Below are 56,922 nucleotides of genomic sequence, written 5' to 3' on the forward strand. Positions count from 1 at the left end.
TCTTGGTACTAAATTGAATTGTCATAATCTATTACAGTATTTTGGTCGATTCAAAAGAAAGGTAAATACGAATTTGGGTCGTTTATCCATTATCCTCCGACATAGGATTAACCCCCTTATCACTAGCAATATAAGCCATTTATAGCCCCATTTACTGCCACCAACCTCGCAAATCCAGATCCTTATTTCTCATGATTTTTAAACAGGCCCTTCGCCGCGAACTCAGTTTTACGACTGGTGGGGTCTTTTTGGTCTTAGTGACCATTATGGTTACCACTTTAGTCATCCGGATTTTAGGTTTTGCCGCCAACGGCTCAGTGAATCCAGAAGATGCGCTCGTGTTAATTGCCCTAGCAACCCTGGGATATCTTGCGGTTCTTTTAACGGTATCTTTGTTTGTGGCAACCCTGATTGTTTTGGTGCGCTGGTACAAAGATTCAGAAATGATTGTTTGGTTTGCAAGTGGCTTGAGTATCACAAATCTCATTCGCCCTATTCTGCAATTTGCTACACCTCTCATCATCGTCATTGCCTTGCTTGCTCTTTTTGTCTGGCCTTGGGCAAACCGTGAATCCACACTCATTAGCCAACGCTTCCAACAGCGTGATGACGTATCCATGGTAAGCGCAGGACAATTTAAAGAATCCGCAAAAGCGGAACGTGTCTTTTTTATTGAAGAGCTCGATGTTGATAAAAGCGAAGTAAAGAATATCTTTGTCGCAGACTCCAAGAATGGGCGCTTAAGTATTGCGGTCTCATCTACTGGCTACATCCAAAACTCTGCAGGCGGCGAGAAATCTATCGTGTTACACAACGGTAGGCGCTATGAGGGGCAACCCACCCAGCCTGATTTTAGGATTCTCGAATTTAATGAATACAGCACCAAGATCCGCAGCAAAGATGCCTTAGCGCCAGCCCCACGCGATCGCGAGAAAACCATCTCTGAGCTTCTCAATGATCCAAATCCTGCTTCAGCAAACCCCAATCGAGCTGAATTACTATGGCGCATTGGATTGCCATTGATGGCATTAGGCTTAGTGCTCATTGCCATTCCTCTAGCTTATGTCAATCCGCGTCTCGGCAATTACACCGCCATGTTCTATGCCGTCTTAATTTATTTGATTTATAGCAACCTACTGAACCTCACGCAAAACTTTGTATCGCAGGGTAAGGTCGGCGTTTTTATTGCCATTTGGCCAATTCATTTGCTTGCACTCTTAATTGCTACAGCCCTCATTCGCAATCGTATTAATCCTTCACTGAAGTGGTGGCGTCGCCAACTTCCCGCATCAATGGCCGCTAAATGAAATTACTGTTCCCTTTCATTTATGAGCGCTATCTAGCGAAGCAAATTTACGCTGCATTTGGTTTTATCTTATTTGCTTTGGTGGCACTGTTTTTATTCTTTGATATTTTGAGTGAACTTGGCTCCGTACAGGGCGCTTACACACTACCCTTGGCGCTGCTGCATGTTCTTCTGAAGGCGCCAAGCCGCATCTCCGAGATTATCCCCATTGCAGGTTTGATTGGCAGCATCTATGTATTTGCCATGCTGGCTAGCCAGTCTGAGTTCACCATTCTTCGCATCGCTGGGCTCGACGTAAAACGTGGCTTGATCACGTTGACCAAAATTTCACTGCCATTAGTTGCGCTCACCCTCATCATGAGTGAATGGGTAGGCCCTTACACTGAGGCCAAGTCCGATCAGATTCGCATGAAAGCCATGGGCTCAGCCTACTCCTCCCAATTTAGAACGGGTGTTTGGGTAAAAGATCGCTTGCGTGATGAAGATGGTATTGGCCCAGTTCGCCCAGGCGTGCGCTATGTCAACGTAGGCAAGGTCGATAAAGACAATGAAATTCGCAATATTCGCATGTATGAGTTTGACGATACCTATCATCTTCTGTCGATTCGGAGCGCAGTCTCTGGGCAGTTTGATGAAACGGGGGTCTGGGTATTAAATGACGTAACAGAAACTCGATTCAAGGAAACCAAGCAGTCCGATCCTTTAAACCCAGTTTTTTCTGCGCAAACATTTACGCACCCAATAGTGACTCTGGAATCAGAGGTCACGCCACAAATTTTGAGCGTGCTGTTAATTAGCCCCGAAAAAATGTCGATTGTCAGTCTCGGTCGCTTCATTTCTCATCTACGTGATAACAAACAAGATGCGCAGCGACACTCAATCGCCTTCTGGAAAAAAGTAGTTTATCCATTCACTATTTTTGTGATGCTTACCCTAGCGTTACCGTTCGCCTATTTGAAGGTTCGTGCCGGTAGCGTCGGCATTAAAGTGTTCGGCGGCATCATGCTCGGAATGAGTTTTCAGCTTTTCAACTCCCTATTCTCAAACGTAGGCCTTTTGGGCTCTTGGCCAGCCCTCCTCACAGCCCTCACTCCACCATTGCTGTATTTCTTACTGGCACTAATTGGATTGCGCTGGGTTTCTAAGGCTTAATACTCAAAAATCATTTAGAATCTGATTCCTATATCTTTGTAGATATATAGATAGGAATCCCATGAATCTTCACCAATTCCGTTTTGTAAGAGAAGCTGTTAGGCAGAACTTCAACCTAACTACGGCCGCCAAGGCACTCTTTACTTCTCAGCCAGGCGTATCCAAAGCCATTATTGAATTGGAAGATGAACTAGGCGTAGAGATCTTTCGTCGTCATGGTAAACGCATTCGCTCCCTTACTGAGCCAGGCAAACGTATTTTGAGTTCAATTGAGCGCATTCTCGATGAAGTAGAAACGCTTAAAAGGGTGGGTAAAGACTTTGCGAGCCAAGATCAAGGTAGCTTTGTCATTGCCACTACGCACACGCAAGCGCGCTATGCACTTCCAAAAGTTCTTACCGAATTTACAAAACGCTTTCCAAAGGTCAAAGTCAGCATTCAGCAAGGCAGTCCAGGTCAGATTGCAGAATTACTCACGCATGATCGCGCTGATATTGCCATTGCAACCGAAGGCATCGCCAACACCCCGGGCGTCTTAGCATTGCCAGGATACCAATGGCAACACGTACTGATCGTCCCTTTGAGCCATCCGCTACTAAATCAAGCCACGCTAACGCTTGAAGAGATTGCCAAATATCCAATCATTACCTATGACAAAGCATTTGCTGGTCGCAGCAAAATTGACGCCGCCTTTGCACAAAGAAATATTGCGCCCGATATTATTTTGGAGGCAATTGATGCTGATGTAATTAAAACCTATGTAGAAACAGGCATGGGCATTGGTATTGTTGCTGGTCATGCTTACGATCCAGATCGAGATCGAAACCTCAAAGTGATTCCTGCCGGACACCTATTCGGCAATAACGTAACCCATTTGGGAGTAAAGCAAGGCGCATATCTCAGGTCTTTTGTTTACACCTTCATTGAGCTCTTCTCGCCAACTCTCACGAAGAAAATCGTTGAGCAGGCAATGAATAACGAGTCGGAGACTTACGAAATTTAACCTAACTAAGAATTACTCTGGGGATGCTTAAAGACAGAGCAGTCTTTAAGTGGTGCCTCGGGGCGGACTCGAACCGCCACGCCTTGCGGCACCGGATTTTGAGTCCGGCACGTCTACCAATTCCATCACCGAGGCAGGTGTTTGCAGTGGAAATTCTGCTTACTTTGCTACTTTGTTACTGCTAAGACATGAGAGTGTAACAAAAAATGGTTAGATACCCCCTACCTTGGGTCTAGAACCCCTTAAAATAACGTCTTGTAGCCAAATTAGAAAAAGGACTTACCCGTATGGCCGGCCATTCGAAATGGGCCAATATTCAGCACCGCAAAGGTCGTCAGGACGAAAAACGCGGCAAGATTTGGACCAAACTCATCAAAGAAATTACCGTAGCCGCTAAATTAGGTGGTGGTGACCTCACCGCAAACCCACGTTTACGCCTGGCAATTGATAAGGCTAAAGATGCCAATATGCCCAACGACAACGTACAAAGAGCGATTCAACGCGGCACTGGCTCGCTTGAGGGCGTGAACTACGAAGAGATTCGCTATGAGGGCTATGGCATTAATGGCGCAGCCATCATTGTGGATTGCCTTACCGATAACCGCACTCGCACCGTTGCAGAGGTTCGCCATGCTTTTAATAAAAATGGCGGCAATATGGGCACCGAGGGTTCTGTTGCATTCCTTTTTAAACATTGCGGACAAATGTTATTTGCACCAGGCACTAATGAAGATCAACTTATGGAAGTTGCTTTGGACTCTGGCGCAGAAGATGTCATTACCCATGATGACGGATCACTAGAGGTGTTAACACCGGTGCCAGATTTTTCAAGGGTGCAGGACGCCATCACCAAGGCGGGTCTTAAACCTGAATTAGCAACCGTTGCAATGCGGCCCGAGACGGAGATCGCCTTGGAGGGCGATCAAGCCGAGAGTATGCAGAAATTATTGGATGCGCTTGAGAACTTGGATGACGTTCAAGAAGTATTTACAAACGCCGCACTTTAATTTTTGAAACCCATTACTTTGAATGTCTTTTGATTGCTTCATTTAAATATTAGATAGCTTGTTATGAAAATTCTACTTATTGGATCTGGCGGACGTGAACATGCACTAGCTTGGAAGTTAGCTCAATCACCGCAAGTACAAACGGTGTATGTTTCCCCTGGTAATGGTGGCACAGCCACAGCCAAACAAACTGCTGCTGGTATCGAGAATCTGCCGATCACTGGCTTGCAGGAACTTGCCGATTTTGCCAAGCGCGAGAAGATACATTTAACCGTTGTTGGACCTGAAGCCCCACTTGCGGCAGGTATCGTCGATGTGTTCCGCAATAATGGTCTCCGCATCTTTGGACCAACACAATTAGCGGCGCAATTAGAGTCTTCTAAAGACTTCTCTAAAGCCTTTATGAAACGTCATGGTATTCCAACAGCGGATTACCAAACATTCTCCAATGCGCTCGAGGCACATGCCTATATTGATGCCAAAGGCGCACCGATTGTGATTAAGGCTGATGGCCTCGCTGCCGGCAAAGGTGTTGTAGTGGCAATGAGCCTAGAAGAGGCGCATGCTGCCGTTGACATGATGTTAGCGGACAACAAACTCGGCAATGCAGGCGCTCGCGTTGTGATTGAAGAATTCCTGACGGGTGAAGAAGCGAGCTTCATTGTTTTGGTTGATGGTAAAAATGTTTTGGCCTTGGCAACCAGTCAAGATCACAAGCGCTTACTCGATGCCGACCAAGGACCAAATACCGGTGGCATGGGTGCATACTCCCCTGCTCCAGTGGTTACTCCAGAAATCCATGCGCGCGCATTACGTGAAGTGATCATGCCGACAGTTCAAGGGATGAAGGTAGATGGCATTCCATATACGGGCTTCCTATATGCAGGCCTGATGATCGCCCCTGATGGCAAAATCAAGACTTTAGAATTTAACTGCCGTATGGGTGACCCAGAAACCCAACCCATCATGGCCCGCTTACGTAGCGATCTGGTTAATGCATTGGATCTTGCGGTTGATGGCACGCTCAATGAGGTTGAGTTGGAATGGGATCGCCGCACTGCGCTTGGAGTTGTACTTGCTGCCCATAACTACCCAGACACCCCTCGTGCTGGAGATGTGATTACAGGCATTCCTGCGGATACTGAAGACCAAATTACGTTCCATGCCGGCACTAAATTACAAGACGGCAAGATAGTCACCTCGGGTGGACGTGTCATGTGCATTGTTGGACTTGCGGATACCGTCCGTGGCGCTCAACAAAAAGCCTATGAAGCAATCCGTCATATTCAGTTCGATGGCATGCAATATCGAAAAGATATTGGTTATCGCGCTATTAAGTAAATTTAATTAGGCTAGAATACCCTTGTCAGATCAGCATACCCAAATCGATATTAATGCCTTAAAGGAATATTTTTTAGGCTTGCAAGATCGCATTACGAATGCCATGGGTGCTTTAGATGGCAAGGCCTTTGTTGCCGACGAATGGCATAAACCAGAAGATAGCAAACTCAAGGGTTATGGTCGCACCTGCATTTTGGACGGCGGCAATATTCTTGAAAAGGGTGGCGTAGGCTTCTCACATGTTCGCGGCGATCAAATGCCGCCCTCAGCATCACATCATCGGCCAGAGGTAGCAGGACGCAGCTTTGAAGCAATGGGTGTTTCCTTGGTATTTCACCCTAACAACCCTAAAGTTCCCACCACCCATATGAATGTGCGCTGTTTTATTGCGCAAGCGCCTGGCAAAGAGCCTGTATGGTGGTTTGGTGGCGGCTTTGACCTCACCCCCTACTACGGCGTGGATGAGGACTGCAAACACTTTCATCAAACCGCTAAAGATGCTTTAGATCCATTTGGTGAGGAGCTCTATCCTCGCTTTAAGAAATGGTGTGATGAATATTTCTACTTAAAGCATCGTGAGGAACCGCGCGGTATTGGTGGCGTTTTCTTTGATGACTTTAACGAGCTCGGATTTGAAAAGAGCTTTGCAATGACGCGCGCAGTTGGTGATGCATTTATTGACGCCTACCTACCAATCGTCAAGCGTCGCTATCAAGAAAACTTTACGGCAGATGAAAAGTCTTTCCAGGAATATCGTCGTGGTCGTTATGTGGAATACAACCTCATATTTGATCGTGGCACTATCTTTGGTTTGCACTCAGGCGGACGTACCGAATCTATTCTGATGTCAATGCCACCGGTGGTCCAGTGGCGTTACAACTGGCAGCCAAAGCCTGGAACACCTGAGGCCAAGCTCTACGACTACTACCTTAAGCCACGCGATTGGCTAGCCTGAGCACCTTTCATTGAGCACGACTAAAAAAATTGGCATTCTTGGGGGCACGTTTGATCCCCCTCATATTGGTCACCTGAGGTTGGCGACACACTTTGCCAAAGCGCTGCACTTAGATGCACTATTACTCGTTCCTAGCGGCGAACCATGGCAAAAAGGAATAGACATCACTCCAGCAGAAACGCGTTTGCAGTTAACTGAGGCTGCTGGTATTGATTTAGCTCGTGCGTTTTTATATCTCAAGATTGCCACTCAAGTAGGCATTGATCGCATGGAGATTGATCGCACCGGTCCAAGTTATGCAATAGATACTGTGAAGGCATTACGTGAGCGCTTTGGAGTAGAGGCGAGTCTGACCTGGCTAATGGGAGCAGATTCCCTTGTTGCGCTACCCAGCTGGAACTCGTGGGAAAAACTAAGTCAATACGTCAATTTCGCGGTTGCCTCTAGACCGCATCATAATTTAACGATGGAAGTGAGTTCTGAGCTTGGTCAATTTTTACAGAAGCATCAAACAAGTGATGTTGCCGCTCTTGAAATTACCCCTTCAGGCCTCATATACATCGATGAAAGCCTGAATATTGATTTGTCCTCTACTGAACTAAGAGATCGCCTCAAGTCTAGCTCCCGAAGCACTATCGCGACCGAGCAAATACCAACCCACACCCTGGAAATCATCACAAATCTGGGCTTGTACCAGTAAGCAAGCTAAGATCACTCTTAATAGAAAAAATTATTGCCTGGAAAATATGGACTTACGTAAATTACAACGCGTCGTGATTGACGCCCTTGAAGACGTCAAAGCACAAGATATTCGCGTGTACGACACCACCAAATTGAGCGAACTGTTTGATCGCGTGATCATCGCCACAGGCTCAAGCAATCGTCAAACCCGTTCCTTGGCAATGTCTGTCAAAGAAGAGGTAAATGCCAAAGGGGGTGAAGTGATCTCCATCGAGGGCCTGGAAACTGGCGAATGGGTGTTAGTTGACTGCGGCGATATCGTCGTACATATTTTGCAGCCAATGCTACGCTCTTACTATCAGTTGGAAGGTATGTGGGGTGCAAAACCTGTACGTGTGAAACTGGCTGGCGGCAAAGGTCTTGCCAAAGCCAGTGAAGCTGAAGACGACGACGAATAATTTCGCGCTTATCTGCAGCGATGCGCCTCACGATAGTTTCAGTTGGTCATAAGATGCCTGATTGGGTTGCAACAGCAACCCATGACTACATTAAGCGAATGCCTGCAGATTGCAGCATCGAAATCAAAGAGATTAAACCCGACCTCACTCCGGCCAAAGAAGCCGTCAAAATTGCGGCAGCCATTCCAAAGGGCTCCAGAGTCATTGCATTAGATGAACGCGGCAAAGACCAAACCACCCAGAATCTAGCCACCCAGCTGGCAAGCTGGCGCCAAGAAGGCTTTGACATCACTTTCCTGATTGGCGGCGCAGATGGATTGGATGCGAGTCTGAAGACCAATGCGCAAGCAATGTGGCGACTTTCTAGCCTGACCCTGCCACATGCTATGGCTAGAGTATTGTTAGTTGAGCAACTCTATCGAGCTTGGACTATTCTCCAAGGCCACCCTTACCATCGTGAGTAAGTGAACAAATCCAATGTATTCATTCATTTATCTCGCTTCGCAAAGCCCTCGCCGCCAAGAACTCTTAAAACAAATTGGTGTTCGCTTTGAAATGCTTTTACCTGATCCAGATGAGGATAGCGAAAGTATTGAAACACCCCTTCCTCAAGAAAAAGCCCGTGACTACGTAGAGCGCGTTACTTTAGCAAAGAGCGCAGTGGCACTTGCTCGTTGGCAAAAAAGTGATTTACCTTGGGCCCCCATACTTTGTGCTGACACTACTGTTAGCTTACCCAATAGTCCTGATGGTGAAATTCTGGGAAAACCAGTCGATGCAATAGATGCGGCACGTATTCTGAGCATGCTCAGCGGCAAAAATCATGAAGTATTAACTGCCGTAGCCATTACAGTGAGCCCAACCCAAAAACCAATCCTGCTGCTTCAGATATCGAACGTGCAATTTGCTGAGCTCACTCCAGAGCAAATTGATGCCTATATTGCCAGTGGCGAGCCTTTTGGTAAAGCTGGGGCCTATGGCATTCAGGGTTTAGGGGGTACTTTTATTCCATCTATCGAAGGTAGCTATAGCGGTATCATGGGATTACCCGTTTGCGAAACCAATCAACTACTGGAAATTGCCGGCCTGACTCGCGTATGAATGAAGAAATACTGATCAATATCACTCCGCAAGAAACGCGTGTTGCTTTAATTCAGCAAGGGGCGGTACAGGAGCTGCAAATTGAACGCACCCGCCAACGCGGCATTGTCGGCAATATCTATTTAGCTAAAGTTGTGCGTGTGTTACCCGGCATGCAATCCGCATTTATCGAGATTGGACTTGAGCGCACTGCGTTTATGCACGTTGCCGATATCACCCAAAATAACCCGCAAGCACAAATTGAGAAATTACTATTTGAAGGTCAAACCCTACTGGTACAAGTACTCAAAGATCCATTAGGCACAAAAGGTGCGCGCTTAACAACGCAATTGAGTATTGCTGGACGCAACTTGGTGTACCTACCTCCCGCAGGCAGCGATACCGCAACCGAAAAATACATTGGCGTCTCACAACGCATCGATCAACCTGAAGAGCGTGAGGCGATTAAGTCTCGCCTTGCCAGTCTCATGGCTGAGGATGAAAAAGGCGGCATTATTGTCCGTACAAGTGCCCAAGATGCCTCAGATACCGAGCTGCAGCATGACATGCTTTACCTGCGTACCACTTGGGAGAACATCCATGCAGCTATGAAGCACAAGCCAGCACCTACCCTGCTTTATCAAGACCTCAGCTTAGCTGAACGGGTATTACGCGATGTTGCCGGCGAAGAGACGACCCAGATCCGCGTAGATTCTGCTGAGAACTTTGAGAAGCTCAAAGCCTTTACCAGTGCTTACATGCCCAATCTATTGGGTAAATTAACATTACACCGTGGTGAGCGCGCCCTCTTTGATTTATTTGATGTTGATGCCGAGATTAATAAAGCCCTTGGCCGCAGAGTAGACCTCAAGTCGGGCGGCTATCTGATGATTGATCAGACCGAGTCTATGACCACGATCGATGTAAATACAGGTAGCTACGTAGGCGCACGCAATCTCGATGACACGGTCTTTAAAACCAATCTGGAAGCAGCTCAGGCAATTGCTCGTCAACTCCGTTTACGAAATCTTGGTGGAATTATCATCATCGACTTCATCGATATGGTTGGCAAGGATCATCAAGAGTCAGTGTTACATGAACTCAATCGTAATCTGGAACGAGATCATGCGCGCACTTCAGTGAGCGACTTTTCTGCTTTAGGTTTAGTTGAAATGACCCGCAAGCGCACTCGCGAATCACTGGCCCACATCACCTGCGAGCCTTGCACTACCTGCCTTGGCAAGGGTGAGATTAAAACTGCCCAAACGGTTTGTTACGAAATTCTACGAGAGATTGTGCGAGAGCATCGCCAATTTAACCCAAGAGAATTTAGAATTGTGGCCTCTCCAGATGTCATCGATCTCTTCCTGGAGGAAGAGAATCAATTCTTGGCACAATTAGGTGATTTCATCGGCAAGCCAATTACTCTTCAGGCAGAAGGTAGCTTCCGCCAAGAGCAATACGATATTGTTCTTAGCTAATCAATCTTAACTTTCACTAATTTATTTAAGCGTTTGAGAACTGAATGCGATGCAAGTTCGCATACAAGCCATCTTGCTTAATTAAATCTGCGTGAGAGCCATTTTCGACAATATTGCCATGTTCTAAAACAACAATACGATTGGCATGTTCGATGGTTGATAGTCGATGTGCAATTACCAAGGTAGTTCTGTTAGCCATCAATCGATCTAGAGCATCCTGAACCTGGCGTTCGGATTCTGAATCTAAGGCAGAAGTAGCCTCATCCAGGATGAGAATCGGTGCATCTTTGTAGATAGCGCGGGCAATCGCCAAACGCTGGCGCTGGCCACCGGATAAGCGATTGCCGTTGTCACCAATCATTGAATCAATCCCCTCTGGCAACTCTTTAATGAGCGCAGTCAGATTTGCTGCCTCTAACGCTTCCATAACGCGACCACGATCAACCCCCTGTTGATCATTGGCACCATAAGCTACATTGGCAGCAATCGTATCGTTAAAGAGAATGACATCCTGACTCACAAAGGCAATCTGGCGACGAACATCAGCCAACACAATATTTTCTAAAGGAACGTCATCCAGATAAATTTGGCCACTTGTGGGCTTAAAGAATCTTGGCAACAAATTGACTAAGGTTGATTTTCCGCCGCCCGAAGGGCCCACAAATGCAACTACCTCACCAGGCTGGATCGTGAGATTAATGTCACTCAGAGCATCCTTGCGATCACCCTCTTGCTCATACGAAAACCCAACATTCTCAAAACGAATGCCACCCTTAGTTTTGCCTAAAGGGGTCATATTCAATTTACGATCTTCATTTTCTTCAAATGGCTGATCCATTAGCCCAAAGATCATTTCTGCAGCTGTCAAACCGCGCTGTAAGGGTTGATTGATATCGGCCAAGTGCTTTAACGGCGAAATTACTAACATCATGGCGGTAATAAATGCAGCAAAACCACCGACAGTAGTACCCTCGGTGGCCGATTGCATTAAAGCAATCACCAGCACTACCGATAAGGCCATAGAGGCGATCAGTTGGGTGATGGGCTGATTTAAGCCACCAGCTACCGCTGACTTCAAGGCAAACTGACGTAAGCGTTCTGCCTTTTGTTTGAAGCGCGTCATTTCATATTCTTCAGCACCGTGCACTTTAACAATCTTATAGCCAGCTGCTGCTTCCTCAACAATGTAAGCAAGATCACTTGTAAGTGTTTGCTGCTCTCGATTGAGCGACCTTAAGCGGCGATTAATTTTGCTCATGATGAATGCGATCACCGGAAAAATAATCAAGACTACTAAGGTCAATTGCCAATTGAGGTAGATTAAGTAGCCAATGAGTCCAACTACCGTTAACGAATCGCGCACCAAACTTATCAACATATTGCCCATGATGCTTAGGACATTATTAACTTCAAAAACTACAGCATTAATTAAGTTTGATGCAGAATTTTTTTGAAAAAAGGTGGTGCTGGCATGCAAGAGCGTCTGAAACATTTGCTCACGCAATTTAAGAAGCACAGCGTTAATGACTCTTGTTAACAAATAGTTCGACAGAAACTGAGCCAAACTGCGAACCAAGGCTAAGCCGACCAAAAATACAGGCACTTGCCAGAGCTTGCTATTCAGTTGCCCTGTAAACCCCCGATCCAGTAAAGGCTTCATCAAGGCGGGGATAGAGGTTTCGGCGCCGGCCACTAAAGCCATGGCCAAAAGTGATCCAATAATCAAGCCGTAATGGGGCTTGAGGTAGGTTATTAAGCGATTTAGGGCGGTACGGTCTTGAGCATTCATATAATGAATTATGCCCACCTTATCCGTCATACTCATCACCCGCAATGAAGAGGCCAATTTGGACGATTGTCTGGCCTCCCTGGAGGGGATTGCCCAGCAGATTGTGGTCGTTGATACCAATAGCTCTGACCGAACCCTGGAAATAGCCCAAAGCTATGGGGCGACCATATCCCAGCCATCGGACTGGCCTGGTTTTGGACCCCAGAAAAACCGCGCTTTAGACCTAGCGACCAGCGAATGGGTGCTCTCCTTAGATGCCGATGAAAGACTGACCCCCGCCCTTAAATCAGATATTCTGACGGCAATGCATCATAGCGCCCATGTGGACTGTTTTGCGATCCCAAGACTCTCTTGGTATTGCGGACGATTCATCCGCCATTCTGGCTGGAGCCCCGATTATGTTGATCGTTTATTTAAGCGTGGAACAGCCCGCTTTTCAGACGACCTTGTCCATGAACGCCTCATCCCCAATGGCCAAGTTGCCAAACTAGAAAATCCTATGTTGCATTACAGCTTCATGAACTATTCACAAGTTCTGCAGAAGCTTGATCGCTACTCCACTGCATCAGCAGAACAGGCATTTGCTAAAGGTAAAACCAGCAGCCCCCTTAAAGCAGTACTTCATGGGGCTTGGGCTTTTTTTCGGACTTACATCCTGCGCGCTGGATTTTTAGATGGTCCTCAAGGATTTGCCCTGGCGATATCCAACGGGCAAGGCACCTACTACCGCTACATCAAGCTGTGGCATCTGAATCAGGAAGTCGGTAAATGATTTCAGTTTTGCTGGCCACTTATAACTGGCCTCAAGCGCTCAAGTTGTGCCTAGAATCGCTAGCCACTCAAACCGATCAGAACTTTGAAATCATCGTTGCCGATGATGGCTCCACTGAAAGCACAAAACACGTCATTGATTCTTTTCAAGGCTCACTCCCTACTGCCATCCAACATCTATGGCAAGAAGATCAAGGCTTTCGGAAAACCAAAATTTTGAACCAAGCAATTGCCGCTGCCCATGGTGACTATTTAGTATTTCTAGATGGCGATTGCATCGTGCAACCGGACTTTGTCGCACAGCATCGCAAGTTGGCACAAAAAGGTTATCTCGTCACCGGCAGCCGAGTCCTCTTAAATCAAAGCCTTACTCAAGATCTACTCTCCTGGTCACGATGGAGCTTTCCAAATTTCTGCAGCAACTTATTAAGCAAGCGTTTCAGTGGTGGCATCAATAAATACTGGCCACTCAAGATCAAATTAGGCGATGGCCATTGGCGCCATTACAAAAAGTTTGTCTGGCGCCGCATCAAGGGTTGCAATATGGCCTGCTGGAAGGCTGACGCTGAAGCCATTAATGGCTTTGATGAGACTATGACAGGCTGGGGTCATGAAGATGCAGATTTTGTCTTTCGCCTTCAGCATCACGGCATTCGCCGCAAATCTGGGTCATGGTCCACCGAAGTCTTCCATCTTTTTCACAAAATCCATGATCAAAGCTACGCTGCTGAAAATGCACGACGTGTGCGTGAAAAGATTATGGCTAAAGCCTTGTAAGAATTGATTTAATGAGCAACTTCTCCAAACTCAAGCCCAAAAAAGTATTATTCATTGCCACGCGGCAAATTGGTGACGTCTTGGTAACAACACCCCTGATTAGCAAGGCCAGAGAGCTCTGGCCTAATGCGGAGTTTCATTTCTTAGGGTATCGCGGCAAACTAGAGATGCTGCACGGCAATTCGAACATTGCCGAAGTAATTGAAACTTCTGACCGACCTGGTTTTGGTGAATATCTCACCCTCTTTAATCGCCTCTTCCAACGCTATGACTTAGCGATCGTGACACAGCCCAGTGACCGCGCCTATCTGTACGGATTGGTGGCAGCCTTTAGAAGGGTTGGTGTTCTCGGCGGTCACCCACAAGGCAAAGATGCAGAAGATCAAGGCAAGCGCAGTAAGAGTGAAAAGCAAAACGCCTGGAAGAAATTCATCTGCATGCACACCGTCGATGTCGATTACTTCAAACAACATGTCATTACAGAAAAGCTGCGCTTACTAGAAGTCTTCTTTAAAAACCGTGCCGAACTTTTTACTAAACCAATTTCCGTTACCCCGCCGACTGGAGAACCCCTAACACCTGCCATCGCCAGCGAACTCAGACAACCATATGTCGTAGTGCATCCAGGCCCGCTGACTGCCTATAAGCGCTGGCCGCTGGCACATTGGCAAAAGCTCATTGATTGGCTTGTAGAGCAAGGCTTTCAAGTAGTGTTAAGTGCTTCGCCAGCCAAGCAAGATATACAACTCAATCACGACATCATTTCTTTACTAGATGATCAAAGTAAAAAACAAGTTATCAACGCTGCCGGCAAATTATCGATTCCACAGGCAGGCGCTTTAATTCGTGGTGCGGCTTTATATATTGGCGTAGATACCTCGATTACCCATTTAGCCGCTGCTTGCAATACCCCAACCATCACACTCTTTGGCGCAACGCCACCAACCAATTTTGGTCCATGGCCAAATGACTTTATTGGCGAGCAGCCTTTTCATTTGCGTGATCGCACGCAGACTGTTGGCAATGTCACTATTCTGCAAGGTCCTGGGCAATGCGTACCCTGCCGTAAGGCAGGTTGCTTAGATAAAGCGGATAGTTATAGCGAGTGCTTAGATTTACTGGAGCCTCAGCAAGTCATCGAGGCTATTCAGAGAGTGTTGTCGAGCTAAGGCTATCAGTACCACTGCGTCAAGATGCCTGCTTAGTGGTATTGAACCTGCACAGAATCTTTTTGCTTTGACGCCAAAATCTGATTCAGGCCATGCAAGCAAGCGTCATCTGGATAGATGCGCAACTCTTCCGGGAACTGCATTAGACAGGCTCCACCACTAGTTGTAACGGCTGCAGTCAACATTAAACCCTTCATGCCATCATTCGACCCGGGCGTAGCTGGTGTGGAAGCGCCTAACTTGGGATCACGGACGCGGTTGGCCATTAGATAAGGATTAATTTGGCTACGGAGCATCTTAATATCAATCGCATTATCGATACAGACATGAACATTGCGCGCAAAACGCATGCGAGCACCCGTAATATCCATGACTGCCTCAGAAACAATACGCATGCCGCCTGAAAACTTATCAGGGGTCACATTTACCTTGGCGACCAATAGTTCATCTTCTTTGAGCCATGAACGATTGGGCTCATAAACTTCACTATACAAGGTGACTTCAAGTGCTGCAGTGCCATCATCGATGGTTGCAATCATCATGCGTCCACGTTGACCAGTCAGCATCCGCGCTGAAGTAATGATGCCGGCAATCAGTTGATCCTTGCCCTCAGTCACTTTAGACAAAGGCTGGCGAATAAAGTGAGAAGTCTCATCGCGATAAGCATCAAACATATGTCCTGTTAAGCAAAGACCCAAAGCGGTCTTCTCTTCTTGCAGCCGTTTTTTCTCAGACCAAACTGGCTCACGCACTAACTCCGGAAGATGGCGATTCTCTTCGCCGGCCACCTCAAACAAACTTACTTGATGAATTGATGCTTCTGCTTGCTCAGCAGCTTCAATCGCCCTAGCTAATGAAGCAAGCAAAGTTGAGCGAATGTCATAGAGGTTTCCACCCGCAGGAACCGAATCGCGATAAAGACTATCAAATGCACCAGCACGCATTAGGGCTTCGATAGCGCGGCGGTTAACCTGCCTACGGTCTACTCGTGCGCAGAAATCAAACAAGTCCTTAAATGGTCCACCAGTTTCACGCGCTTTAACAATTGACTCAATAGCAGCCTCACCTGTGCCACGCACCGCACCCAAGCCATAACGTATATGGCTGATCGGAGAATCCGGTGCTGCATCAGGTGCGCGCAGCGGCGTAAACTCATAAACACCGGTATTGATATCCGGCGAGAAAACTCGAATGTTATTTGCTAAACAATCGTCATACAGAATCTTCACTTTATCAGTGTCATCCATTGCGAGCGATAAGTTGGCTGCCATAAATTCAGCTGGGTAATACGCTTTGAGCCAAGCCGTTTGATAAGCTAAGAGTGCGTATGCAGCAGCGTGGGACTTATTAAATCCATAACCTGCAAAGCGCTCCATCAAGTCATAGATCTCATTTGCTTTTGACTCTGAAATACCACCAGCTTTAGCGCCATCACTAAAGATTTTGCGATGCTGCGCCATTTCTTCTGGCTTTTTCTTACCCATCGCGCGACGGAGCATGTCAGCGCCACCAAGCGAGTAACCGCCGATCATCTGCGCCATCTGCATCACCTGCTCTTGGTAGACCATGATGCCGTAAGTCTCACGCAGGACTGGCTCAATACGCGGATCGGGATACTCTACTTTTTGACGCCCATGCTTACGCTCAATAAAGTCTGGGATCAAGTCCATCGGACCTGGACGATACAAAGCCACCAAAGCAATAATGTCCTCAAAGCGGTCGGGCTTAGCCTCACGAAGCATGCCTTGCATGCCACGGCTTTCTAGCTGAAATACGGCAACCGTATTGGCGCGCTTAAGGACATCAAAGGCTTTCTCATCATCGAGCGGAATCTCACCAATATTCCAGTCTCTGCGATCCGCGTGTAAGGCTTTAATCCAACGCTCTGCAGCAGCAAGGATGGTAAGCGTGGTCAAGCCTAAGAAGTCGAACTTCACCAAACCAATCGCCTCTACGTCATCCTTGTCGAACTGACTAATAACGGAGCTACTGTCTTGATCTTTGCTTTCTTGAGTGTAAAGTGGACAGAAATCAGTGAGACGTCCTGGCGCTATCAATACGCCACCAGCATGCATGCCGACGTTACGAGTCATACCCTCTAATTGCTGAGCCAAGGAGAGTAATTGACGCACTTCATCTTCATTCTTCTCACGTTCAGCTAATTGCTTCTCTTCCTTCTTGGCCATTTCAATGGTCATGTACTGACCTGGCTTATTGGGCACCAGCTTAGCGATGCCGTCGACGAAGTTATAGCCTTGCTCAAGTACGCGTCCCACGTCTCGAATAGCTGCTCTGGCAGCCATGGTTCCAAAGGTTGCAATCTGACTGACCGCATCTTTGCCGTACTTATCCTTTACATACTGAATCACCCGGTCGCGACCGTGCTGACAGAAGTCAATATCGAAGTCGGGCATCGATACCCGCTCTGGATTGAGAAAGCGCTCAAAGAGAAGGTTGTAGCGCAATGGATCCAAATCGGTAATACCAAGCGAGTACGCTACTAAAGAGCCGGCGCCAGAGCCGCGACCAGGGCCAACCGGGACACCATTATTTTTTGCCCAGTTAATGAAGTCTGCAACGATTAAGAAGTAGCCTGGGAAACCCATTTGAGAAATCGTTTTAACCTCGAACACCAAACGTTCGTGATAACGCGCCATTTCTTTTTTGCGCTCTTCTGGATCGGGAAAGTTGCGCTCCATGTGGCGCTCTAAACCGACTTCAGATTGAGCGAGCAAATATTCATCGAGCGTAATTCCGGGTGGTGTCGGAAAGTCTGGCAAACGCGGTTGACCCAAAACCAAGGAAAGGTTGCAACGCTTGGCAATTTCTACTGAGTTCGCCAAAGCCACTGGCAAATCTGCAAAACGCTTTTCCACTTCCTCCTGGGTCAGGAAATACTGCTCTTCATTAAACTTTTTAGCGCGGCGTGGATTGCCAAGTAACTCCCCCTCGGCAATACAAACACGGGCTTCGTGCGCCGTAAAGTCACTTCTCTGCATGAACTGCACTGGATGTGTTGCGACTACTGGTAAATCGAGCTCATTTGCTAAGTGGCAAGCAAGTTGCAGTTGCTTTTCGTCCTGAGGATTGCCGCCCCGTTGCACTTCGATATAAAAAGACTTTGGAAACAGCTTTTCATAGCGTCTGGCAACAATCTTAGCTTGATCGTCTTGACCAGCAAGCAATGCTGCGCCAACTTCACCCATGCGGGCACCAGAGAGCGCAATGAGTCCATAAGATAAGGTCCGCTTAGCGGCTTTATCCTCTGCCTTAGCAGCGGGCTCACTAAACCAAGCGGAATCGACTTCAGCCCGACCACGGGATTGGTTATCAAGCGATGCTCTACTGAGCAGTTCACACAAATTAAGATAGCCAGAATGGTTTTGCACCAAGAGCAACAAGCGATGAGGTTGCTCCGGATCCTGAGGATTGCTGATCCAAACATCAGCACCAGCAATCGGCTTAATACCGCTAGAGCGGGCAGTCGTATAAAAACGCACTAAACCAAATAAATTGCTTAAATCGGTGATGGCCAAGGCACCCATCTCATCTTTGACCGCTGCTGCAACGGCATCATCAATACGAACGACTCCATCCGTAATCGAAAACTCGGAATGGACGCGAAGATGAACAAAACGGGGTGAAGCCATGAGATGATTTTAGCTGTGTCGACATCCAAAAACCTTCCATCCCCAGCCAGCGGCTATCGCGGGCGATTTGCCCCGTCGCCTACCGGCCCACTGCATGCAGGCTCCCTAGTGGCTGCTCTCGGAAGTTGGCTGGATGCCCGTAAAAATAGGGGTAAATGGCTGCTCAGAATTGAAGATTTGGACACCCCCCGCTGTATCCCAGAGGCCACCCAGCAAATACAGGCGCAATTACTCTCCTGCGGGCTCACTTGGGATGAGGGGATCATCTACCAATCCCAACGCCAAGAGGCTTACCAGAGTGCTTTAGATCGTTTAAATGATCTCAAATGCCTGTACGCCTGCACCTGCTCACGTCAAACGATAGCCAACACCTTAGCTAGTCTTGGGATTGAGACCCCCCGCAACCAAGAAATGGTCTATCCAGGCACCTGCCGCCCTGCTGAATTAATAGGCAACCCGATTCAAGCTTTTGGGGATGGGAATAAGGCTTGGCGTATTGCCCTCCCTAAAAATTGCCTTATTCAATTTAGGGATTTAGCTCTGGGGATGCAAAGCCAAAACCTCAATACAGAAGTGGGTGATTTTGTCTTGCGAAGAAGCGATGGTTTATTTACCTACCAACTAGCCGTTGTAGTCGATGATGCTGAGCAAGGCATCACACACATTGTTCGCGGCCAGGATTTGTTAAGCAATACTGCAAGGCAAATTTACCTGCAAGAAGTATTAGGTTATCAAAGGCCAGAGTATCTGCATCTTCCTCTTGTTCTTGATGAGCATGGCGAAAAACTCAGCAAGCAAACTCTAGCCACGCAAATCAACACCCGAGATGAAAGGCACTCGCTATTGGAGTTGCGTAAAGCTGCTAAACATCTGGGACTGCAGGACCTGCCTGATGGTGTGAATACTACGATTGCAGAGTGGCTGTTAGCGGCCACCCATGCATGGAAAAACTAACGAACTTAGCTTTTCTTTTTTATTGCTTGCTTCTCTGTTTCTTGTTTTTTCTTGCTTCTTTGTTTCTTATTTTTTTGTTTCTTGCTTTTTTATTTCTTTTTAAAACCACCAAGCAAAGCGCCAACAGCAGGCTTAGCAGGGGTGATTCCAACCTTTTTCTCTTCAGGCTTTACAGTATCCGCAGAAGATAGAGGCGCCGTTGAAGGCTCGTAAGGTTTGTAGAAGAACGGGTCTGATACTTTGGTTGATGTGCCTGGAGATGATGAGCGACTATGCGAAGGCTCTCCTGCTGGTAAAGGCTGCACATCCAACTTGCGCTTCATCAGCTTTTCAATATCGTCGAGCAAACGTTTCTCACTAGCATCGACCAAAGCAATCGCATCACCTTTGCTGCCGGCACGTCCAGTTCGGCCAATACGATGAATAAAGTCTTCTGCGTTGAAGGGTAATTCGTGATTAATTACACAAGGCATATCTGGAATATCTAAACCACGTGCAGCTACATCAGTTGCTACCAAAGCTTCAATCGCGCCCGACTTAAATGCGTCCAAAGTTAAAGTGCGTTCACCCTGACTCTTGTCACCATGTATCGCACCCGCTTTAATGCCATCGCGCTCTAAGGCGCGCGCTAACTTTGCGCAACCTAAACGACTATTGGTAAAGATGATGCATTGGCGGGATAAGCCTGCACGCGTGCGTGCTTCTAACACCTTCACAATCGCGCGTTGCTTATCTGCAGCAGAAACCATATGCACTACTTGCTTCACGGTATCTGCAGCAGCATTTTGGCGTGCTACCTCGACTGTCACTGGCGTGCGCAAATAGCTTTGTGCCAGCTTTTTAATTTCTGGGGAGAAAGTAGCAGAGAACAATAAAGTCTGTCTTTGGACTGGAATCAAATTGATGATGCGCTGTAGATCAGGCAAGAAGCCCATATCCAGCATGCGGTCGGCCTCATCCAGCACCAAAATCTCTACCTGCGAGAGATTAGCCACCTTTGAACCAATGTGATCCAGCAAACGACCTGGAGTGGCGATCAAGATCTCTACACCATTGCGCAGTATCGCAACTTGTTCTTTCATATCCACACCGCCGTAGACCACTGCAGCGCGCAGATCAGTGTGCTTTGAATAGCTCGCAGCGTTTTCAGCTACCTGCACCGCCAGCTCACGCGTTGGAGTGAGCACTAGGGCACGAATAGGATGACGCGCTGGTGAAGCGCTATTGCTTGCGTGACGCAGAATCTTTTGAATGATCGGCAATACAAAGGCTGCTGTTTTACCAGTGCCCGTTTGCGCTGCGCCCATCAAATCACTTCCAGCCAATACATGTGGAATGGATTGCGCTTGAATCGGAGTTGGGGTGTTGTAACCCTGCTCCAGAACCGCTTTTTGAATTTTCGGGTCTAAACCAAAGTCAGCAAAAGTAATTGTTGCTGTGGGGGCAACACTAGGGGCAGCATCGCTAACCCCTGTAGATGAATTTATATCAGTAGCAGTATTTGTCAAGGTAACTTACAGAATGGCCGCAATGCCAGCCTTAGCGGTCTCAGCATCCTCGGTCGATTTAACGCCGGAAACGCCGACTGCGCCGATGGTAAACCCATTTACCTCGATATTGACGCCACCCTCCAACATGCCTGAAATATGTGGGGCAGATAAGAAAGAAGTGCGGCCGTTATTAATAATTTCTTCATAGACACGGCTCTCGCGTTTACCCATTGCAGCAGTACGTGCTTTTTCTTGAGCAATGTAAGCGGATACAGGAGCACAACCATCACGACGAATTAAACCCAACATATGACCGCCATCATCACAAACGGCAATCGTCACTGCCCAATTGTTAGCGGCAGCGTGTTTGTTTGCTGCATCCAAAATCTTTTGAACATCAGCTTGAGTTAAGTAAGGTTTAGTAGCAGTCATGTTTAATCTTTCTGTCTCGAATATGGTGTCTTTAATGCATGCACTTCTATATAAGTACTTGAATTATAAGGGGTGTAGCGTGACTCCTGATGCGGAATCAGGCCCCACCCCGATTAATGCGCTTTTGTGTTGCCCTAAGTCCTTCTTATTTAAGGAACTCTTGGGCTGCCACTACGCCGCTGGCCTTCGGTTTGTAGCCCATAGAACCCAGACTCATCTCTACCCCACTGAGGGCAGCCATCAAGCTGAGTTCATTACAGTCGCCTAAGTGACCGATGCGGAATGCCTTACCTTTGATTTTTCCAAGGCCGGTACCCAGTGAGAGATTGAATTTTTCTAATGCATGCTTGCGCAATACATCGGCATCCATCCCTTCTGGTGTTGCAATACACGTGAGCACTGGTGAATAGCAATTTTCATCTTGACATTGAATTTCTAGACCCCAAGCTTTCACTGCCTCACGACAAGCCGCAGCCAAGCATTGATGGCGCGCGAAGATCGTATCCAATCCTTCAGCCATCATCATGTCCATCGCTTCATGCAAACCATACATTAAATTGGTACTTGGCGTTGTGGGCCAGTAGCCGTTTTTATTGGACTCCAAAATTTCATCCCATGCCCAATATGATTTAGGAAATGTGTTGCGCTTGCTTGCCTCAATAGCTCTTGGAGATAAGGCATTAAAACCAATTCCTGGCGGCAACATCAAGCCTTTTTGTGAACCCGAAATGGTGACGTCAGCGCCCCACTTGTCATGCTCATAATCCGCTGAACCCAAGCCAGATACACTATCCACGAGCAATAAGGCTGGATGCTTTAAGGAATCAATCGCTTTACGCACGGCGGCGATATTAGATGTCACACCAGTAGAAGTTTCGTTATGAACAACGCACACTGCCTTGATCTCATGGCCGGTGTCTTTGCGTAAACGCTCTTCAATCACAGAGGCATCAACACCCCAACGCCAAGAGTCTTGCCCTGGTTTGCCAACCACCTCTACATCCAAGCCAAGGCGTTTAGCAAGTGCACGCCACAAGTTCGCAAACTGGCCTGTTTCGTAGAACAGCACTTTGTCACCAGGATTGAGAACATTGACTAATGCGCCCTCCCAAGAACCCGTTCCAGAGGCAGAATAAATAATCACAGGTTGCTCAGTTTTAAAAATCTTTTTGATGCCTTCCAATACCTTCAAGCCAAATGCACCAAACTCAGGGCCACGGTGGTCAATGGTTTGATAGCTTATTGCGCGCAGTACGCGTGGTGGAACAGGGCTTGGGCCTGGAATATGTAAAAAATGGCGTCCTGATGCGTGGTTATCAAGTTTCAACATGCTTTGTCTCACTTTTAAAGTGTTTATAGGTGGTAATTTCTGGCACTAGTGTATGACAATTTTTCCCAATTTTCCAATTTGTATACAAAATATTTAAAATAAATACTGCAAATAAACCTAAAAATAGGCATTTAAAGCGGTTATTTATAGTTTATGATGACTGATAGTTAATTTTGTATACAAATATAGGGTTTAAAAGATTCCAAATGGCAACTATTGAACCGACTAATTCTCAGAATTTGCATGAGGCCACCTTCCAATCATTGAGATCGCTCTTGGTTGAAGGAAAAATTGCGCCTGGGAGCAAACTCAATGAACGTGAATTAGCTGAGAGCCTGAACGTTTCTCGCACCCCTATACGAGAGGCGATTCGTCGTTTGGCTGCGGACGGCTTAGTGGAACTTATTACCAATCGTGGTGCCATTGCAGTGCAACTCACTCTCGAGGATGTGATTCACACTTTTGATGTGATTGCCGATCTTGAAGGATTCTCTGGTGAGTTGGCTGCCAACAATATTAGCGATGCCGCCCTCTCTGAATTAGAAGCTCTTCAATATGAAATGATGGCTTCGTATGCGCGTCGTGATTTATCGAGCTACTACAAACTCAATTTACGCATTCATCATCTGATTAATCAAGCCGCAAATAATCCAGTCCTCTCCCGACTCTTTACGCAAGTCAATGCGCGTATCGAAGCATTACGCTTTCGCTCGAACCAAGACGGCGTCAAATGGGAAAAGGCTGTTGAAGAGCATCAAGAAATGCTTGATGCCCTCAAAGCTCGGGACCCAGTGCGTATGCGTAGGATCATGATTCAGCACGTACAGAACAAACGCGATGTTGTAGTGCAGTTACTCAAATCAGAAGCAGAAACAAAAGATGTGGAGACAGCCAAGCCATGAATAAGCCTCTAGACCTCAAAGAACTCATGGTCAATCAGGCTGAGCTGGCCAAGCGCTTACGCCAAGAGACTTCAGGCGAAGTAATGATCGATAGCGCGAGTCGTGGGCGCTATGCAACAGATGCCTCCATCTATCAAGCAATGCCAGTTGCTGTGTTTGTACCAAAAACTGCGCAAGATATTGCCAGTGCGATTCAGATTGCCGCGGAACTTGGTGTGCCAGTATTACCTCGTGGTGGTGGCACCAGCCAATGCGGTCAAACTACTGGCGCAGCACTTGTTATTGATAACACCAAATATTTCAGAAACGTTTTAGATTTCAATTTGGACAAAGCTTATGTTGAAGTTGAGCCCGGCATTGTTCTCGACCACCTCAATGGCTCATTAAAGCAACACGGCCTTTGGTATCCAGTCGATGTCTCCACAGCTGGGCAAGCTACGATTGGCGGTATGGCAGGCAACAACTCCTGCGGTAGTCGCTCTATTGCTTACGGCAATATGGTGCACAACGTATTAGGCATTGATGCTTGGTTAGCAAATGGTCAAGTAGCGCAGTTTGGTAATTATGCTAACAGCTCTGGTGTCGCTAAAGAGCTGGGTGATTTTGTTAAAAACCTAGCCCATACCCTCCAACCAGAAATCGAAGCCCATTTTCCGAAAGTATTAAGACGGGTTGCGGGATATAACCTCGACATCTTCAACCCCCAAAGTGAATTGCCTTACACCCAAGATGGCAGCGTCAATCTGGCTCACTTATTGGTGGGTAGCGAAGGTACTTTGGCGTATTACAAGTCACTCAAACTCAAGCTCGCGCCCTTGCCGCAACACAAAGTACTCGGAATTGTGAACTTCGCTAGCTTTTATAAAGCAATGGATAGTGCCCAGCATATTGTGAAGCTCGGTCCAACAGCGGTAGAGCTGGTAGATCGCACCATGATTGATTTAGCACGCAGTAATCCCAGCTTCAAGAAAACTATTGAGACAGCCTTAGTAGATCATGCTGCTAAAACACCTGAAGCGATTTTATTGGTGGAGTTTTCTGGTGAAGCACATGCACCACTCTTAGAAAAGCTCAAGGCTCTGCAAGAACTCATGAGTGATCTGGACTTACCAGGTTCTGTAGTAACTATGCCTAACGCATCTCTACAAAAGAATCTATGGGAAGTACGTAAAGCCGGTTTGAACATCATGATGAGTCTCAAAGGCGATGGCAAGCCGGTGAGCTTTATCGAAGACTGTGCTGTACCACTCGAGAGTTTGGCGGATTACACCCAAGCGCTCACCGATGTATTTTCTAAATATGGTTCACGCGGCACTTGGTATGCCCATGCCTCCGTAGGAACTTTGCATGTGCGCCCTATCTTGGACATGCGTAGAGATGGCGCCCAGAAGATGCGTGCCGTTGCCGAAGAGGCTTCTGCCCTGGTACGAAAATACAAAGGCGCTTATAGCGGTGAGCATGGTGATGGCTTATGTCGTGGTGAGTGGATCTCTTGGCAGTTTGGTCCGAAGATCACTGAAGCCCTTGCGGAGATTAAGCATGCATTTGATCCAAAAGGATTGTTTAATCCAGGCAAGATCGTTAATCCACCAAAGATGGATGACTCCACCCTATTTAGGTTTCCGCCAAGCTATAAAGTCATTCCATTACAACCAGCGCTGGATTGGTCCGCCTGGAATGTGCAGAACGATCCCGTTACGGAAGAAACCACTGCGCCTGGCACAGGCGGTGACCCGGCAATGGGCTTGGCTAAAGCAGTCGAGATGTGCAATAACAATGGTCACTGCCGCAAGTTTGATGCTGAAGTGATGTGCCCTAGTTATCGCGTGACTCGTGATGAGAAACATCTCACACGCGGCAGAGCAAATACATTACGTTTAGCGCTTTCTAATCAGCTCGATCTAAAGAGTGGAACCTCTCCCGAATCTTCACCGTTAGCAAGTGATGCCATCAAAGAGGTGATGGAGCTTTGCGTAAGCTGCAAGGCGTGCCGTCGCGAGTGCCCTACTGGTGTTGATATGGCTAAGATGAAGATCGAGTTCCTTTCTGCATATAAGAAGCGTGTAGGTTACTCACTCAGAGATCTGGCAGTGGCTTATCTGCCTAAATATGCCAGCACGATTAGCAATATTCCATTTTTGCCAAGTCTTCTCAATCTACGTAATCACATTGCGCCGATTGCTAAGCTTCAGGAGTGGATTATGGGCATCTCAGCGCAACGAAGTTTGCCAACCTGGAGAGCAAAAACATTCTGGAACCAGAAAGCGAAAGATTCATACCAATACACCCCAGAACAATTGGCGAGTAATACAGACGGCAAGGGTGTTGTACTGTTGGCAGATACCTTTAACGCTTACTTTGAAGATGAGAATCTCCAAGCCGCTTTAAAGGTACTCAAGGCTGGGAGCTATCTTGTGCATATTCCTAAAAAGAGTCAAAGCAAATCAGTGAGCCCCACAGAAAATACTTGCTCTAAAGAGTTTTGCTGCGGCAGGACCTATCTTGCAGCAGGCATGGTCGATAAAGCCAAAGCCACCCTTGGTGAATTAGTTGACCATCTTGCGCCTTATGCAGATAAACACATTCCGATTATTGGCCTAGAGCCTTCTTGCTTATTCACGCTAAAAGATGAAGCCTTAGTCATGGGTTTTGGTGAGCGTGCAGTCAGCGTTTCCAAGAATGCGCAACTTCTAGAAGAGTTCTTAGCGAGCGAAGCTAAAGCCGGAAAGCTCAACTTGAATCTCAAAGCGGCGGATAAGTCAGTGCTATTTCACGGTCACTGCCATCAGAAGTCATTTGCTGCAGTAACCCCTGCACTGGAGTTGCTCAAACTCATTCCAAATGCAGAGCCCAAATTGATTGAATCATCATGCTGCGGTATGGCGGGTAGTTTTGGTTACGAAGCTGAGCATATTGAAGTATCTAAGCAAATGGCTGAAGCAAGTCTATTGCCAAGCATTCGCAAGTCACCAGATAGTTGGGTTGTAGCTGATGGCACAAGCTGTCGCCATCAAATTACTGATGGGGCTCAAAGAGAAGCTGTTCACATTGCCAGAATTTTGGCAGCGCACTTACAATAAGAGGTGCTAGCGCATCACTCCGTAGGAGACCATCAAAATAGTGCCAGTTAATAAGGCTGGCACTAAGCGACGAGTTGGCCTAGACATCATGACGGCGATACTCAAGACGCAAATCAATATTCGGATCCATAAGGGAACGGTTGCCAGCAAACCCAAAGGCATCACAATCAGTCGCACAGTGAGTGCGGCAACCATAGCGTAAGTAACAGCAGCTAACCAGCGAAAGATTTCGCTATCTTGGTTAATGCGCTGAGAAAGTGTTACCCCAATTGCACGACAGAAATAAGTTCCCAAACAGGCGCCAACCAGAGCAATCCATAACCACCAACCAGTCAGCGCACTCTGAATCGCATTCATCAGCCAAACACCCCTGCTTTCTTGCGCAAGAATTTTCGGTCAATGAAGTAAGCGATGGTACCCGCAACTAAACCAGCTGTTAGCAAACTAGTATCACGGTCGATAAAGAAAAATATTGGTCCAAAGATACATCCCAACAAAATAGCGATCCGATTAATCCAAGGCTTTACCTCGGTAAAGGTTAGCAAAAAGAATAAGGGATTAATAAATACGAGTCCCAAAGTTACGGGAGGGGGTACCATTCCCGCCAAGAGATAGCCCAAAATTGTTCCTGGAACAGAAATGAGCCAACACACCAAGCCAAGACCTACAAAGTAGCTAAGGCGGTGGCGAGTTTCGATTGAATGAAATTCACGCATGGAGATAGCCCAAGCAGTCATCGCCAATAGATGCACGGAAGCATATAGACTGCGATTGCGATCCTTGTGATGAAACTGTGGAAAGAGCGTCACTGTCATCGTAATAAAACGGGTGGCAGTTAAGGTGACTGCCAGGGCAATTGCAATTGCAGATGATCCGGTGATGGCCATCTCCAGCAACACCACCTGCCCAGGAAGGGCAAACATAAATAAGCTGGTAGCGGAAGTGAACCAAATATCAAAGCCATTGGTCTTGCCCATTGCCCCAAAACCAACCATGCCAGCAAAGAGCACCAATGCAGGAGCACCAACCGCATCACGAATGCCAGACCAAAATGCATCATGACGATTTTTGAAGCGTTCGGCCGCGGAGCTTTCTAGTGCGATTTCGCTGGGATCAATATACGGTTGGTCTGCTGATGACATGGGTAGATTGTAAGAGTTCGCAAGACTTTTTGCTTACGAAGTAACTGCTAATGCCCACTGAATATGCTCCGCCACCAAATCATCAGCAACAGGAAGGGCTTCGTTGAGTGCGGCGCGCAATGATTCTTTATCTGCGTGATCTACTTTCGTGCTCGCAAGCGCATTACCCATGGCAACTGCCAAATTTCGTCGCCATCTGATGTAGCCAATTCTACGAATAGCACTACCTTCATGGCGTTGTTCAAACTCTTGCTCAGTCCATGACCAGAGTTGCAAGAGCGTAGCTTGACCAAGTCCATGCCGCCTCGCAAAGTCTGGCAGTTCAGTGCGCTTAGCAAATTTATTCCAAGGACATATAAGTTGACAGTCATCGCACCCGTAGACCCGATTACCCATAGCTTTTCTGAATTCAACTGGGATAGCGCCTGGATTCTCAATCGAGAGATAGGAGATGCATCTTCTGGCGTCCAATTGGTAAGGCGCAGTGATGGCCTGGGTTGGACAAACATCTATGCAGGATGTGCAGGTACCGCAATGCTCTTCGGTCTCTTGATCGATTGGCAGTGGGACATCTACTAGGATTTCACCCAAGAAAAACGTGGAGCCAGATTCACGGTTGAGCAAGAGTGTGTGCTTGCCGCGCCAACCCAATCCTGCTTTGCGTGCCAGCTCTACTTCCATTAGCGGAGCTGAATCTGTGAATACGCGATACCCTAACTTGCCAATACGCTCTTCAATAAGATTGGCAAACTCTTGCAAACGATTGCGAAGCACTTTGTGATAATCGCGCCCCCTGGCATATATTGATACGACTGCTTGAGTCGGGTCCTCTAGTCGCTGCCACTCAGCATCAAAATCAGTCTCAGGCGGCAAATAGTTCATCGACACACAAATCACGCGCACTGCGCCGGGAACTAAAAGCTCAGGATTAGAGCGCAACTCGGCATGGCGCTGCATATATTCCATTTGCCCATGACGCCCCTCAGCTAGCCATGCCTGTAAACGCTCTGTTGCAGGACCTAATTGGGTGTCGGTAATGCGCATGCCATCAAACCCCAAGGCCAAAGCCTGAGTTTTGAGCCAATCACGCAGATTGGACTCATCCAAGGGTTTAGGATTGGCAGATAAAGACATATGGAATACAGAATGTAGCGCAATTATTGAATAAACTAGGGGAAATGGCTCAAACACAAGCAACGACAATAAAAGCAGAACCACTGACCTCAATAGAACGCTATTGTAGGCAAGAGGGGGATACCGCATCCCTAGCCAAGCAGTTAGCAACCAGTTTTGCGTACTTTCTGACTCAGCAACCAAGGTCACATCTAAACATTTCTCTCGAGGGTAATCTGGGCGCTGGCAAAACAACGTTTACGAGATACCTTATTCAGGCGATGGGTCATCAAGGCAAAGTAAAAAGCCCAACCTATACATTATGTGAGCTCTACCCACTCCAACTACAGCAACAAGACATCACGGTTCATCATTTTGATTTATATCGCATGCGCGATCCATTGGAATGGCAAGAAGCAGGATTCGCAGAGTACTTTGACGTTCCTGGACTTTGTTTGATTGAATGGCCAGAAAAAGCAGAAGGTACCCTGCCCGCTTTTGATATTCAGATTCAGCTAAGTGCAGGCGCAGATGAAAATGAACGCACTATCAAGATTAGCGCCCTAAGTGAATCTGGACTGGCTGCCTTAAAAGATATTGAACTGAAGTAATGGGTCTTAAAAATACCAATCTCTCGAAAAGACAAACCCTCAAGACTTCAGTAAAGTTTTTGAGCTTTGCGCTTTTACTTACAGAGCTTGATATTGCTTGGGGCGCCAAGATTCTAGGTGTGCGCGTATGGCCTTCCGAGGACTACACCCGTGTCACCTTGGAATCTGATACACCACTACCGATTACACAGCAAATTTTGACCAATCCCGATCGTTTGGTAGTAGATGTGCAAGGATTGGAACTTAATCCCACACTCAAAGATTTAGTAGCCAAGGTAAAGCCGAACGACCCTTACATCTCACAAGTTCGCGTTGGGCAATTTCAACCAGGGATTGTGCGCTTGGTGTTTGACCTAAAAGAACCTATCAAGCCGCAACTCTTTACGCTTGATCCAGTTGCTGAGTACAACTACCGCATGGTATTTGATTTGTACCCCACTACTCCACCAGATCCTTTGATGGCCTTAGTAAGAAGCAGCGCTAAAAAAGAAAGTGCGCTTGAAAAATCCAATGAAGAAGTTGATCTGATTGCACAGTTCGCCACCAAGAAAGAAAAAGAACTAGCTAAAGTTCCTGCGGCACCAGTTGCACAAACTATTCCAGACCCCAAGGAATTGCCTGCGCCCGCCAAATACAAGCGCTTGATCACTATTGCTATTGATCCAGGTCATGGTGGCGAGGATCCCGGCGCTATTGGTGCAGCAGGCTCTAGAGAAAAGAATGTCGTGCTAGCAATTGCAAAGAGACTCAAAGACAAGATTGAAGGCGAGGCGTATATGCGCCCATTCTTAACGAGAGATGGCGATTACTTTGTGCCGCTGCATGTCCGAGTGCAAAAAGCACGTCGTGTTGAAGCTGATTTATTTGTATCAATTCATGCGGATGCCTTTATCGAGAGAAATGCTAAGGGGGCATCCGTCTTTGCACTCTCACAAATGGGTGCAAGTAGCACCACTGCACGCTGGATGGCCAACAAAGAAAATGCATCCGACCTGATTGGCGGTATCAATATCAAAACTCAAGATAGGCAGGTTGCTAACCTCCTATTAGACATGTCAACTACCGCCCAGATCAAAGACTCCTTACAGGTGGGAAATTCCATCTTGAGGCAAATTGGCGGATTTGCACCCCTACATAAGCCCAAGGTAGAGCAAGCCAGTTTTGCGGTTTTAAAAGCTCCGGATATCCCCTCTATCCTGGTAGAAACGGCTTTTATTAGCAACCCCCAGGAAGAGGTGCGGCTGAACGATGACGGCTACCAGGATCGTATTGCAGATGCGATTTTGAGGGGAATCAAGGAGTATTTTTCCAAAAACCCACCGGTTGCCAGACGGGTAAATTCATAAGCCACTTGTAACTACAAGGGCTGACGGGCAGGCCCTATACACCCGAGGGTAGCTATCAAACTTCTTGCTATAATTTATGGCTTAACTGGGTCGGTAGCTCAGTCGGTAGAGCAGCGGACTTTTAATCCGTTGGTCGCGAGTTCGAATCTCGCCCGACCCACCATATAGAATAAGGCTTTGCGGGCGATTCGCTTCAGCCTATAAAAATCCCAAAAATTACAACCCTTACTGCATAAGGGTTTGCTGTTAGCGATTCAATCGCACACTTTGTTATTGTTTCTTATGAATTAGTTACCTTCGTATTGGGTGGCACATTAAGCACCACCCATATAAGAAGACTACCTTAATCAGCCTTTATATTATTAGCTGAAATCACCTTACCCCAGCGCTCAATTTCTTTATTCAAGTAAATTGCCATTTCTTCTGGCGAAGATCCTATCGGTTCTGCGCCGATACTTTCAAACTTCTCTTTAATGGCTTGAGTGTTCATGCTGGCAATCAATGCTGAATTCAATTTCTTAATCACAGGCTTTGGAGTGTTAGCTGGTACAAACACTGCAAACCATGGCGTCACATCATATCCAGGCAAGCCTGATTCAGCAATAGTCGGCACACCAGGAAGTGATTTTGACCGCTTTGCAGTTGTCAAGCCAATAGCTCTTAATTTTCCTGAAGCAATGTGCGGCTTTGCAGAAGTAATGCTGTCAAACATATAGTTGACCTGTCCGCCAAGTAAATCTGTTACTGCAGGCCCACTACCCTTATAGGGTATATGCTGCATATCAATTTTTGCCAAAGAAGTGAAGACCTCCCCAGCCAAATGAATTGAGGTACCGTTTCCTGCAGAGGCATAAGTCAACTTTCCTGGCTGCGCTTTTGCATTAGCAATCACTTCTGCCACCGTTTTTACATTCGGCTGGGTGGCATTTGTCACCAATACATTTGGCACAATTGCAATTAAGCTGACAGGAGCAAAATCTCTCACTGGGTCATAGGCTAACTTGGGATACAAAAATTTATTGGTAGCCATTCCGATTGATGTGATCATCATCGTATAACCATCAGCTTCAGACCTGGCAACCAGCTCAGCGCCAATATTGCCACCTGCGCCAGGTTTATTCTCAACAAATATGGTTTGCCCCAAGGATTTGGAAGAGCTATCAGCGAGCGCTCTAGCAATCACATCCATTGCACCACCTGGTGGAAATGGAACAATCCACTTTATTGGTTTGGCTGGCCACTCTTGTGCGGCTGCCATCTGTGCAGTTAGGGTGATTAGAGCAAATCCAATTACCCTGGTGATTTGCTGTGGCCAGTTCTTAAACGCCATCATGTCCCTTTCTGCCCGCTAGAGATATTGCTATACAAGCAATCGCACCTGGAATTGCAAAGGCATAGAAATTAAATTCCAAAGGCAAGCTTAAGCTTAATAAAGTTCCACCAAGCACAGGACCTAAAATTGCACCTACTCGACCAACTCCTGATGCCCAGCCAATACCGGTGGAACGTATTTTCAGAGGATAGTACTGAGCAACATAGGCGTAAAGCAAAATTTGAGAACCAATCGTTGTGGCACCTGCAATCGCCACTAATAAATTCAGAACAATAAATGGACTCTTTACCCCCAACAAACTAATAGAAGTAGCTGCGCATATAAAGAAGATGGTCAATACTTTACGCGGATGGAATTTATCCGCAAGCCAACCGCCCCCAACAGCACCAAAAATAGCACCAATATTTAAGACCATCAAGAACATCAGGCTTGAACCTAACTCGTAGCCAGCCTTATTCATGAGCTTTGGCAACCATGAACCTAGTGCATAAACCATTAACAAGCACATAAAGAATGATGTCCAAAACATCAATGTACTGACGATGCGGCCATCCTTAAACAAGGAAACCAAAGGCACTGAGCTAGAGGCATTTCCGAGTGGATATACATAGTCATTAGCATTTAATGCTGTACTTTCAGGAGCAATCTTTTGCAAAATTTTCCCTGCATCAGCATTGCGATTTGACTTAATCAGAAAGCCAGGTGACTCTGGTAAGAAATACAAAATCACTGGCAACAAGAGTAAAGGGATGATCGCCACAAAAAATACTGCAGGCCATCCATATGTTGGAATTAAGTAGATACCTACACCTGCCGATAACATACCACCCACTGAATAGCCGCTAAACATAATGGTTACCAAAAGACTGCGAATTTTCTTGGGTGAATACTCTGTCATTAAAGCAACTACGTTCGGCATCACACCACCAATACCTAGTCCAGCAATAAATCTGCAAATGCCAAATTGGGTTAAGTTTTCAGCGAAACCATTGATAAAAGTAAAGAAGCTAAACAATATGACACACATAGCAATCGTCTTTTTTCTACCGATCTTGTCTGATAGCGGTCCAAAGAACATTGCGCCAAACATCATGCCAAATAAAGCATAACTACCTAAGGTTCCGGCCTGCATAGGCGTTAGCTGCCATTCAGCCATGAGTTTTGGCAAGACTACCCCGTAAATGACGAGATCGTAACCATCAAAAATAATAATCAGACCACACCAAAACAATAGACCCCAATGAAACTTACCGAACCTGGCCTCATCTATTAACTTATGAACATCAATTTGACTCATGACTAGTCTCCATCTCTTGTTTAACTTGTTTTATAAAAAATTGTTTTATTGCTTGATTGAACGCAGCTTCAGCTTCAATGTTGGATATATGAGATGCTGCCAAAGTAGCAATTTGAGAACCCTTAATTTGGGATTGCATCGCTTTTGCATCTTCAATCGTCGTCACAGGGTCTTTATCCCCGGCGATGATCAGAACCGGGATATTGACTGTTGAAATTCCATCTCTTAAGTCTTCTTTTGCTAGCGCCTCACAGCAGCCTGCATAACCTTCAGGATTCGTATTCTTCAAATTAATGAGTAACCCATTCACTCCGCTGCGGTTAGACCCATAAAACTCTGGGGTAAACCATCTGGAAGGGGCCGATTCCGCAATCGTGTTCATGCCCTCTTTCCTTACGAGGCTGGCACGATCAAGCCATGCAGTCTCTGCACCAATTTTTGGAGCAGTGTTTGATATCACCAGCGCCTCGATTCTCTGTGGAGCATGAATTGCCAAGTACTGACCAATGAGGCCACCCATCGAAATTCCACAAAAGAGTGCTTTCTCAATGCTTAAGTAATCGAGAAGACCCAGAACATCACTAGCGAGTTGCGCTACTGAATAAGGTCCTTTTGGCGCACTGGATAAACCATGCCCCCTGGTGTCATATCGAATTAAGTAGAAATCTCTTCTCAAATTCTCAAGCTGCCCATCCCACATTGAATGGTCTGCACCCAAGGAATTTGAAAAAATAATGGCTGGTTTATGGGGATCGCCATCCGTTAAGTAAAAAACATCAATCCCATTAATATGCGCAATGCTCATTGCTACTCCTAAACTCTCTCAATAATTAATGCAATGCCCTGTCCCACTCCAATGCACATCGTGCAAAGGGCATATTTTCCTTTGGTACGAATGAGCTGGTACATTGCAGTTGTAACTAAACGCCCACCTGAAGCGCCTAATGGATGGCCCAGAGAAATTGCGCCACCGTTTGGATTTACATGCGGAGCGTTGTCAGGCAGACCTAGATCACGAGTTACCGCTAGCGCTTGCGATGCAAAAGCTTCGTTTAACTCAATGACATCCATCTGGCTGAGCTTTAATCCCGCCTTTTCCAATACTTTTTTCACTGCGGGAGATGGTCCAAAGCCCATGATTCTTGGGGGTACACCAGCTGCGGCTACCGCAATAACGCGCGCTTTAGGAGTCAATGAATGCTGTTTAATTCCCGCATCCGAGGCAAGCAATAGCGCACAAGCACCATCATTAACGCCTGATGCATTACCAGCAGTGACAGTGCCACCCTGCTTCACAATACTTTTTAAGGAAGCCAAGGTTTCTATAGTTGTTAAGCGTGGATGCTCGTCTTTTGAAAATACAACTGGATCGCCTTTTTTCTGCGGAATGTTGACTGGAATAATTTCATCATCAAAGATTCCTGCTGCTTGTGCTTTAGCGGTGCGTTGCTGACTCGTAAATGCGAATAAATCCTGATCAACACGAGAAATTCTGAAATCCTCAGCAACGTTTTCAGCTGTCTCTGGCATGGAGTCAACGCCATAATGTGCTTTCATCAGCGGATTAATGAAACGCCAGCCGATGGTTGTGTCTTCAATCTTGGCTGAACGGGAAAAAGCTGAATCAGCCTTGCCCATGACAAATGGCGCGCGCGACATGCTCTCTACGCCACCAGCAATCATTAAGTGATTGCCACCACCTTTAATAGCATTGGCGGCAATACCAATGGCATCAAGACTAGATCCACATAATCTATTTACAGTTGAGCCCGGAACTTCAACCGGTAAGCGGGCTAGCAATGAAGCCATTCTGGCGACGTTTCTGTTGTCTTCACCAGCTTGGTTTGCACATCCATAAATCACATCATCTAGAGCAGACCAATCCACGATATTGCGCATCATCAATGCCTGAATTGGTAAAGCTGCTAAATCATCAGCCCTGATTGTAGATAGTGATCCACCGTATCTGCCAAACGGCGTTCTAATAGCGTCACAAATATAGGCGTTTGCATTATTTTTCATCATTGAGCCATTGATAAAGGTGCATCGGTAAGTTTTTGCAACTCATCTAGGGTGAGTCCAGGAACCATCTCGGTAACGACTAAGCCCTTTGGAGTGACATCAATCACTGCAAGGTCGGTATAGATACGATTGACACAATTCATACCCGTTAATGGGTACGAACATTGCTCAACAATCTTGGCTTCACCATTTTTGGTGACATGTTCCATGGTGACAAAAACATTTCTGGCGCCAATAGCCAGGTCCATCGCACCACCTACTGCTGGAATAGCATCGGGTGAACCGGTATGCCAATTGGCTAAATCGCCATTTTGAGCAACTTGGAATGCCCCTAAAACACAAATATCAATATGGCCGCCACGCATCATGGTGAATGAATCGCCATGATGAAAAAATGAGCCGCCTTTTAATAAAGTAATGAATTCTTTTCCGGCATTAATTAGATCTGAATCTTCATCACCTTTAGCTGGCGCTGGACCCATACCCAAAACACCATTCTCACTTTGCAAAAAGATTTCTTTATCAGCATCGAGGTAATTAGCAATTTTGGTCGGCAAGCCAATGCCTAAATTGACATAAGATCCTTCAGGAATATCTTTTGCTACTCTTTGAACAATTTGTTCTCTAGTTAAACGTTGATATGCCATTGTTTATTTCCCTTTCACAGCAACAACGTGCTTAACAAAAATACCTGGAGTAATAACGTGCTCTGGATCGATATCTCCCAATGGCACCACTTCATTAACTTGCGCGATAGTGCATTTAGCGGCAGTCGCCATAATCGGGCCGAAATTTCTAGCACTCATGCGGTAAGTGAGGTTCCCCCAGCGATCACCTTTATAGGCCTTGATCAACGCAAAATCTGCTTGAATCGGATACTCAAGTACATATCCCTTGCCATTAATGATTTTGCTTTCTTTGTTTTCAGCCAAAAGCGTGCCATAGCCAGTTGGCGTATAGATAGCTCCTAGGCCAGCGCCTGCCGCCTGAATACGAGCAGCCAGGTTTCCCTGGGGAACTAATTCCAATTCTATTTTTTTGGCGTAGTACAACTTATCAAATTCATAGGAATCCGATTGCCTTGGAAAGGAGCAAATGATCTTTTTTACTTGCCCTGCCTTTAATAGCGCTGCTAAACCATGATCACCATTGCCGGCGTTATTGTTTACTACCGTCAAGTCTTTAGCGCCATGCTCAATGAGCGCATCGATGAGTTCAGCAGGCTGTCCGGCGGTACCAAAACCACCAATCATGACTGTTGCGCCATCTGGAATTTGTTTAATTGCATCAAATATTGATGCTGATGTTTTATCAATCATTCTTTTGTTTACTCTTTAATTTCAATAAATCTTTATCAAAAACCACGTATGCAATTGAGCCAATAACTATTCCCCAAAATGCAGAACCCAGGCCTAAGAAGCTCATGCCAGATGCGGTAGCTAAAAAGGTAATAGCCGAGGCTTCTCTGTGATCCGGCTCTTCAAGAGTGCTCATGAGGCTGGAGATAATCGCGCCAAGCAAAGCTAATCCAGCTAGCAGGGCGATGAGTTCTTTTGGCAGGCTGGTAAAAATCAGTACGATTGAGCCGGCTAAAGAACCTCCAATCAAAAAGAAAATTCCACTAAAAATACCGGCAACATATCGCTTGTTAGGGTCTTCATTCGCCTCTTTGCCAGTGCACAGTGTTGCTGTGATAGCAGCCGTAGTAGTCGTAATCCCACCAAAGATGCCGGTAATGACCGACATGAAACTGGTAAAAGTAATTATTGGCTTTGCCGGGACATGGTAGTTAGCCAGCTTCAGAATTGCCATGCCTGGTAAAAATTGACCAGTCAAACTCACTAACACTAGAGGAATCGCAAAACTAAATGTCGACTCCCAGCTCCATACAGGCGTAATAAAAACAGGATGAGCGATCGAAAGCTGAAAGTTATTTGGATTAACGTCGCCAATAAAATAAGCCAACAAAATACCAAATATCAAAACAAATAAAATCACAAATCTTGGCAGCAATCGCTTAAAGACTAGGTAGATTCCAATCATTGCTAATGCCAAAGCTGGCATGGTTGAAATCGATTTAAAGATGTTGATACCAAACTGGAAGAGAATTCCTGCCATCATTCCCGCAGCAATTCCTTTTGGAATATGTTTTATGAGCTTGTCAAAAGTTCCGGTAACGCCAATCAGAAAAATAATTGCTGCTGCGGTTAGATAAGAAGAAATTGCCTCATTTACTGACATATGTGGAAATAAAGTCACCAGCAATGCTGCGCCTGGAGCAGACCATGCCGTAATAATCGGCATTTTGTATTTCCAACTCAGGTAGAGACCTGATAAACCTCCGCCAATTGAAACCCCCCATACCCATGAAGCAAGCACCTCATTTGATACTTGCGCCAAGGAAGCGGCCTGAAAAAAAATCAACATCGGCCCTGCATAGGAAATTAATACAACCAGAAACCCAGCTGTAATGGCCGAAAGTGAAATATCTTCGAAGAAGCTGCGCTTCATTAGCCCAAATCCCCGCCACCCACTGGCAATACCGTGCCAGTAATATAGGAAGCTTCATCAGAGGCTAAAAATAGGATCGCTCTCACCTGCTCATCAATAGAACCATAGCGATGCATCAAACTAGAATCAATCGTTTGGTCAATGATGCCTTGATACCAAATCTCTTCTTGCTTTGATAACTTATTTTTATTGCGAGGAATTTTTCTCGGCGGTGCTACAGTTCCCCCGGTAGCAACCGCATTGAACCGAATGCCATCCTTAGCATGTTCAAAAGCTAAACTGGCAGTCATTGCATTTACGCCGCCTTTAGCAGCAGCATAGGGAATGCGATGAATGCTACGGGTAGCAATTGAGGAAATATTCACTACTACCCCATGCTGTTGCTTAATCATGGTTGGCAAGACCGCTCTGCAACACCACAGAGTAGGAAAAAGCGAGCGACGAATTTCCGCCTCTATCTGATCCTCCTCGTAATGCTCATAAGGCTTGGCCCAAATAGTGCCGCCGACATTATTCACAATGATGTCAATTTTCTTGAAAGCCTTGAGCGCAGCCACAACCATTTCCTTTGCACCGCTGTATGTCTCTAGATCAGCCTTCACTACTAAGCATTTAGCTTTTAATTTGGCCAGCTTCTTGGCAACATCATCAATTAAGTCAGATCGATCTACCAAAACGATCTTGGCACCCTCTTTCGCTAAAGCGATAGCAACACCCTCACCAATGCCCTGCGCAGAGCCTGTAACAATGGCGACTTTATTCTTGAATCGAAGCGCTTGAGCCATTACGCACCTACCGCGCTTGGAGAGAATTTCTCAAACAAGAAATTTGCCGGTATTACGCCTACACCATTCAACCAATTTCGTACAGCATCTACCATAGCAACTGGGCCGCAGAGATAAACATCCACATCTCCCTGGTTTAGCCAATCATTTTCAATATGCTCAGTTACATAACCCTTGCGCTGATGACTACTTTCAGCAGAAGCCACGACAGTCCGATACTCAAAATCTGGCAACTTGGACTTCATTGTTTCGAGCTGATCAAGGGCTACTAAATCCATGTCATTAGTCACGCCAAATACCATCTTGATTGGATGCGCACCGCCCGTGGCACTCAAAGACTCCAACATGGAAAGGAATGGGGCGATCCCGGTGCCGCCAGCCAAAAACAAAACGGGTCGCTTGATTTCACGAAGATAAAAACTTCCATTTGGACCGGCAAAAGAGATTGCGTCGCCGGACTTACCAGTCTCAGATAGATACTGACTCATGCGACCATTGGGTACATTTCGCACAACAAATGAAGCAATTGAAGACCCTGGAGCAGAGCTAAATGAATACGCACGTGTCAAATCAGTACCAGGAATTTGCACATTGACATATTGCCCAGGTAAAAAAGTGAGTGCACTTGGATCATCAAGAGCAATTGAAAATCTGATGGTGGAATCAGATAGCTTCTCGATTTTTTCCATCTTGCCAACAAATGAAGAAGAGCCGGTTTTACAGGCTGCCGAAGAGGCTGGAATCCTGACTACACAATCTGACCTTGGCTTCATTTGACATGCCAAAATCTTACGCTGAGCAGCCTCTTCTGGAGTTAAGGCATCCTCGATATAACTAGACTCTGGCAAATCATAGTCACCAGATTCACATAAACCACGGCAGGTGCCACAAGCGCCATCTCTACAGTCAAGCGGAATATTGACCTTCTGACGATATGCGGCATCAGAAAGTTTTTCCCCTTCGTTGCAGGAGATGAAACGAGTTACCCCGTCCTCAAACTGTAGTGCGATGTTATAGCTCATAGCGTTCTGTCAATTCGTTAAATGTGATAGATATCAATTACCTGACTGATGTAATCGTTCTTTAGAACAACATATTTGTTAAGAATTTTTGGTTTATCGCCTGAAAAATCAATCAGATAGCGCGACATTCCAAAGTAGCTGTAATTCGTTTTATAGCGATGACTCAAGGTATGCCAATTAAAGCGAACTGTGCATAGATCACCATCACGTTTTTCTAATTCCACATTAGTGACGTTATGGCAAGTTCTGGTATCCGGCATAGTCGCACTTGAGCGCTCTGTCTTAATACGAAATACACGATCCTCAAGGCCTTGACGATTGGGGTAATAAATCAAGGAAATCTCTTCCTGTGGATTTGTTACCAACTCATCGTTGTCATCCCAGGATGGCATCCAGAACTCAGCGTCAGGGCTATAGCACTCAAGCCACTCATCCCAATGCTCATCGTCAAGTAAACGACTCTCGTAATACAAGAATGCATTGATATCTAAAATAGAAATAGTTTTCATGCACTCACCTGCTCTAGCTCAACTGCTTTTTTCATGGTTTCTAGCCAATAACGATGTTGAACCGTGTAAAGACCCTCATCTTCTGTCTTAAGTCCACTCAAGATTGGCTTCAAACCAATTTCTTGCGCTGCCTCATCGGCCCCTTCAATCCAATGCTCGGAACCACGGCACATATCGTTCCACTCAATGGCTTTAGCAGCAAAACCCTCTTGGCAGGCCCTAAACTCTTCTAGATCATCTGGAGTCGCCATGCCGCTCACATTGAAGAAGTCTTCGTACTGACGAATTCTTCTTGAGCGCGCTTCAGCAGACTCTCCTTTTGGAGCGATACAGTAAATCGTGACTTCTGTCTTATCAACAGCCAAAGGACGTAGTAAACGAATCTGCGAACCAAACTGATCCATTAAGTAAACGTTTGGATAGAGACAGAGATTTCTGGAGCGCTCAATCATCCAGTCAGCAATCGGCTTGCCAAACTTATCGGAGAATTCTTGGTGTCTTGGGAAATTTGGCCGATCTTCTGGGTTTGCCCATTTAGTCCATAACAACATATGTCCATGATCAAAAGAATAGAATCCGCCGCCCTGTTTACCCCACTTACCGGCATCCATCGCCTTGATCTTGTCTTCCCGAATCGCCTCTTGCTCTTTGCGATGATTTGTTGTTGCTGCGTAGTTCCAATGCACTGCAGAGACGTGATAGCCATCAGCGCCGTTCTCAGCTTGTAGTTTCCAGTTACCGTTAAAGGTATAAGTTGAAGAACCCTTTAATACTTCTAGGCCATCAACAGACTGATCAACAATCATGTCAATAATTTTTGCCGCTTCACCTAAGAATTCTTTTAGAGGAGCCACATCATCATTTAAGCTACCAAACAGAAAGCCACGATAGCTTTCAAACTTAGGCACCCTTTTGAGGTCATGCGAACCTTCTTTATTAAAGCAATCTGGATAACCAGCTTCTTCAGGATCTTTTACCTTTAAGAGTTTTCCGCTGTTATTAAATGTCCAGCCATGGAACGGGCAGGTAAAGGTTGCTTTATTGCCGCGCTTATGACGACAGAGCTGAGCGCCACGATGGCTGCACGCATTCATCATGGCATTTAATTCGCCCTGACGGTTTCGTGAGATGAAAATCGGCTGGCTACCAATATAAGTAGAGTAGTAGTCATTGATATTCGGAATTTGGCTTTCGTGCGCCAAATAAATCCAATTACCCTCAAAGATGTGCTTCATCTCTAATTCGAAAAGGTCTTTATCTGTGAATGCACTACGATGTAGGCGATAGTCACCACTCTCTTTATCCTCGATCAAAAATTCGTCAAGACTTTTGAGCTTTGGAGAGTTATCAACATGAATTGGGATCATTTTTTGTCCTTTTATGACAGGGGTGCAAGCACCCCTGATACAAATTACGCAGCGAAGTGAGCTCTATCAACAATTCCAGGGGCAGCTTCAGGCTTCTCAACCACCATCTGAATATCAAAATCAATCGAAGCAAATGGCTTAGTTACGCCTTTAGCCTTCATCTCGGCTGGATCACTAACGCGAATCACTGGTGGCACCAAACCTTCACGGCTTGCAAATGCAAAGTCATCCCACAAATACTTGTCGCCATCAATATTGATTTGAGTGGTTAACTTTCTGTGACCAGGTGCTGTCACAAAATAGTGAACGTGTGCCGGACGATTGCCATGACGACCTAATAAATTCAATAAAGCTTGAGTGGAGCCATCTGGTGGGCAGCCATAGCCATTTGGCATGATGCTTTGTATGGCGTAACGTCCATTTTCATCGGTGAAAATGGTGCGACGTAAGTTATAAGGAGACTGAGTTTTATCAAAGAATGAATAGCCGCCTAATGTATTGGCATGCCACATTTCTACCTTTGCGTTAGCCAAAGGCTTGCCGTCTGCACCATAAACAGTGCCTTGCATAAACAATGGCTCAGCTTTATCTACTTCAGTACCATCATCCATACGTGCAAAGCCTTTAGATTCTGGGGCACCCGCTACATATAGAGGACCTTCAATTGCACGAGGAGTGCCGCCAGTCAATCCTGCTTTTTCATCAGCTTCATCGGCACGCATATCCAAGAAGCGCTCTAAGCCAATGCCAGGGGCTAATAGGCCTAGCTCATTACGGGCACCAGCTTCTGAGAAATACTCCAAACCCTTCCAGAATTCTGTTGGAGTGATATCCAAATCTTCAATGGCTTTGCATAAGTCAGTTACCAAGCGAAGTGTGATTGCCTGAACGCGGGCGTTGGCTGGGGAATCGGCTGCATCTACGATCCACTCTTTTGCTAATTTTTCAATATCGGTATGTTTCATTTTGAATTCCTTTAATTTGGCTTGTTTGTTCTGTTAAGTGCTTTAGTGACTAATAATTTGGTTATTTTTGGAGGTTTAACTGTCGTCCTCCCTCACAGAAGATGGATGTCTGCATAAAGGCAGAATCTCAATTTGCATGAAGGGAAATAGAGGTAATGTTGAAATCAAGTTATGCAGCTCTTCTACGCTCGCTACATCAAAGATGCTGATATTGGCGTACTGGCCTGCAATACGCCAAAGGTGGCGCCACTTGCCAGAGTTCTGTAAGCCTTGAGCAATCTCTTTTTCTTTCTTTTTCAATGCCGCTGCTTCAGCTTCAGGCATTGAAGTTGGTAAATTCACATTCATTCTTACGTGGAATAACATGCTGTCTCCTTTTAGGCAGTGATCAAATCAACTTGGTCTGAGTGACCCTGTTGACGTTTTAAGTAATTAATTTTTTCTAGGTCTAACTGAATACCTAAGCCTGGACCTTTTGGAACTTCTAGTGAGAAATCCCGGTAGCCCAACGGCTCAAGCAAGATTTCTTCTGTGAGCAACAGCGGCCCAAATAGCTCGGTGCCAAATTCCAAGTCGCCAAATGTTGAAAACACATGAGCGGAAGCTGCTGTACCTACCGCACCCTCCAACATGGTTCCGCCGTAAAGGCTAATTCCAGAAAGCTCTGCAATGGTTGCCACTTGAAGTGCTGGGAATAAACCACCAGATTGATTGATCTTTACTGCAAATACATCTGCTGCAAATTTATTTGCCAATTCCAATGCATCGCTCGGCCCGTGCAAAGCCTCATCGGCCATGATGGCAACGGCAAATTGATTGGTAAGGCGAGCCATACTAGCTTTGTATGAACCTTTTACAGGCTGCTCGATTAAGTCGATACCACCAGCCTCAAGTGCTGCAATCCCTTTTACAGCATTTAATTCACTCCACGCTTGGTTTACATCCACGCGAACGCTAACTTCAGCACCTAGTGCACGTTTAATAGTTAACACATGCTCTACGTCAGCTTCAACGGAGCGCAAACCGATCTTTAATTTAAAGATGTTATGTCTACGCAATGCAATCATCTTTTCGGCTTCAGCGATATCTTTTTGGGTATCACCACTCGCTAAAGTCCATGCAACAGGAAGTTGGTCACGAACACGACCGCCCAATAACTCGCTAACCGGAACCCCTAGGCGTCTTCCTTGAGCATCTAATAAAGCAGTCTCAATTGCGCACTTAGCAAATCGATTGCCCTGAATAGTGGTACGCAGCTTATGCATTATTTTGGCAACCTGACTGGCTTTCATGCCAATAATCAGGGGAGCCATATAGGTCTCGATATTTGTTTTGATACTTTCTGGGCTCTCTTCACCGTAATTCAGTCCGCCAATGGTGGTTGCTTCGCCCCAGCCCTCAATCCCATCAGAAGTGCGGATTCTCACCAAAACCAAGGCCTGGGCGTTCATCGTGGCCACTGAGAGCTTGTGTGGGCGAATGGTCGGTACATCAACAATGAAGGCTTCTACTGAATTAATCATATCTATTTCGTATAGTTTTTCGATATATGGACTCTAAATTGGTCTTTTTGACATGTCTAAGACTGATTTGGTATCCTTTCAATACTTAAAAGGTATACATATGGAATTAAGGCATTTACGCTACTTTGTGGCCGTTGCGGAGGAAAGAAACTTCACACGGGCCTCTGAAAAATTATTCATAGCCCAGCCACCACTGAGTCGACAGATTCAACAGCTCGAAGAAGAGCTGGGTGTAACACTGTTTGTCAGAAACTCACGGCCACTGAAATTAACTGAAGCGGGCAACTTTTTTTATGAGCATGCCAAACAAGTCCTCACGAGAACCGGCGAGCTCAAGGCAATGACGCAACGTGTTGGAAATATCAACCGAATATTGAACGTCGGTTTTGTTGCCTCAACTTTGTATGGGAAGCTGCCAAAGATTATTCGCAAGTACCGAGCTAAATTTAATTCCATTGAGTTGCGTATGTACGAGATGACAACGATGGAACAATTAAAGGCTTTAAAAGATGGAAAAATTGATATCGGATTTGGACGGGTTCGTCACGAAGACGCTAATATCAGGCGAATTGTATTGCGCGAAGAAAAGCTAATCGCTGCTGTACCTTATGAGCACCCTCTTTCAAAATCTCAAAAACCAATTAACTTAAAAGATTTGGCTGATGAGACATTAATTGTCTTCCCTAAGAATCCCCGTCCGAGCTATGCAGATCAAGTGCTAAATGGATTTAGAGAAAGAGATGTCCATCCTAAAAAGATTATTGAAGTTAGAGAGTTGCAAATTGCTATTGGTCTTGTCGCTGCTGGTGAAGGAGTGTCTATAGTTCCCTTTAGCTTACAAGGCATGAAACGTGATGATGTTGTTTATCTTGAGCTAAATGAGAAGCATGCGTACTCTCCAATCATTATGAGTACGAGGTCTATGGATAAATCTGAAGAAATCAAAGAGATGCTTAATTTGATTTACTGTATCTATGATGAAGAGAGTATTTCGTATACACGAGAAGAGCTGTAGCCATTCATCTCAATTGCCTAGGTAACATTCAGAATAAAAGCCACTCCGAAGAGTGGCTTTTATTCTTGGTGGACCCACCAGGCTTGATCCTGGACCGAGGATGCCTGAGTCAGGCTCAAGAGCAGTATTTACTCCGCTTTTGCCTTGCGGCCATCAATGCTAATTGAACCAGCACCTGATGAAGCTAATATTAATAAGCCGCCAGTTACAGCAATATTCTTAAAGAACAATAACTGAGCAATAAATGCGGCATCTGCTGGAGCGGCCCAGAATGCGTGGCCAGTAATGCTTGCCAGTACAGTAAAGATTGCGAGGCCAATTGCTACAAAACGAGTGCGATACCCAAGAATTAAAGCGAGGCCACCTAAGATTTCAATAGCAATGACTACCCAAACTATTACAGCTACTGCTGGTATTCCAAGTGATGCGAAATATCCCGTTGTTCCCTCAACAGCCATCAACTTATTCAGTCCTGCCGGCAGGAACAATGCGGCAATGGCAATACGACCTAGTAGGTTTAATACATTTTCAAAGTTTTTCATATTTTTTCCTTATTAAAAATTATTTAGAGCTCTTAGAGCTTGTTATGACTGCCATCGCAAAATGCGCCATTGGCGCTTTGTTTACAACCACACAAATAGACTGTCTCGGTTTTTTCAGCCGTTATAGCCACAGGAGTAAATTCGGTAGTTTTATGACTGCCATCACAAAACGGCTGATTCTTGCTTTGGCCACAAGAACACCAGTAGTAAGTTTGGCCAGCAGTCACTTCCACTGCGTAGGGGGCTTTTTGAGCGATATGGGGTTTCATGATGATTCCTTTACTGAGTAAAAATGGATTTCAAAGTAATGAGAGATTCTTCTATTTCTTTCATTTGTTTTTTTGACAACTTTTGAAAGGCCATTTCAAGATGTTTAAGATGCTCTGGGAATGCCTTTTCGAAAATCTTTTGCCCCTTAGCGGTCAGCTTGAGCAAATGACTACGAGCATCATCCGGATTTTCTTGAGTAGCAATCAAGCCTTTCTGAGCCATCCGCCCAACTACACCAGTGAGAGAGCTTTTAGAAATCAGCGTTTTTTCTCCCAACTGCTTAAAGCTCATTGGCGGTTGATTGGCCAGCGTAGCAATCACATCAAACTGGACCGGTAAAAGACCCAGCCCGCGAATGTGGGTAGAAGAGTAGCCCTCAAATTCTTGATAGGCCCTAGCCAACTGCTTAATGATTGGTAGAAAGTTCATATACGTACTAATATAGTCCATATATGAACTAATGTCAAATCCTTTATAAAACTGTGGATTTTGTCGTTTTTAAGGACATCTACTGGCATAGGGACGGAAAGCAAGTGCGTCCTTTTAAAGGACAGTTAATAAAAAAGGGTGGGAAGAAAAAACCACCCGAAGGTGGTTTTGGTGTTTCTTGGTGTCTCGGAGCGGATTTGATCAGGACCTAGGATGCCTCGTTCCTGTAGACCCAAAAAGCCATCAACATAAATGCTACAAGCGCACAACTACCTGAAAATAGGAAAGCATATAAAGGCGCAATCGCCTCATAAATCCAACCAAAGATAAACGAGGCTGGAAACAACATTAATCCAGTCACTAAGTTAAACCAACCGAATGCTGTTCCAGCTAATCCTTTAGGCGCCATGTCTGCTACTAAAGCCTTTTCCACCCCCTCAGTAGCGGCTTTGAATAATCCATAGATCCCAAATAAGGCAAATATTTGGAACATGGAAATACCAGGCAAGCCCATAGCGATGTAAAAGAAAGCAAAGGCAATCCACGCAATCAAAATAAAACGCTTGCGACCAAACCGATCTGATAGAGCCGATAACGGAGTGCCAAAAACCGTTGTGATCATCGAAATACCAGCCCATAACAGCGGAATATCTGCTTGAGGGACCCCAGCTTCTTTTGCTCTCAATAATAAAAACATATCTGATGAGTTAGCTAAGGCAAAGATACCGGCTACAACAAGATATCTTTTAAATTGATCAGGCATGCCTTCCAGAGACCAACTAAATTTACTCGCTTTTGAAACGGCTTCTTTGTGAGGCTCTTTAATACAAAAGGCAAGCGCAATGGTGATAATTGCCGGCACAATCGCCCAGAGAAAAATATCTCTTAGCGGCACACCCATTGATAGAAATAGCGCGGCCAACAATGGGCCAATAACGGCGCCAGCATTATCCATAGAGCGATGAAGCCCAAAGGTAACGCCTCTCTGATTTTCATTAACGCTTTCGGCCAATAAGGCATCGCGAGGTGAACTACGAAGCCCTTTACCCATGCGATCTGTAAATCGAATAGCCAAAACCCATAGCCAAGAATTGGCGATTGCTATTAGTGGCCTACCAATACCCGCCAGTGAATAACCCAGCACAATCCACGGCTTTGCCTTTTTGGTGCGATCTACGATTACGCCCGAAACTAATTTAAAAATACTGGAGGTAGCCTCCGCAATTCCTTCAATAATGCCAAGCGCTTTTGGCCCAGCCATTAAAACCGAGGCAAGATATAAAGGCATTAATGGGTAAAGCATTTCGCTAGCCGAGTCATTGACTAGACTAATGAGCCCGATGAGCCAAACGGTTCGAGGAAGAGAGAGAATGCTTTTAAACATGACAGGTCTAATTTAGCACCTTAGTGTCATTTAATATCGTTCTTAACGACACTTTGTTACACATCTATTAAATTTAGACTTACAACCTTAGATTGTCAGGAAATTTATTAAATCTGATTTGTCCTTGATTAGAGTGCTTTACAAAACCCTATACATCTTTCTCAGATTCTCAATCTTGTGATACTGCCTCTCTGCCGCATCAAAGGCTTGGGTAAAGTTTTGCTTAATGGCATGTTGCATGATGATTAGACAGCGATGTGCATGTTGGTGCTTTAAAAGCGTTGCCAGCGTTAGGAAGTAAAAGGCCTTCTGATGATCTTGCTTGATATATTCACCCTTTTCGTAGAGCACGCCCAAGTTATAGGCTGACTGACGACTGCCTTCATTGGCGCCAACAGTAAGCAGCTCTACACCTCGAGGAATATTCTTTTTGACACCTTGGTCCTCGCCAGTGCCAACAACATAAATATTTCCTAAATTGCAGTAAGCATCGAGCACTTCTTCTTTGATCGCTTTTTCATAATACTCAACCGCCACAGGAATATTTCGCTCAATCATCCCCATACCGCGTTCGTGCATTAATCCAACATTAAAGTGAGCATAACCATTACCCAAACTACTGTTTGAGTTCACCCATTCAAAAAGTCGATCAATCTGTCCAGCATCTAGGTGCCCATCAAAACACATTTTGGTCAGAGCAAACTGAGCTTCAGAATCTAGCTCGTTGACTGCCAAATCAAAAAAGATGTCAAATGCGGCTTCGTAGCGACCACGATTCAGATTGGATACTGCTAACTCAAGTTTTGGATGATTGAAGTTATAACTATCGCTACTAGATGTGTTTTCGAATCCTAAATCCACAAAATTACCCCATCTGATTGTTTTATTCCAAGCCTGAATCTCAATTGGCTGACAAAACAATACAAGTACTAACGATGATTTTGGGAGCAAATTACCCATTTTGGGCGGTTTGCCTAAAATTCAATCTTTTTGTGAGTATTCTCAATCAATGGATAAAGAAGTTTCTTTAAAAATGAGTGGTCTTTTGTTTGCTATAAATGATCACTACATCAATCATTTAATTCGAATTTATCGCTTATTTGAAGGCGATATTGAATGTTGTATTGTGCTTGGCGAAATAGCACATTACAACGCTCGCAATGTATTTTCAGAGCTAACTCATGAAAGAGTCATGCTCAGTGAATTCACTTCAAAATTTAGAGGAAGCAACGCCCACTCCATCAGTTTATCAACAGGCATACCAAGGGAAACTGTAAGACGCAAAATTCTTAAATTAGAAGAAATGGGATATGTGGAGCAAGATGAGAAAAAGCAACTTCGGATTACCCACCTACCATCAATTGAGTTTGAAGAATTCTCTAAAGAATCCTTGGAGTTATTCATGGGTCTGGTTAAACGACTTAAAAAGCAAGACTATTTATAGGATGACGCCTTGAAGCCATATGAAATACTTTCCATTGAAAATGCTGGCGGTAAATACTGGGTAGTTACTTATAAGTTAAGCAATGGCCAAACAGAGATTGAAACTATTGATGCCTTAGACCATCATGAGGCATTTGTGAAGTTTCGCAATTTCATGATTAAGCAACAAAAAAATCAAAAAATAAGCAGCTGAATCACTTGCAACGCAATTACTTAAACAAATCAAGCATTACTTAAAGTAGCGCTCAAAAAAATACCAACTCTAAGGTTAGTATTTTCATTTCTAATGCCCCACAGGACTTGAACCTGGTACCAAAGGAGTTGAGCTTGTGCTGCTCTCTAACTCCCTGGGCCATGCCTTCGCCACATCGAATGCTAAAGCTAGATGGGCGAAATGGCCTTATTTTTATATTGCCACTCTTTTAATGACTTCTAGTTTTTGCTCAAGCGTATACCCAACGGTTCCATAGTGATTAAACTCCGATCCGCCACTGGAATGCCCGGTAATACTTTCAGCCAATCTAGTTGGAATATCGTTACAGGCTTTTAGTCTATCTACAAAAGCATGTCGAAACATATGACTACGAAAACCTAAATCCCTAAGACCCTTGCCCATTGCTGCTGAGCATGAGCCATTTCCGTTCTCTTTAGCATAGTTTGGGACCAGCCAAGCGCTACGCTTGCGTAATGCTCTCTCATATAAATCAGTAGCAGCCTCAAGCGAAACCCCATATAAAGGTACCGCCCGAATACTGGATTTCGTCTTGCGATCAGACAGTCTATTTTGACGAACCCATAAATGGGGAATAGGATGATCTAGGATGCAATCTTCCAGTCTGGCAAAAACAGGCTCTGATAAGCGCATACCGGTGTTTAACTGAATTAAGCCAATCAACGCATAGTTCGTTCGACTTTCCAGCAATCTGGCTTTCACGCTTTCTATTAACGATGGCGTTACCACTGCCATGTGGCGCTTAGTCTCACCCTCCCCTTTAATCCGTAGCCCCCTAAAAGGGCTTAAGCGATCAATATCTAAGAATCGGAAGGCTAAATTGAGTATGGCGTTAAGGCAGTTATGGTGTTTACGAATACTGGAGGGACTAAGGCCCCTTTTTAACTGGTGATCCCTATAAGTAGTGATATGCCAGTGCTTTAGCTCGTCTAATGGCAAGTCACCATAAAGATCGCAAAAGTAGTTGAAATACCGTGTAGCGTCATCTCGAAACCGCTTACGGTGAGAAGATTTGCTTTCAGCTAGGTAAATCTCAAATGCAGTACTAAAAGTAGGTCTTTTGCCATTAGGCAGGGCTGAGAAATGATTGGCCACCAATTTACCTAAAAATTCTTCATCAAATGGAACTCCATTGACATTGACCATTCTCTGGACAAATGAATCCTGAGCTTGGGTTTCAAATTGTTCAAAACTACGCACTAATTCCAACGACATAAGTTCTCCAAAAAAGAAATTAGTCAGTACTAATGTAGTTTCAGAATTTGGGAATTCCTACCGAATTTTTTAGGGTTGAAAAGTTCAAAATCCGAACTGCAGATTCGAACTTTGCACCAAAATGCAATCGCACAGTCAATCGCACAGTCATTTTTTGGTCATACAAACTATTGATTTATATAGGGTTTTGAAGAGGCACGACTTCTTTTAATCCGTTGGTCGCGAGTTCGAATCTCGCCCGACCCACCAAGCATTACTAAGTCTCGCTCTGCGGGGCTTTTTTATTTTCCAAACCATCAGCATTAAGCATGGATTGTGATTCTCATGCCCAGGGCGCCAAGAACCTTAGATACAGTATCAAAACGGGGTTTTGTATTAGGCTTTAGGGCTTTGTATAAAGCTTCTCTAGTAATGCCGCTTGCTTTAGAAATCTCGGCCATACCTTTTGCCCTGGCAATATGCCCCAATGCAGCCGCTAATTCAGCATCATCACCATCAGCAATAACTTGATTCAAATACTCAGTCATCGCGCGCTTGCTTTTCAGGTGGCGAGTCATATCAAATTCAGCTAAATCACTGACTTTAATTTTCTTTTCTACTTTTACAGTTTTCATTTAATCCTCCAATAGCTTGGCTAATTTTTTTGCCGCTTTAATATCACTTACTTGACTGGACTTATCTCCACCACCCAACACCACAATAATTGTTTTACCTCTCAATACGTAATACATACGCCAACCAGGCCCAAACTTTTCGCGCATTTCGTAAACGCCATCAGCCAAAGCCTTAACATCTCCCAAATTACCCAATCTAGCCCTATCCAAGCGCCTAGCTAATCGAATGCGAGTTGACAGATCTTTAATGCCACCTAGCCACTCACGGAAGTTATCTGTTTCTAAAACTTTAAACATAAAAGATTGTAGTCGATCGATTACAAGATGTCAATGGGCATATAGTTTGTCGGGTTACCCAGCAAATGTGCGTCTAGGCAACAAAAAACCACCCGAAGGTGGTTTTTCTATCTACCGAGACAGTTTCTTTGATAAAGATAGGCTCTATTACCAGGACTGTTGCTTACCATCAATCCAAGTGGATTTCACTTTGATATTACGAATTTGATCTACTGGGGTTTTTCTAGGATTTGCAGAGAGCACTACCAAGTCAGCTTGTTTTCCAACTTCCAAACTTCCCACTTTGTCATCAGAGAACATTTCATAGGCAGCATTAATAGTGACCGCACGAATAGCATCATCAACACTCACCTGCTGATCCGCACCCAACACTTTACGCGGTGGCTTTTGCCACAAACGTCCCGCACCTTCAGAAATATAGTTTAGAGGGCTCACATTGGAAACCGGAGAATCACTGTGATAGGCAAAGCGTGCGCCCGCCTTTTTAAAGTCTGCAGAAGGATCGATACGATCAGCGCGCTGAGCGCCCACAATTTCATTATGAAATGCTTCACCCCAATAATCGACGTGACCTATCGTGAAGCCGGGAATGACTCCCAGTTTTACTGCCTTTTTCACATGATCGGGAGTATTGATGGTGAAGTGTTCAATCCGCAAGCGACGCTCTTGAGGACGGGGATTACCAGCCAGCAATTTTTCATAATTACCCAAGGTTTGGTCTAAGGCGCGATCACCATTCGCATGCACGGCGATTTGCCAACCCTGATCAAAGTAAGTTTTGATTTGCTTATAAAGATCATCGGCGCCGTAATCCAAGTCACCAGTATTTTTTGTTCCTTTTGGATATGTATAAGGATCGTTTAGTGCCGCAGTAAGTCCTTGCGTAGATCCATCAGAAACATATTTCACACCCACAAATCGAAGACGGTCATCACCATCGCCTGGTTTGATTGAACTAAAGCCAGCAGGAATGGCTGGACCATATAAATAACCCCTCACCCGAATTGGCAGACCTTCGTTTGCAGTAAGTTCTTTGAAGAGCTTAAGTTCGTTCTCTAAGCCCAAAACAAAACCCACGGTGATTTCCGCGGAAGTAGTAACGCCTGCTGACGCAATCATGCGCGCAGTTTTCTTAACGCCGCCAGCCAATTGCGCTGAAGTTGGTTGAGGCATCTTTGCCATAAATGCAGAAAATGCAGGCGGCTCGAGCACTACACCGGTCAACTTCCCTTGTGAGTCCTTGAGGTACTTGCCACCACCACCAGGATTAGGTGTGCTCTCATTCACGCCAGCCAATTCAAGAGCCTTGTGATTCACATAAGCAATATGGCCAGATTGATTGACGATAAAAATAGGTACTGTAGTAGACACCTTATCTAATATATCGGCATTTAATTCAGCCATAAATGGTTGAGTACGGGAAGGGTCAACTCCAAAGCCTACCAACCACTGACCAGGCTGCAATGTTTTAAGGTGTGCCTTCATTTTGGCAGCCAAGGTATCTAAGGTGTCATATGGCAAAGTAAAGTTCGACAAATTTAAACCCAATACCTCACTCATTGTGGTGCCAATGATGTGAATGTGAGGCTCAACAAAACCAGGCATTAAAGTTTGGCCTTTTAGATCGATGACCTTTGTAGTGCTGCCTTGCCATTCTTTAGTAACAGCATCTTTTGTGCCAACGGCAACAATCTTGCCATTTTGAATAGCAAGCGCTTGTGCTTCTTCATTCTTTGCATTGACGGTAACTATTGGGCCGCCATAAAAAATGGTATCTGCGGTGCCAGCTGCAATTGCTGATTGGGCAATCAAGACAGCAGATGAAATCATCAGATGGTGTAAAAAGCGCATTATCAGACCTTGATATTGATGTGTTGTTAATGAGTTGAATTGAAAATTTGAGTAACAGAAATTGTTACATTGAAGCCTACTTCAATACTAATGGAATTGATTAAGCTCATCTTCGTGAACTGCAATTCCTTGGTAGGGGGTAACCCTGATAAATTAATTACCCGACAATTAACGTAACTATTTCCATCATTGCGACCTATCTAAAGCCGCAACTGAACGCATTAAAGTCAAGAGCTTGGAATCACTCCCAGGCAACCCATTAAGATGTTGTTTTAAATTTGGGACATGTTTCGCAATTCGATCAGCGCCAAAGAATCGCATACCCCAACTGGGAAATGTGCGCTGATCAATCTCCCGAAAGCCTATTTCACGAATAATTACATGACGATTATCGTTTTGTATTTGCTTCCATAGACGGGAAATATCTTCCCTGGTACCCTCTAATATTTGAGCAAAATATCGATTTTCATAAAATAAAACGCCAGTAATTCCATTTGCTGTATTGAAGTTAAATGCTTTATCAAATAGCTGAATTAACTCTAAATTTGAAAAACGATTTTTAGCTCTGCTGATATAGCCAAACTCAATCAGAGATTGTTGATCTACTAACACAGGGCCCTACTTGACGGCTTGACCAAAAACTGGATCACGTCTTTCAAGGAATGCTGTTATGCCCTCACGATAATCGCTACCCATATAGACATTTTTACGTAATGACTGAAGGTGTTCAAAAACGGCGGGATTCATAACTGCTGCATCCGAGAGCATTTGGGCCTGCGCTTTTAGTACTGAATTAGCTTGAGGTGAACGTGAGGCGATGATTCTAGCCATTTGATACGTCTTTGCCTCTAACTCACCTGATACATAAAGATGATTAAGAATCCCAATTTGTAGCGCACGATCAGCACCAATCGGATCGGCAGTTAGGAACATCTCTTTTACTACATTAAGCGGCATTCGGGACATAAAATGAAGAATGCCACTAGCGGTGTACGGAAGACCTAGCTTGGCTGGTGTGATCGCAAAAGTAGAATCATGATCTCCCATGGCGATGTCACAACTCATTATCAGATCAGTGGATGCACCCCAAACAGAACCATCGACCATTGCTATTACCGGCGCCCTAAAAGCGCGAATAGACTTGAGTAGCACCATTACAGGATCATCAGCCGGCAAAGGATCTCGTTCAGACCTCGGCAATTCCATTACATCATGACCTGCAGACCAAACTTTATTTTTTCTATCTGATCTAAGCACCAATACACGTACGTCTTCCTTACCAAAAACTTCCAGAGCATCATGCATCTCTTGGATTAGACACTCACTTAATGCATTTCTTTTGCTGTAGTGATTAAATCGAATAGTCGCAATCAAGTCTGCCTGTTCAATTTTGATGTACTTATAATTCATTTGGAAAATATTTTTTAAGCCGCAATTAAAACATCGCCTAACTCCATCTTTTCCCATAAGACGAAGGGCAGCAGATAAACCGGCTCACCAGCATCTTGCAAAATTTCTAGTGCGCCATCATTGGTTTTATTGGCTTCATATTTCCCCGGATTTAATGCAAGACTGCCCTTATCAGTGCCATCATTGCGACGCATTCTAGCGATGACATTGCGAGTGATGTAAACGACCATGATTTCCCTCCTTGAATTTATAAGGCTGATTGAATGTGATTACGAACAACTGGGTAAATCTGCCCCTCCCAGCGCTTTCCATTAAATACGCCGTAATGGCCAACGCCTGCTTGCAAATGGTGTGATTTCATATAGCCAGGTAGGCCACTACAAAGATCCTGCGCAGCCAAGGTTTGACCAATACCGCAGATATCATCACGCTCACCCTCAACGGTGAGCAAAAAAGTCTTCTTGATGAGTTTGGGATTTACCAACCTTCCTTGGTAAGTTAACTTGCCTTTGGGAAGATCTCGATCCATAAAGACTTTTTGAATTGTTTCTAAGTAAAAAGGGGCTGATAGATCCATGATCGCAAAATACTCCTCATAAAAATCATGTATGGCATCCGCCTTTTCTGTTTCACCACTAATTCGATAGTCATATAGCTTTCTGAATGACTCAGCATGACGATCAGGGTTCATACTCATAAACGCCATAAGCTGCAGGAAGCCTGGATAAACTTTGCGACCCACGCCATCAAAAGAGCCTGGAATAACGCCAATCAATTTTTCTTCAAACCAAGTGATCGGTTTGCTGGTGGCCAACTCATTCACCTTCGTTGGGCTCTGACTCACGTCGATTGGGCCTGCCATCAATGTCAGGCTGGCTGGCACATAAGGACTCTTCTCTTCAGACATGATGGCTATTGCCGCCAAACAAGCCACTGTAGGCTGGCACACTGCCATTAAATGAGTTTGCGGCCCAATAATTTTCAAAAAATTAATAATGTGCTCTACATAAGAATCAAAATTAAACTCTCCGCAACTTAAAGGAATATCGCGAATATTCAACCAATCAGTAACGTAGACATCATGATCCCTCAAAAGCGTTCTGATGGTGCCTGCCAATAAAGTAGCAAAGTGCCCAGACATCGGTGCTACCAATAGAATTTTTGGCTGCTGGCTTATCCCTGGTTTTGTAAAGCGAATCAAGTTGCAAAAATGAGTGGAGTACACCAACTCTTCTTTGACGGCATGCTCCACGCCAAAGGAATCGAGCACCGTATCAATTTTGAAATCAGGCCTTGTATGTGTAAATCCCAGTAATGCTATTTGCTCATAATGTGCTGCAAGTCGCTGCATTGGATTTAAGGCGAAATTACCAAACCAATTATTGGATACCCTTTCTGATGCTTTCGCAAATAAACGAACAGGATCATGCAAGTTTGAGAAGGTTTGATACGCCTTGTACATCATTTATATGCACCACTTTCTATATGACGTAGTGCTCGTTCAGTTGTTTTTAAAGTAGGGTCAAATATCCTGCTTAAAGAAACGTCATTTGCAATAATGGCCGCAGTTTGTGCCGCTTGAGCGGAGACAATAGATAGGTTTATAAAACCAGCAACATTGAATATTTTAAGGAGATCCATCTCCCGATCATTGGCTGCCGACAACTCACCAGACTCAATCTTTTTATAAAGCTCACGGTAGTACTCACGCATACCATCGAGTTCTTCAGCCAACGTTACAATGCGCTGAAATAGCACTGCAAAATCAGAAGCTAAAGGATGTTTACTTGCTACTTCCATGGCGTCACTCCAGGCACATCTGCCGGACCATTCAATACAGGAACCGTTTCAAAATCTGCGGGACCA

The 56,922-nt window shown here is 45.3% G+C and carries 59 protein-coding genes, 2 tRNA genes and 1 pseudogene (2 of these 62 only partly in view); 23 read left to right on the forward strand and 39 right to left on the reverse strand.

The window, feature by feature from the left end; genetic code table 11:
* Positions 1-19: the beginning of a leucyl aminopeptidase gene (locus tag ICV36_RS06510; RefSeq protein ID WP_371743218.1), read on the reverse strand. 1,586 nt of this gene lie to the left of the window's left edge; 19 of the gene's 1,605 nt are visible here — the first part of the coding sequence; it begins with the start codon at positions 17-19; its stop codon lies off the left edge, out of view.
* A gap of 172 nt (positions 20-191) precedes the next feature.
* On the opposite strand from ICV36_RS06510, the gene lptF reads away from it, so the two are divergent.
* From lptF to ICV36_RS06525, 3 genes are all read left to right on the forward strand, one after another.
* Positions 192-1,307, forward strand: a complete 1,116-nt coding sequence (gene lptF / locus ICV36_RS06515) for an LPS export ABC transporter permease LptF (RefSeq protein WP_215399901.1) — start codon at positions 192-194, stop codon at positions 1,305-1,307.
* Entirely contained in the window at positions 1,304-2,458 is a 1,155-nt protein-coding gene (gene lptG, locus ICV36_RS06520) for an LPS export ABC transporter permease LptG (RefSeq protein ID WP_215399903.1), read from the forward strand. Before lptF ends, lptG begins: the two co-directional genes overlap by 4 nt.
* Positions 2,459-2,519: 61 nt before the next feature.
* The gene (locus ICV36_RS06525) at positions 2,520-3,461 is read left to right on the forward strand and encodes a CysB family HTH-type transcriptional regulator (RefSeq protein WP_215399905.1); all 942 of its coding nucleotides are present in this window, start codon (positions 2,520-2,522) and stop codon (positions 3,459-3,461) included.
* A gap of 50 nt (positions 3,462-3,511) precedes the next feature.
* Here the strand turns inward: ICV36_RS06525 and ICV36_RS06530 are convergent.
* Positions 3,512-3,596: transfer RNA gene (locus ICV36_RS06530), tRNA-Leu, on the reverse strand.
* A 152-nt stretch (positions 3,597-3,748) separates the two neighbouring features.
* Between ICV36_RS06530 and ICV36_RS06535 the strand changes: the two genes are divergently transcribed.
* The 8 genes and pseudogenes from ICV36_RS06535 to rng all read left to right on the forward strand — a co-directional run bounded on the left by ICV36_RS06535 (position 3,749) and on the right by rng (position 10,464).
* Positions 3,749-4,468, forward strand: coding sequence for a YebC/PmpR family DNA-binding transcriptional regulator (locus tag ICV36_RS06535; protein ID WP_215399907.1), 720 nt, complete (start codon positions 3,749-3,751; stop codon positions 4,466-4,468).
* 63 nt (positions 4,469-4,531) lie between these two features.
* Positions 4,532-5,809: a phosphoribosylamine--glycine ligase gene (purD, locus tag ICV36_RS06540; RefSeq protein ID WP_215399908.1), complete on the forward strand. Its 1,278-nt coding sequence runs from the start codon at positions 4,532-4,534 to the stop codon at positions 5,807-5,809.
* A 43-nt stretch (positions 5,810-5,852) separates the two neighbouring features.
* On the forward strand, positions 5,853-6,764 hold the full coding sequence (gene hemF / locus ICV36_RS06545; protein ID WP_215401591.1) for an oxygen-dependent coproporphyrinogen oxidase: 912 nt from the start codon (positions 5,853-5,855) through the stop codon (positions 6,762-6,764).
* A gap of 10 nt (positions 6,765-6,774) precedes the next feature.
* On the forward strand, positions 6,775-7,464 hold the full coding sequence (locus tag ICV36_RS06550) for a nicotinate-nucleotide adenylyltransferase (protein WP_215399909.1): 690 nt from the start codon (positions 6,775-6,777) through the stop codon (positions 7,462-7,464).
* Positions 7,465-7,510: 46 nt separating this feature from the next.
* Positions 7,511-7,900, forward strand: a pseudogene (gene rsfS, locus ICV36_RS06555) (ribosome silencing factor); the annotation flags it as partial.
* A gap of 23 nt (positions 7,901-7,923) precedes the next feature.
* Complete coding sequence (gene rlmH, locus ICV36_RS06560; RefSeq protein WP_215399912.1) at positions 7,924-8,367, forward strand: 23S rRNA (pseudouridine(1915)-N(3))-methyltransferase RlmH; 444 nt, start codon at positions 7,924-7,926, stop codon at positions 8,365-8,367.
* Between the two features lie 13 nt (positions 8,368-8,380).
* Positions 8,381-9,004, forward strand: coding sequence for a nucleoside triphosphate pyrophosphatase (locus ICV36_RS06565; protein WP_215399913.1), 624 nt, complete (start codon positions 8,381-8,383; stop codon positions 9,002-9,004).
* Entirely contained in the window at positions 9,001-10,464 is a 1,464-nt protein-coding gene (gene rng, locus ICV36_RS06570; protein WP_215399914.1) for a ribonuclease G, read from the forward strand. The genes ICV36_RS06565 and rng overlap by 4 nt, the downstream gene beginning before the upstream one ends.
* A 25-nt stretch (positions 10,465-10,489) precedes the next feature.
* Here the strand turns inward: rng and msbA are convergent, their stop codons facing one another.
* A complete protein-coding gene (msbA, locus tag ICV36_RS06575; protein ID WP_215399916.1) occupies positions 10,490-12,253 on the reverse strand; it encodes a lipid A export permease/ATP-binding protein MsbA in 1,764 nt (587 codons plus the stop codon).
* Between the two features lie 10 nt (positions 12,254-12,263).
* Here msbA and ICV36_RS06580 point away from each other — a divergent pair, with 10 nt between their 5' ends.
* The 3 genes from ICV36_RS06580 to ICV36_RS06590 are packed head-to-tail and all read left to right on the forward strand — an operon-like array spanning position 12,264 to position 14,970.
* The gene (locus tag ICV36_RS06580) at positions 12,264-13,025 is read left to right on the forward strand and encodes a glycosyltransferase family 2 protein (RefSeq protein ID WP_215399917.1); all 762 of its coding nucleotides are present in this window, start codon (positions 12,264-12,266) and stop codon (positions 13,023-13,025) included.
* Entirely contained in the window at positions 13,022-13,801 is a 780-nt protein-coding gene (locus ICV36_RS06585; protein WP_215399918.1) for a glycosyltransferase family 2 protein, read from the forward strand. The genes ICV36_RS06580 and ICV36_RS06585 overlap by 4 nt, the downstream gene beginning before the upstream one ends.
* A gap of 11 nt (positions 13,802-13,812) precedes the next feature.
* Positions 13,813-14,970, forward strand: a complete 1,158-nt coding sequence (locus ICV36_RS06590) for a glycosyltransferase family 9 protein (RefSeq protein ID WP_215399919.1) — start codon at positions 13,813-13,815, stop codon at positions 14,968-14,970.
* A 32-nt stretch (positions 14,971-15,002) separates the two neighbouring features.
* Here the strand turns inward: ICV36_RS06590 and dnaE are convergent, their stop codons facing one another.
* Positions 15,003-18,620 carry a DNA polymerase III subunit alpha gene (gene dnaE / locus ICV36_RS06595; protein ID WP_215399920.1) on the reverse strand — a complete coding sequence of 1,206 codons (3,618 nt, stop codon included), beginning with the start codon at positions 18,618-18,620 and terminating at the stop codon, positions 15,003-15,005.
* Between the two features lie 3 nt (positions 18,621-18,623).
* Here dnaE and gluQRS point away from each other — a divergent pair, with 3 nt between their 5' ends.
* A complete protein-coding gene (gluQRS, locus tag ICV36_RS06600) occupies positions 18,624-19,574 on the forward strand; it encodes a tRNA glutamyl-Q(34) synthetase GluQRS (RefSeq protein ID WP_215399921.1) in 951 nt (316 codons plus the stop codon).
* Positions 19,575-19,663: 89 nt separating this feature from the next.
* On the opposite strand, the gene ICV36_RS06605 is transcribed toward gluQRS, so the two are convergent.
* The 3 genes from ICV36_RS06605 to ICV36_RS06615 form a co-directional block, all read right to left on the reverse strand.
* On the reverse strand, positions 19,664-21,082 hold the full coding sequence (locus ICV36_RS06605) for a DEAD/DEAH box helicase (RefSeq protein ID WP_215399922.1): 1,419 nt from the start codon (positions 21,080-21,082) through the stop codon (positions 19,664-19,666).
* A 6-nt stretch (positions 21,083-21,088) separates the two neighbouring features.
* Positions 21,089-21,496, reverse strand: a complete 408-nt coding sequence (locus tag ICV36_RS06610; RefSeq protein WP_215399923.1) for a heme-binding protein — start codon at positions 21,494-21,496, stop codon at positions 21,089-21,091.
* A 145-nt stretch (positions 21,497-21,641) separates the two neighbouring features.
* Complete coding sequence (locus ICV36_RS06615; protein WP_215399924.1) at positions 21,642-22,826, reverse strand: alanine--glyoxylate aminotransferase family protein; 1,185 nt, start codon at positions 22,824-22,826, stop codon at positions 21,642-21,644.
* Between the two features lie 206 nt (positions 22,827-23,032).
* On the opposite strand from ICV36_RS06615, the gene ICV36_RS06620 reads away from it, so the two are divergent.
* Positions 23,033-23,728 (forward strand): GntR family transcriptional regulator, encoded by a 696-nt coding sequence (locus ICV36_RS06620; protein ID WP_215399925.1) that lies wholly within the window; start codon positions 23,033-23,035, stop codon positions 23,726-23,728.
* The gene (locus ICV36_RS06625; protein WP_215399926.1) at positions 23,725-26,808 is read left to right on the forward strand and encodes an FAD-binding and (Fe-S)-binding domain-containing protein; all 3,084 of its coding nucleotides are present in this window, start codon (positions 23,725-23,727) and stop codon (positions 26,806-26,808) included. The genes ICV36_RS06620 and ICV36_RS06625 overlap by 4 nt, the downstream gene beginning before the upstream one ends.
* Positions 26,809-26,814: 6 nt before the next feature.
* Here ICV36_RS06625 and ICV36_RS06630 read toward each other — a convergent pair whose 3' ends face one another.
* The 3 genes from ICV36_RS06630 to queG are packed head-to-tail and all read right to left on the reverse strand — an operon-like array spanning position 26,815 to position 29,084.
* Positions 26,815-27,165 (reverse strand): AzlD domain-containing protein, encoded by a 351-nt coding sequence (locus ICV36_RS06630; RefSeq protein WP_215399927.1) that lies wholly within the window; start codon positions 27,163-27,165, stop codon positions 26,815-26,817.
* Positions 27,165-27,950 carry an AzlC family ABC transporter permease gene (locus ICV36_RS06635; RefSeq protein WP_215399928.1) on the reverse strand — a complete coding sequence of 262 codons (786 nt, stop codon included), beginning with the start codon at positions 27,948-27,950 and terminating at the stop codon, positions 27,165-27,167. Before ICV36_RS06635 ends, ICV36_RS06630 begins: the two co-directional genes overlap by 1 nt.
* Positions 27,951-27,983: 33 nt before the next feature.
* The gene (gene queG, locus ICV36_RS06640) at positions 27,984-29,084 is read right to left on the reverse strand and encodes a tRNA epoxyqueuosine(34) reductase QueG (protein WP_215399929.1); all 1,101 of its coding nucleotides are present in this window, start codon (positions 29,082-29,084) and stop codon (positions 27,984-27,986) included.
* Between the two features lie 44 nt (positions 29,085-29,128).
* On the opposite strand from queG, the gene tsaE reads away from it, so the two are divergent.
* The 3 genes from tsaE to ICV36_RS06655 all read left to right on the forward strand — a co-directional run bounded on the left by tsaE (position 29,129) and on the right by ICV36_RS06655 (position 31,183).
* A complete protein-coding gene (gene tsaE / locus ICV36_RS06645) occupies positions 29,129-29,674 on the forward strand; it encodes a tRNA (adenosine(37)-N6)-threonylcarbamoyltransferase complex ATPase subunit type 1 TsaE (RefSeq protein ID WP_215399930.1) in 546 nt (181 codons plus the stop codon).
* Positions 29,674-31,020, forward strand: coding sequence for an N-acetylmuramoyl-L-alanine amidase (locus ICV36_RS06650; RefSeq protein ID WP_215399931.1), 1,347 nt, complete (start codon positions 29,674-29,676; stop codon positions 31,018-31,020). The genes tsaE and ICV36_RS06650 overlap by 1 nt, the downstream gene beginning before the upstream one ends.
* A gap of 87 nt (positions 31,021-31,107) precedes the next feature.
* Positions 31,108-31,183, forward strand: a tRNA-Lys gene (locus ICV36_RS06655).
* A gap of 180 nt (positions 31,184-31,363) precedes the next feature.
* Here the strand turns inward: ICV36_RS06655 and ICV36_RS06660 are convergent.
* From ICV36_RS06660 to ICV36_RS06725, 14 genes are all read right to left on the reverse strand, one after another.
* Positions 31,364-32,278, reverse strand: coding sequence for a tripartite tricarboxylate transporter substrate binding protein (locus tag ICV36_RS06660; protein WP_251375135.1), 915 nt, complete (start codon positions 32,276-32,278; stop codon positions 31,364-31,366).
* Positions 32,279-32,339: 61 nt separating this feature from the next.
* The gene (locus tag ICV36_RS06665) at positions 32,340-33,650 is read right to left on the reverse strand and encodes an aromatic acid/H+ symport family MFS transporter (protein ID WP_215399932.1); all 1,311 of its coding nucleotides are present in this window, start codon (positions 33,648-33,650) and stop codon (positions 32,340-32,342) included.
* Complete coding sequence (gene pcaD / locus ICV36_RS06670) at positions 33,637-34,455, reverse strand: 3-oxoadipate enol-lactonase (protein WP_215399933.1); 819 nt, start codon at positions 34,453-34,455, stop codon at positions 33,637-33,639. The genes ICV36_RS06665 and pcaD overlap by 14 nt, the downstream gene beginning before the upstream one ends.
* Positions 34,456-34,463: 8 nt before the next feature.
* Positions 34,464-35,675, reverse strand: coding sequence for a 3-oxoadipyl-CoA thiolase (pcaF, locus tag ICV36_RS06675; protein ID WP_305848869.1), 1,212 nt, complete (start codon positions 35,673-35,675; stop codon positions 34,464-34,466).
* Entirely contained in the window at positions 35,672-36,319 is a 648-nt protein-coding gene (locus tag ICV36_RS06680; RefSeq protein ID WP_215399934.1) for a 3-oxoacid CoA-transferase subunit B, read from the reverse strand. The genes pcaF and ICV36_RS06680 overlap by 4 nt, the downstream gene beginning before the upstream one ends.
* Before the next feature lie 3 nt (positions 36,320-36,322).
* Entirely contained in the window at positions 36,323-36,991 is a 669-nt protein-coding gene (locus ICV36_RS06685; protein WP_215399935.1) for a 3-oxoacid CoA-transferase subunit A, read from the reverse strand.
* Entirely contained in the window at positions 36,984-38,183 is a 1,200-nt protein-coding gene (locus ICV36_RS06690; protein ID WP_215399936.1) for a benzoate/H(+) symporter BenE family transporter, read from the reverse strand. Before ICV36_RS06690 ends, ICV36_RS06685 begins: the two co-directional genes overlap by 8 nt.
* Positions 38,183-38,968, reverse strand: a complete 786-nt coding sequence (locus tag ICV36_RS06695; protein ID WP_215399937.1) for a 1,6-dihydroxycyclohexa-2,4-diene-1-carboxylate dehydrogenase — start codon at positions 38,966-38,968, stop codon at positions 38,183-38,185. Before ICV36_RS06695 ends, ICV36_RS06690 begins: the two co-directional genes overlap by 1 nt.
* The gene (gene benC / locus ICV36_RS06700; RefSeq protein WP_215399938.1) at positions 38,968-39,990 is read right to left on the reverse strand and encodes a benzoate 1,2-dioxygenase electron transfer component BenC; all 1,023 of its coding nucleotides are present in this window, start codon (positions 39,988-39,990) and stop codon (positions 38,968-38,970) included. Before benC ends, ICV36_RS06695 begins: the two co-directional genes overlap by 1 nt.
* A gap of 17 nt (positions 39,991-40,007) precedes the next feature.
* Positions 40,008-40,499, reverse strand: coding sequence for a benzoate 1,2-dioxygenase small subunit (gene benB, locus ICV36_RS06705; RefSeq protein ID WP_215399939.1), 492 nt, complete (start codon positions 40,497-40,499; stop codon positions 40,008-40,010).
* A complete protein-coding gene (gene benA, locus ICV36_RS06710; RefSeq protein ID WP_215399940.1) occupies positions 40,496-41,866 on the reverse strand; it encodes a benzoate 1,2-dioxygenase large subunit in 1,371 nt (456 codons plus the stop codon). Before benA ends, benB begins: the two co-directional genes overlap by 4 nt.
* 44 nt (positions 41,867-41,910) lie before the next feature.
* Positions 41,911-42,831, reverse strand: coding sequence for a catechol 1,2-dioxygenase (catA, locus tag ICV36_RS06715; RefSeq protein ID WP_215399941.1), 921 nt, complete (start codon positions 42,829-42,831; stop codon positions 41,911-41,913).
* Positions 42,832-42,906: 75 nt separating this feature from the next.
* The gene (gene catC / locus ICV36_RS06720) at positions 42,907-43,197 is read right to left on the reverse strand and encodes a muconolactone Delta-isomerase (RefSeq protein ID WP_215399942.1); all 291 of its coding nucleotides are present in this window, start codon (positions 43,195-43,197) and stop codon (positions 42,907-42,909) included.
* Positions 43,198-43,208: 11 nt separating this feature from the next.
* A complete protein-coding gene (locus ICV36_RS06725) occupies positions 43,209-44,354 on the reverse strand; it encodes a muconate/chloromuconate family cycloisomerase (RefSeq protein WP_215399943.1) in 1,146 nt (381 codons plus the stop codon).
* 100 nt (positions 44,355-44,454) lie between these two features.
* Between ICV36_RS06725 and ICV36_RS06730 the strand changes: the two genes are divergently transcribed.
* Positions 44,455-45,369: a LysR family transcriptional regulator gene (locus ICV36_RS06730; protein ID WP_215401594.1), complete on the forward strand. Its 915-nt coding sequence runs from the start codon at positions 44,455-44,457 to the stop codon at positions 45,367-45,369.
* Between the two features lie 128 nt (positions 45,370-45,497).
* Here the strand turns inward: ICV36_RS06730 and ICV36_RS06735 are convergent, their stop codons facing one another.
* The 5 genes from ICV36_RS06735 to ICV36_RS06755 form a co-directional block, all read right to left on the reverse strand.
* Complete coding sequence (locus tag ICV36_RS06735) at positions 45,498-45,911, reverse strand: DoxX family protein (RefSeq protein WP_215399944.1); 414 nt, start codon at positions 45,909-45,911, stop codon at positions 45,498-45,500.
* A 32-nt stretch (positions 45,912-45,943) separates the two neighbouring features.
* Positions 45,944-46,180: a CDGSH iron-sulfur domain-containing protein gene (locus ICV36_RS06740; protein ID WP_251374940.1), complete on the reverse strand. Its 237-nt coding sequence runs from the start codon at positions 46,178-46,180 to the stop codon at positions 45,944-45,946.
* A gap of 10 nt (positions 46,181-46,190) precedes the next feature.
* Complete coding sequence (locus tag ICV36_RS06745; RefSeq protein ID WP_215399945.1) at positions 46,191-46,610, reverse strand: MarR family winged helix-turn-helix transcriptional regulator; 420 nt, start codon at positions 46,608-46,610, stop codon at positions 46,191-46,193.
* Positions 46,611-46,818: 208 nt separating this feature from the next.
* Entirely contained in the window at positions 46,819-47,994 is a 1,176-nt protein-coding gene (locus ICV36_RS06750; RefSeq protein WP_215399946.1) for an MFS transporter, read from the reverse strand.
* 138 nt (positions 47,995-48,132) lie between these two features.
* The gene (locus ICV36_RS06755) at positions 48,133-48,855 is read right to left on the reverse strand and encodes a tetratricopeptide repeat protein (protein WP_215399947.1); all 723 of its coding nucleotides are present in this window, start codon (positions 48,853-48,855) and stop codon (positions 48,133-48,135) included.
* 148 nt (positions 48,856-49,003) lie between these two features.
* Between ICV36_RS06755 and ICV36_RS06760 the strand changes: the two genes are divergently transcribed.
* Together ICV36_RS06760 and ICV36_RS06765 are read left to right on the forward strand one after the other, a co-directional pair.
* Positions 49,004-49,438 (forward strand): hypothetical protein, encoded by a 435-nt coding sequence (locus ICV36_RS06760; RefSeq protein WP_215399948.1) that lies wholly within the window; start codon positions 49,004-49,006, stop codon positions 49,436-49,438.
* A 9-nt stretch (positions 49,439-49,447) separates the two neighbouring features.
* Positions 49,448-49,630, forward strand: a complete 183-nt coding sequence (locus tag ICV36_RS06765) for a hypothetical protein (RefSeq protein ID WP_215399949.1) — start codon at positions 49,448-49,450, stop codon at positions 49,628-49,630.
* Positions 49,631-49,843: 213 nt separating this feature from the next.
* Here ICV36_RS06765 and ICV36_RS06770 read toward each other — a convergent pair whose 3' ends face one another.
* The 10 genes from ICV36_RS06770 to ICV36_RS06815 all read right to left on the reverse strand — a co-directional run.
* Positions 49,844-50,884, reverse strand: a complete 1,041-nt coding sequence (locus ICV36_RS06770) for a tyrosine-type recombinase/integrase (RefSeq protein ID WP_215399950.1) — start codon at positions 50,882-50,884, stop codon at positions 49,844-49,846.
* A gap of 302 nt (positions 50,885-51,186) precedes the next feature.
* Entirely contained in the window at positions 51,187-51,498 is a 312-nt protein-coding gene (locus tag ICV36_RS06775) for an addiction module antidote protein (RefSeq protein ID WP_215399951.1), read from the reverse strand.
* Entirely contained in the window at positions 51,499-51,795 is a 297-nt protein-coding gene (locus ICV36_RS06780; protein WP_215399952.1) for a type II toxin-antitoxin system RelE/ParE family toxin, read from the reverse strand.
* A 147-nt stretch (positions 51,796-51,942) separates the two neighbouring features.
* The gene (locus ICV36_RS06785; protein ID WP_215399953.1) at positions 51,943-53,646 is read right to left on the reverse strand and encodes an amidohydrolase; all 1,704 of its coding nucleotides are present in this window, start codon (positions 53,644-53,646) and stop codon (positions 51,943-51,945) included.
* 186 nt (positions 53,647-53,832) lie between these two features.
* Positions 53,833-54,258: a BLUF domain-containing protein gene (locus tag ICV36_RS06790; protein ID WP_215399954.1), complete on the reverse strand. Its 426-nt coding sequence runs from the start codon at positions 54,256-54,258 to the stop codon at positions 53,833-53,835.
* A 6-nt stretch (positions 54,259-54,264) separates the two neighbouring features.
* Positions 54,265-55,056: a methylmalonyl-CoA decarboxylase gene (scpB, locus tag ICV36_RS06795; protein ID WP_215399955.1), complete on the reverse strand. Its 792-nt coding sequence runs from the start codon at positions 55,054-55,056 to the stop codon at positions 54,265-54,267.
* A gap of 14 nt (positions 55,057-55,070) precedes the next feature.
* Positions 55,071-55,286, reverse strand: coding sequence for a hypothetical protein (locus ICV36_RS06800; RefSeq protein ID WP_215399956.1), 216 nt, complete (start codon positions 55,284-55,286; stop codon positions 55,071-55,073).
* A gap of 17 nt (positions 55,287-55,303) precedes the next feature.
* On the reverse strand, positions 55,304-56,521 hold the full coding sequence (locus ICV36_RS06805; protein WP_215399957.1) for a polyhydroxyalkanoate depolymerase: 1,218 nt from the start codon (positions 56,519-56,521) through the stop codon (positions 55,304-55,306).
* The gene (locus ICV36_RS06810) at positions 56,518-56,856 is read right to left on the reverse strand and encodes a hypothetical protein (protein WP_215399958.1); all 339 of its coding nucleotides are present in this window, start codon (positions 56,854-56,856) and stop codon (positions 56,518-56,520) included. Before ICV36_RS06810 ends, ICV36_RS06805 begins: the two co-directional genes overlap by 4 nt.
* A protein-coding gene (locus ICV36_RS06815) for a cupin domain-containing protein (protein WP_215399959.1) crosses the window boundary here: on the reverse strand, positions 56,847-56,922 show its final stretch. It continues 362 nt past the right edge of the window; 76 of the gene's 438 nt are visible here — the last part of the coding sequence; the start codon falls outside the window, past its right edge — the gene reads right to left on this strand; the stop codon is at positions 56,847-56,849. The genes ICV36_RS06810 and ICV36_RS06815 overlap by 10 nt, the downstream gene beginning before the upstream one ends.

The organism is Polynucleobacter sp. MWH-UH35A, from assembly GCF_018687075.1.
Taxonomy (GTDB): Bacteria; Pseudomonadota; Gammaproteobacteria; order Burkholderiales; family Burkholderiaceae; genus Polynucleobacter.

What these genes read in the sequence shown, in the direction of transcription:
- lptF (WP_215399901.1), top strand. Translation starts at nt 192, where the DNA reads ATGATTTTTAAACAGGCCCTTCGCCGCGAACTCAGTTTTACGACTGGT.
- lptG (WP_215399903.1), top strand. Translation starts at nt 1,304, where the DNA reads ATGAAATTACTGTTCCCTTTCATTTATGAGCGCTATCTAGCGAAGCAA.
- ICV36_RS06525 (WP_215399905.1), top strand. Translation starts at nt 2,520, where the DNA reads ATGAATCTTCACCAATTCCGTTTTGTAAGAGAAGCTGTTAGGCAGAAC.
- ICV36_RS06535 (WP_215399907.1), top strand. Translation starts at nt 3,749, where the DNA reads ATGGCCGGCCATTCGAAATGGGCCAATATTCAGCACCGCAAAGGTCGT.
- purD (WP_215399908.1), top strand. Translation starts at nt 4,532, where the DNA reads ATGAAAATTCTACTTATTGGATCTGGCGGACGTGAACATGCACTAGCT.
- rlmH (WP_215399912.1), top strand. Translation starts at nt 7,924, where the DNA reads ATGCGCCTCACGATAGTTTCAGTTGGTCATAAGATGCCTGATTGGGTT.
- ICV36_RS06565 (WP_215399913.1), top strand. Translation starts at nt 8,381, where the DNA reads ATGTATTCATTCATTTATCTCGCTTCGCAAAGCCCTCGCCGCCAAGAA.
- rng (WP_215399914.1), top strand. Translation starts at nt 9,001, where the DNA reads ATGAATGAAGAAATACTGATCAATATCACTCCGCAAGAAACGCGTGTT.
- msbA (WP_215399916.1), bottom strand. Translation starts at nt 12,253, where the DNA reads ATGAATGCTCAAGACCGTACCGCCCTAAATCGCTTAATAACCTACCTC.
- ICV36_RS06580 (WP_215399917.1), top strand. Translation starts at nt 12,264, where the DNA reads ATGCCCACCTTATCCGTCATACTCATCACCCGCAATGAAGAGGCCAAT.
- ICV36_RS06585 (WP_215399918.1), top strand. Translation starts at nt 13,022, where the DNA reads ATGATTTCAGTTTTGCTGGCCACTTATAACTGGCCTCAAGCGCTCAAG.
- ICV36_RS06590 (WP_215399919.1), top strand. Translation starts at nt 13,813, where the DNA reads ATGAGCAACTTCTCCAAACTCAAGCCCAAAAAAGTATTATTCATTGCC.
- dnaE (WP_215399920.1), bottom strand. Translation starts at nt 18,620, where the DNA reads ATGGCTTCACCCCGTTTTGTTCATCTTCGCGTCCATTCCGAGTTTTCG.
- gluQRS (WP_215399921.1), top strand. Translation starts at nt 18,624, where the DNA reads ATGATTTTAGCTGTGTCGACATCCAAAAACCTTCCATCCCCAGCCAGC.
- ICV36_RS06610 (WP_215399923.1), bottom strand. Translation starts at nt 21,496, where the DNA reads ATGACTGCTACTAAACCTTACTTAACTCAAGCTGATGTTCAAAAGATT.
- ICV36_RS06615 (WP_215399924.1), bottom strand. Translation starts at nt 22,826, where the DNA reads ATGTTGAAACTTGATAACCACGCATCAGGACGCCATTTTTTACATATT.
- ICV36_RS06620 (WP_215399925.1), top strand. Translation starts at nt 23,033, where the DNA reads ATGGCAACTATTGAACCGACTAATTCTCAGAATTTGCATGAGGCCACC.
- ICV36_RS06625 (WP_215399926.1), top strand. Translation starts at nt 23,725, where the DNA reads ATGAATAAGCCTCTAGACCTCAAAGAACTCATGGTCAATCAGGCTGAG.
- ICV36_RS06630 (WP_215399927.1), bottom strand. Translation starts at nt 27,165, where the DNA reads ATGAATGCGATTCAGAGTGCGCTGACTGGTTGGTGGTTATGGATTGCT.
- ICV36_RS06635 (WP_215399928.1), bottom strand. Translation starts at nt 27,950, where the DNA reads ATGTCATCAGCAGACCAACCGTATATTGATCCCAGCGAAATCGCACTA.
- queG (WP_215399929.1), bottom strand. Translation starts at nt 29,084, where the DNA reads ATGTCTTTATCTGCCAATCCTAAACCCTTGGATGAGTCCAATCTGCGT.
- tsaE (WP_215399930.1), top strand. Translation starts at nt 29,129, where the DNA reads ATGGCTCAAACACAAGCAACGACAATAAAAGCAGAACCACTGACCTCA.
- ICV36_RS06650 (WP_215399931.1), top strand. Translation starts at nt 29,674, where the DNA reads ATGGGTCTTAAAAATACCAATCTCTCGAAAAGACAAACCCTCAAGACT.
- ICV36_RS06660 (WP_251375135.1), bottom strand. Translation starts at nt 32,278, where the DNA reads ATGGCAGCCGCACAAGAGTGGCCAGCCAAACCAATAAAGTGGATTGTT.
- ICV36_RS06665 (WP_215399932.1), bottom strand. Translation starts at nt 33,650, where the DNA reads ATGAGTCAAATTGATGTTCATAAGTTAATAGATGAGGCCAGGTTCGGT.
- pcaD (WP_215399933.1), bottom strand. Translation starts at nt 34,455, where the DNA reads ATGAGCATTGCGCATATTAATGGGATTGATGTTTTTTACTTAACGGAT.
- pcaF (WP_305848869.1), bottom strand. Translation starts at nt 35,675, where the DNA reads ATGATGAAAAATAATGCAAACGCCTATATTTGTGACGCTATTAGAACG.
- ICV36_RS06680 (WP_215399934.1), bottom strand. Translation starts at nt 36,319, where the DNA reads ATGGCATATCAACGTTTAACTAGAGAACAAATTGTTCAAAGAGTAGCA.
- ICV36_RS06685 (WP_215399935.1), bottom strand. Translation starts at nt 36,991, where the DNA reads ATGATTGATAAAACATCAGCATCAATATTTGATGCAATTAAACAAATT.
- ICV36_RS06690 (WP_215399936.1), bottom strand. Translation starts at nt 38,183, where the DNA reads ATGAAGCGCAGCTTCTTCGAAGATATTTCACTTTCGGCCATTACAGCT.
- ICV36_RS06695 (WP_215399937.1), bottom strand. Translation starts at nt 38,968, where the DNA reads ATGGCTCAAGCGCTTCGATTCAAGAATAAAGTCGCCATTGTTACAGGC.
- benC (WP_215399938.1), bottom strand. Translation starts at nt 39,990, where the DNA reads ATGAGCTATAACATCGCACTACAGTTTGAGGACGGGGTAACTCGTTTC.
- benB (WP_215399939.1), bottom strand. Translation starts at nt 40,499, where the DNA reads ATGAAAACTATTTCTATTTTAGATATCAATGCATTCTTGTATTACGAG.
- benA (WP_215399940.1), bottom strand. Translation starts at nt 41,866, where the DNA reads ATGATCCCAATTCATGTTGATAACTCTCCAAAGCTCAAAAGTCTTGAC.
- catA (WP_215399941.1), bottom strand. Translation starts at nt 42,831, where the DNA reads ATGAAACATACCGATATTGAAAAATTAGCAAAAGAGTGGATCGTAGAT.
- catC (WP_215399942.1), bottom strand. Translation starts at nt 43,197, where the DNA reads ATGTTATTCCACGTAAGAATGAATGTGAATTTACCAACTTCAATGCCT.
- ICV36_RS06725 (WP_215399943.1), bottom strand. Translation starts at nt 44,354, where the DNA reads ATGATTAATTCAGTAGAAGCCTTCATTGTTGATGTACCGACCATTCGC.
- ICV36_RS06730 (WP_215401594.1), top strand. Translation starts at nt 44,455, where the DNA reads ATGGAATTAAGGCATTTACGCTACTTTGTGGCCGTTGCGGAGGAAAGA.
- ICV36_RS06735 (WP_215399944.1), bottom strand. Translation starts at nt 45,911, where the DNA reads ATGAAAAACTTTGAAAATGTATTAAACCTACTAGGTCGTATTGCCATT.
- ICV36_RS06740 (WP_251374940.1), bottom strand. Translation starts at nt 46,180, where the DNA reads ATGAAACCCCATATCGCTCAAAAAGCCCCCTACGCAGTGGAAGTGACT.
- ICV36_RS06745 (WP_215399945.1), bottom strand. Translation starts at nt 46,610, where the DNA reads ATGAACTTTCTACCAATCATTAAGCAGTTGGCTAGGGCCTATCAAGAA.
- ICV36_RS06750 (WP_215399946.1), bottom strand. Translation starts at nt 47,994, where the DNA reads ATGTTTAAAAGCATTCTCTCTCTTCCTCGAACCGTTTGGCTCATCGGG.
- ICV36_RS06760 (WP_215399948.1), top strand. Translation starts at nt 49,004, where the DNA reads ATGGATAAAGAAGTTTCTTTAAAAATGAGTGGTCTTTTGTTTGCTATA.
- ICV36_RS06770 (WP_215399950.1), bottom strand. Translation starts at nt 50,884, where the DNA reads ATGTCGTTGGAATTAGTGCGTAGTTTTGAACAATTTGAAACCCAAGCT.
- ICV36_RS06775 (WP_215399951.1), bottom strand. Translation starts at nt 51,498, where the DNA reads ATGAAAACTGTAAAAGTAGAAAAGAAAATTAAAGTCAGTGATTTAGCT.
- ICV36_RS06780 (WP_215399952.1), bottom strand. Translation starts at nt 51,795, where the DNA reads ATGTTTAAAGTTTTAGAAACAGATAACTTCCGTGAGTGGCTAGGTGGC.
- ICV36_RS06785 (WP_215399953.1), bottom strand. Translation starts at nt 53,646, where the DNA reads ATGCGCTTTTTACACCATCTGATGATTTCATCTGCTGTCTTGATTGCC.
- scpB (WP_215399955.1), bottom strand. Translation starts at nt 55,056, where the DNA reads ATGAATTATAAGTACATCAAAATTGAACAGGCAGACTTGATTGCGACT.
- ICV36_RS06800 (WP_215399956.1), bottom strand. Translation starts at nt 55,286, where the DNA reads ATGGTCGTTTACATCACTCGCAATGTCATCGCTAGAATGCGTCGCAAT.
- ICV36_RS06805 (WP_215399957.1), bottom strand. Translation starts at nt 56,521, where the DNA reads ATGATGTACAAGGCGTATCAAACCTTCTCAAACTTGCATGATCCTGTT.
- ICV36_RS06810 (WP_215399958.1), bottom strand. Translation starts at nt 56,856, where the DNA reads ATGGAAGTAGCAAGTAAACATCCTTTAGCTTCTGATTTTGCAGTGCTA.